The organism is Clostridium sp. HMP27 (assembly GCF_000765165.1).
Taxonomy (GTDB): domain Bacteria; phylum Bacillota; class Clostridia; order Clostridiales; family Clostridiaceae; genus Clostridium_AK.
The window spans coordinates 173,014-227,696 of record NZ_JMFY01000017.1; the positions used below are offsets into that span (position 1 = coordinate 173,014).

Below are 54,683 nucleotides of genomic sequence, written 5' to 3' on the forward strand. Positions count from 1 at the left end.
GGATTTCCCTAAAATAATAATAACAGGGGATAATGAAATAATAATAGAAAATCATAAAGGAATAGTTGTTTTCGATGAAAAGCAGGTTAAAATTAAGTCAAGGGTTGGATTGGTGTGTATATACGGCAGTGATTTTGAAATACCTTTCTTAGGGGGAAGTACCATAACCCTTAAAGGAAAATTTAAATCCATAGTGTATGAAAAAAATGATTAAGATAAACTTAGAAAATTATAAAAGAAGTAGCATTGAAATTGAAGCCCAATCCTTAAATATCGAAAAGTTTATAAACCTGCTTTGGAAAAATAACATAGGAGTAAAAAATATAAGAAAAAAAGATTTAACAACTGTATCTTTGGAAATTTCATTAAAAGATTATCTTAAGCTAGACAAAATATCAAAAAAAACACATACTAAGCTAAAGGTAATAAAAAGAAAAGGACTTGCATTTTTATTTATAAGAATGAGAAAAAGAAACGCATTAATTTTTGGCACAGTATTTTTTATTTGTATACTATATTATTTATCTACCTTTGTATGGAAGATAGATATAGTTACAGAAAAAAGGCTTTCACCCTATGAGCTCAGAAGAGAACTTGCAAGTTATGGTATAAAAGAAGGAATTAGAAAAAGGAATTTAAATATAGGGGTTATAGAAGAAAAGTTAACAAAAGATAATGATGAAATTTTGTGGGTAAGAGTTAGGGTAGAGGGGTCTGTGCTTAAAGTTGTAGCATCAGAAAGAGCTACTCCTCCGATGCTTGTGCATGAAACTACTCCAGGTAATTTAGTAGCTATGAAAGATGGAGAAGTAGTAAGGGTATATACTACTTCAGGTACGGCTTTAGTTAAAAGAGGGGATGTAGTTAAAAAGGGACAGCTTCTTGTAAAAGGAGAGCAGGGAAGAGAAGGAAATATATATCAAGTACCTGCTAAGGGACATGTAATTGCAAGAACCTTTTACGAGGATGTGAAAAAGATACCAGTTGTTGAAAAGATAAAAGAAAGAACGGGGAATAAAGTAAAAAATATATTTATACAAATAGGAAATAAAAAGATATTTTTTAAAAAGGAAATGAATAACTTTTCAAATTATGATAAAATAGTAAATAAAAAAGGTTTTTTTATAACGGAAGAATGCTTTGAAATTCAAGAAAAAAACAAAGCCATTGATAAAAAGAAAGTTATAGATAATTATTCTAAAGAAATGATAAAAAAAATTAAACAGTCTTTAGATAAAAACACTGAAGTGGTAGACGAAATTGTAGAAGAGAAAGCAGAAAATGAATATATAATTCTTAGAGTACTTGTCGTAGGGGAAGAAAATATTGCATCACAAGAGAAAAATAATTAACATCAAAGGGATGGTAATTCATGATTAAAATTAATTTAAGAAATTTATATAGGAATAAGAATACAAATAGAATAGCAATTTTCTTTTGTATTTTTATTTTTATATATTCCGTATTAGTAACATCACTAGTAACACAAAAGTATAATTTACAAGAAGGGGATATAGCCAAAGTAGATATAAAGGCACCAAGAGAAATTATAGATGAAGCTGCAACTAAGACTAAGATACAGCAAGCGTTACAAGCAGTTCCGCTTCAATATAATAAAAATCCTGAAGTTAAGACTCAAGTGTTAAATGATATTAATGAATTGCTTAATAATGTATATACCTTGAAGGATAGTGCTTATGAAAACGATGAAAAAGTAAATAATTTAAAGACTACTTCTAAGATAACACTAGAGGAAGAGGATTATTTATCCTTAATATCCCTAAATAAAGATGAAATTAAAGTAATACAAGGTTTTCTAGCGGGTGTGATGTCGGAACTTTATGACAATGTAAATATAAGTGATAATAAGCAGAAAAGCAATCAAGAAGATATAAAAAAGGCTCAAGAATTTATAAATATAAAGGTAAATTCTTCAACACTACCAAAGAAAGTACTGAAGAATTTAGTTATATCAATTGCGTATAAGCAAATTAAACCTAACTTTTTTTATAATGAAGAAAAAACCGAAGAGCTTAGGGAGGAGATTAGGAAAAAATCACCTATTGTTATAAAAAAAGATCAAACAATAGTTAAAGAAGGAGAACCGGTAACAAGAATACAATTAGACATTTTGCAAAAATTAGGTCTTCTAAATACTAAAGATAGCCACAGGTGGTATATATATTTCAATTTAGGCATATTTGTGTTTTTGATACTATCCTTACAGTGGTTCTATGCATATAAGTTCAAAAATGAAATATATAAAGATAATAGTAAAATTATATTAATTGGTATATTGAATTGTTTGGCTGTTGCTATTGCAAGATCGCTTAATATTCAGCCATTTTTAATTCCATTTGCCTTTATACCTATGATCACTACTTTACTATTGGTAGATAGGAAAATATCTTTAATAATAAATGGCTTTAACTGTGTATTTATAAGCTGTGCTGTAGGATTTAATGCTGAAATTATTTTGCTTGCTATAGTTAATGCAATACTTGGTTCTGTAATACTTAGGAAAATGCAGCAGAGAAATGACATATTATATTGTTCTTTGTATATAGCTGTAATAAATGTTATCTTTGCGTTTTCTTTAGGATTACTTTTAAGTGATAATATAGCAGAGGTTGCGAGAAAGGCATCCTTTACTTTGGCAGGAGGTATAATTTCAGGTGTACTTACTATAGGGTTTCTACCCTTTTTTGAGAGTACTTTTGACATAGTTACCACTATAAAGCTTTTAGAACTTTCTAATCCCAATAATCCGTTACTTAAAAGGCTTTTGATGGAGGCTCCTGGTACTTATCACCACAGCATTTTGGTTGGAAATTTGTCGGAGGTTGCAGCTGAAGAAGTTGGGGGGAATCCAGTGCTTGCAAGAGTAGCTTCTTATTATCATGATATAGGGAAAATAAAAAGGCCTTATTTCTTTAAGGAAAATCAAATAGGAAATGATAATCCGCATAATAAGATTTCTGCGAATTTAAGTACGCTGATAATAACTTCCCACATAAAGGATGGAGAGGAATTAGCTAAGGATTATAAGATACCTTCAGTTATTCAAGATATAATAAAACAGCACCATGGTACAACATTAGTAAAGTATTTTTATCTAACTGCAAAAAATTCTAGTGAAAATCCAGATGAAGTCAATGAAGAAAATTTTAGATACCCAGGTCCAAAGCCTCAAACTAAAGAAGCGGCTATAATAATGCTTGCAGATAGTACTGAGGCAGCAGTGAGATCTATAAGCGAGCCAACTAAAGGGAAAATAGAAGAAATGGTAAACAATATAGTTAAAGCAAGATTAAATGAGGGTCAATTGGATGAATGCGACTTGACTTTAAAAGAAATAGAAAAGATAAAGAAAACCTTTGTAAAAGTACTAATGGGCATATATCATCAAAGAATAGAATACCCTACAGATAAGTGGGATAACAAAACTAACGGGAGTGATAAAAGAAAATGATATATATAGAAAATGGTCAAGATAAAGTAGAAGTAAATAAGGAGTTAGAAAATACTATAGAAAGTATAATAGATTATGCGCTAAAAGAAGAGGAAGTAAATATAGATTACGAAGTAAGTGTCATATTTGTTGATAATGAAGAAATAAAAGAAATAAACCTGGAGAATAGAGCAATAGATAAAGAAACAGATGTACTTTCATTTCCTATGCTTGAGTACAGTGATGGAAAGGTATTTAAAGAAATGTATAAAGGATATAAGTTTTCACCTATATATTTAGATGATGGGAAGTTAGTACTTGGGGACATAGTTCTTTCTTTAGAAAAGGCATTGGAACAAAGCGAAGAATACGAGCATTCTTTTCTAAGAGAAGCTTGTTATTTAACAATACATTCTGTACTTCATCTTTTAGGATATGATCATATGGAAGAAGAAGAAAAGTTAATTATGAGAAAGAGGGAAGAGGAAATTTTGAGTAAGTTTCAATTAACAAGATAATATACTAAAAGTAGGTGCCTGAATGAAAAGTGTGAAAAAATTATTAGATAGCTTTAATTATTCAATCGAAGGAATATTATATGCGGTAAGAACTCAAAGAAATATGAGAATCCATATGATAGCAGCTCTTGCAGTTCTCACTATTTGCTTTTTCTATGATATAAGTAAGACGGAGCTTTTAATAATACTTTTATCAGTTACCATGGTAATAACTGCAGAGCTTATAAATACTGCTATTGAAGCTTCTATAGATGCTACAACCAATTATTATCACCCTTTAGCTAAAATTGCGAAAAATGTAGCAGCAGGGGCAGTTTTAGTTACTGCTATAAATGCTTTAGCAGTGGGATATATTATATTTTGGAGCAAACTTGTATATATAAACTTTATGGTGATTAATAAGATTAAGAATTCTAACCCATATACTATATTTATAATTTTTATTATTGTGCTTATAAGCACTTTAATTGTAAAAGCTATATTTGGGGAGGGGACTCCATTAAAGGGAGGAATGCCAAGTGGTCATAGTGCCATATCCTTTTCTATAGCTACTATGATTGCCCTAATAACTGAAGATGTTGAAGCTATAATTTTAAGTTTTTTTTTAGCAATAATTGTTGCTCAAAGCAGAGTGGACTCAGAAGTACATTCTATTATAGAAGTTATAGTAGGAGCGGTATTTGGAACACTAATCACTTTGTTATTATTTAAAGTTTTTGGGTAAACTAGTATTTAGATATTATAGGGAATTAATTTAATATTTTATTAATTAAACTGTAATGAAATAAAATGATATAATTGTTTAAGAACTAAGATGGAAATTGGAGGGATGAGGAAAGTGAAAGGGGAATATAGTAAATTAATTGAAGAAGCTATAAATGCTAGAGAATTTGCATATGTACCTTACTCTAACTTTAAGGTGGGCGCAGCAGTTCTTATGGAAGATGGAAGTATATACTCAGGATGTAATATAGAAAATGCATCTTTTGGAGCTACTAATTGTGCAGAAAGAACAGCTGTATTTAAAGCTATTTCTGAAGGTAAGAAAGAAATAAAAGCTTTAGCTGAAATTGGAGATATAGAAACTTATACAATGCCTTGTGGTATATGCAGGCAGGTAATTAGTGAATTTATATCTGAAGATATAGATGTTATTTTAATAAAAAATAAAAGTGACTTTGTAATAAAGAAGTTTAGTGAAATATTCCCATTATCATTTTCTAAAAAAGACCTCAACAAATGAAGGAGGATATATGTTTAAATCAGGATTTATAACAATAATAGGAAGACCGAATGTCGGAAAGTCAACTTTGTTGAACCATATAATGGAGGAAAAGTTGTCTATTGTATCTAGTAAACCACAAACTACAAGAAACAATATTCAAACTATCCTTACAGATAAGGAATCACAAATAATATTTGTGGATACTCCAGGAATCCATAAACCACGACATAAGCTTGGAGAATATATGGTAAATGTAGCTACAGATGCTTTGAAAGAGGTAGATGTAGTGCTTTTCTTAACTACTCCAGAAGGAGAATTTGGAAAGGGAGATGAATATATATTAAACCAGCTTGAAGCAGCAAAGGTGCCTGTATTTCTTGTAGTAAATAAAATAGACGAAAATACTCAAGAAAGGGTGGCAAAGACACTACAAATTTATTCGGAAAAGTTTAAGTTTACAGAAATTATACCTATTTCTGCAGCTAAGGGAAAAAATGTAGATAAATTAATGGAAATTGTAAAAAATTATATCCCAGAAGGACCTATGTATTATCCAGAGGACATGATAACAGATCAACAGGAAAGATTTATAGTTGCTGAAACAATTAGGGAAAAGGCATTGAGACTTTTATCAGAAGAGGTGCCTCATGGAATAGGTGTGGATATTATAACTATGAAGAAAAAAGAAAATGGAGCATATGAAATAAATGCAGATATGCTTTGTGAAAAAGATTCACACAAAGGAATAGTAATAGGGAAAAATGGAGAAATGTTAAAAAAGATAACCCAATACTCTAGACAGGACTTGGAAACATTTTTACAATGCAAGGTTTACTTGAAAATTTGGGTAAGAGTCAAAAAGGACTGGAGAGATAACAATACAGTATTAAGAGAGCTAGGGTATAAATAGCAAGGAGATGATTTTCTGGCTATATTTCAGACAAGAGCGCTAGTACTTAAAACTCAAGATTATAAGGAATCAGATAGATTGATCTGGTTTTATACAGAGAAGCTAGGGAAAATTTCTGCTATAGCTAAAGGTGCTAAGAAAAATAGAAGTAAGTATTTCTCAAATACTTTAACATTTACATATGGTGATTATATACTTTATAGAGGGAAGGGTATGTATACACTAAATGAAGGTACTATTATAGATTCTTTTCAAGGAATTTTAAGTGATTTTGATACTATATCCTATGCTTCATATCTTTGTGAACTTATAGATATAAGCATGGCTGAGGAAGAAAGTAATAGAGAGCTTTTCAAGGAACTTGTAACAGCTTTTTACCTTATGAAGAATAATGCTTGTGATTTAGAAACCTTAGCTAGGGTCTTTGAAATGAATATACTTAGGGCTACAGGATATGGACTTAATTTACATAAGTGTTCGATATGTAAAGAGCCTATAAGTTCAGCAGATTATATTAGTATTCAATATCTTGGGGGTGTATGTACTAAGTGCCCAAAATTAAATGGTATGAAGGTAAGCCCTGCAGCTTATAATATTATTAAATATCTAAATAATTTAGCACTGGAAAAATCCTATAGAGTTACAATACCTTCTAATTTAAAAGAAGAAATTGAAAAATTGTTAGGGACTATTATAGCTCAAAGTTATATTAGAAAACCTAAGAGTTTAGAAACATTAAACTTTATTAAAAGGAGTGAAAAAAGTGAGTGAAATAACTTTAGAAAAAATTGATATTGTAAGAGATAGAACTGGAGTTAGTTACGCCGAAGCAAGAGAAGCTTTGGAAAAGTCTGAAGGAAATGTAGTAGATGCATTAATATTTATTGAAGAAAATAAAAAGGCTCCAAAGGAAAATTCATATACTAATAAAGATGAATTTGTGAAATGGTTAAAAGACCTTGTAAGTAAAGGTAATGTTGCTAGAATAAGAATAAAAAAAGATGAGAAGGTATTATTAGATATACCAGTAACTGCAGGACTCGTAGTAGCTATACCAAGTCTAATTTATGCACCCCTAATTACATTAGGCGTATTTGCAGCAGCCTTAACGCAGATTACTATAGAAATAACTAAAAAGGATGGCACCGTTGAGGTGGTTAATAAAATATTGAAATCCACCGTGGAAGACGTAAAAGAAAAGGCTCAAAATGCAGCATCTAAGGTACAAGATAGTGCATTAAATGTAAAAGATAAATTTACTGGTGAAAAAAGTAGTACTAATGACGAAAATAATAATGTATACACATATACAGTTGACTTTGAAGAGATTGACGAGGAAAGTAACTCGGAAAATAAGGAAAAGTAATAAAAAAGGTCAGCAGAAAAAATCTGCTGACTTTTAGTTTTAAAGGTAAAATTGTTGAATAAAAAATGAAGATTTGGTAAAATTTATGTAGTGGGTATCTTTATAATATATGTATCCTAAATTGTAAAACTATAATCTTTTTCTTTCTTTAAGATTGTTAAATAGCAAAGTTATATGGAAATAGAAACAAAATGCGCAAAATATTAAAAAATAATAGACATATATAAATAAAAGTGTTATACTATTTATGAATTTAAGGGAAATAATACATATAATTGTTGGTTATGTGTGAAAGAGGGTGAAATAAATTAAACTATCACTAAGACAAGAGGAAATTATTAAATTAGTAAAGGAACACGAACCTATAACTAGTGAACAGCTTGCAGGTAAACTAAGTGTTACCAGAGCAGCATTAAGACCAGACTTAGCTATTCTCACCATGACAGGAATTTTAGAAGCAAAGCCGAAGGTAGGATATATATATTCAAGGAAACCCTCTTATAGTTTGGTTTATGATTACATAAGAAACATACAGGTAAAGGATGTAATGGGAAGTCCCGTAGTTGTTAATGAATCTACAATGGTTTATGATGCTATAGTAAATTTATTTTTAAATGATGTTGGTACACTTTTTATAGAAAATAACGGATTGCTCGTAGGTGCAGTTTCAAGAAAAGACTTTTTAAAGTCTGCTATGGGAGGAACTGACATGCATAAGATACCTGTAGGTATTATAATGACTAGAATGCCTAATATAGTATTTGTAAAAGAAGAAGACAGTGCTTATGAAGCAGCTATAAAAATTATAGAGCATGAAGTAGATAGTTTGCCAGTTGTAAAAAAAGTTGATGATAATGATAAAAAAGAAGCTTATAAAATCATTGGCAAAATATCAAAAACTAATATTACAAAACTTTTAGTAAAAATGGGAGAAAACTCATAAAAAAATTTAAGGAGTATATTAATAAACTCTTTAATATAATAAATAGATAAATAAACATACAAAAGGGGTTGTTTATAAATGGAAATCAAAAAGTATGTATACCTGTTTAACGAAGGCAATGCCTCAATGAAAAATTTACTTGGTGGAAAAGGTGCTAATTTAGCAGAGATGACTAATTTAGGTATACCTGTACCACAAGGTTTTACAGTTTCTACGGAAGCTTGCACTAGATATTATGAAGATGGTAAAAAAATATCCGATGAAATAGTAAATGAAATTTCTAATGCTATGGCAAATCTTGAAAACATTACAGGAAAGAAATTTGGAAGCTTAGAAAATCCTCTTCTTGTATCAGTAAGATCTGGAGCAAGAGTTTCTATGCCAGGTATGATGGATACAATTTTAAACCTTGGTTTAAATGATAATACAGTAGTGGCTTTAAGTAATTTAACTAATAACGAAAGATTTGCATATGATTCCTATAGAAGATTTATACAGATGTTTTCTGATGTAGTTATGGGAATAGATAAAAGAAACTTTGAAGATATTTTAGATGAGGTTAAGGAATCTATAGGAGCTAAGTTTGATACGGATTTAAAAGCATCTGATTTAAAAGAAGTAGTAAAAAAATACAAGGCCCTATATAAAAAGGAAATGGGAGAAGATTTCCCTGAAGATCCTAAAGCTCAGTTAATAGAAGCAGTAACTGCAGTATTTAGATCATGGGATAATCCAAGAGCTATTGTATATAGAAGATTAAATGATATTCCAGGTAGCTGGGGTACAGCAGTTAATATTCAAAGTATGGTATTTGGTAATATGGGAGATACATCAGGTACAGGGGTTGCATTTACTAGAAATCCTGCTACTGGTGAAAAAGAAATCTTTGGTGAATACCTTATAAATGCTCAAGGTGAAGATGTTGTTGCAGGAATTAGAACTCCTCTTCCTATAACTAGATTACAGGAAGATCTTCCAGAATGCTATAAAGAATTTATGGATATAGCTAATAGATTAGAAAATCACTACAAAGATATGCAGGATATGGAGTTTACTATTGAACAAGGTAAATTATATTTCCTTCAAACAAGAAATGGTAAGAGAACAGCTCAAGCAGCACTTAAAATAGCTGTTGAAATGGTAGAAGAAGGACTTATAACTAGAACAGAGGCTGTACTTAAAGTTGACCCAAAGCAGCTAGATACATTACTTCACCCAAACTTTGATTCACATCAACTAGAAAATGCTAAGGTTATAGCTAAAGGACTTCCAGCTTCTCCAGGAGCAGCTTGTGGAAAGGTATATTTCACAGCGGAAGATGCAAAGGCACATCACGAGTTAGGGGAAAAGGTTGTACTTGTAAGAATTGAAACATCTCCTGAAGATATAGAAGGAATGATTGCATCAGAAGGTATACTTACTGTAAGAGGAGGTATGACATCTCACGCTGCAGTTGTTGCTAGAGGTATGGGAACTTGTTGTGTTGCAGGATGTGGAGAAATAGTTGTACATGAAAGTACTAGATGCTTTGAAGTAAATGGAGAAATGTATAAAGAAGGAGATTATATATCCTTAGACGGAAGTACAGGATATGTATACGGTCAGGCCATTAAAACTGTAGCTCCTGAGATAAGTGGATATTTTGGAACATTTATGTCATGGGCAGATGAAATAAGAGCTCTGAAAGTTAGGGCAAATGCAGATACTCCAAGAGATGCAGCTCAAGCAGTTAAGTTTGGAGCTGAAGGTATAGGACTTTGTAGAACAGAGCATATGTTCTTTGATGAAGATAGAATTCCAGCAGTAAGAGAAATGATAGTATCAGAAACAGAAGAGCAAAGAAGAAAAGCTTTAGAAAAGCTTTTACCAATGCAAAGAGAAGACTTTATAGGAATTTATGAGGCTATGGAAGAAAGACCAGTAACTATAAGATTCTTAGATCCACCACTACATGAATTCCTTCCAACAGAAGATGAAGATATTGAAGAATTAGCAAAGGATATGGGAATAACATTCCAAACTTTAAAATCAAAGGTTGAATCCTTACATGAATTTAATCCAATGATGGGTCATAGAGGATGTAGACTTAGTGTATCATATCCAGAAATTGCAGAGATGCAAACAAGAGCGGTTATAGAAGCAGCAATAAAAGTTAAGAAAGACAAGGGATTTAATATAGTTCCTGAAATAATGATACCACTTGTCGGTGAAGTAAAAGAACTTAAATATGTAAAAGATATAGTTGTAAATGTTGCAAATTCTATAATACATGAAGCAGGAGTAGAATTAAAGTACCATGTGGGTACTATGATAGAAATTCCAAGAGCAGTTATAACTGCAGATGAAATTGCAAAAGAAGCAGAATTCTTCTCCTTTGGAACAAATGATTTAACACAAATGTCATTTGGATTCTCAAGAGATGATGCTGGTAAATTCTTAAATGATTATTATGAAAAGAAAGTATATGAGTTTGATCCATTCCAAAAGCTAGACCAAAAAGGAGTAGGAAAACTTGTAGAAATGGCTTGCGAATTAGGTAAAAAGACAAGACCGGATATAAAGCTTGGAATATGTGGAGAGCATGGAGGGGATCCATCTTCAGTGGAATTTTTCCATGAAACTGGATTAAATTATGTATCTTGCTCACCATATAGAGTTCCAGTGGCAAGACTTGCAGCAGCACAAGCACAAGTGAAAAATCCAAGAAAATAAAGCTATTAAAAGAGCTAAGTCCTAAATATTTAGGACTTAGCTCTAATTTATTGTAGTTTGAAATTTTTCTTCTATATATTTTGCAAATTCATAAACAAATTTACAGTGTTCTTCAGTTTTATTTACAGATTTTTTTAGCAATGTAAAGAAAGAAGTTTTATTACACTTTCTTATATTATTATAATAATCTCTGGAAATTTTCCAATACTTTTGTGGAAAACTTAAATATGATAATATATATTTATATTCATCTAAATTTAAAGGGCGAATTTTTTCATACATATTTAAGCATCTTATACACAAATCAAAATTCCATCTAGTTTTATCACGTTTTAATATTCTTCTCAAAAAATAAGATATATCATGAACGCAATAGTCAATTTTACATTTATCAAAATCAATTACCCAAATCGAGTTGTTCTTATCAAATATTATATTTTTATTTACGTAATCCAGATGGCATAAGGAAGTACCTAAGTTGTTGAAATTTATGCTATTGGATATGGAAAGGGAAGTTTTAGCAAGTAAAAAGTTGTCATGAAAATTTTGAAGAAATAATCTTGAAAAATTATCCTTATACCTAAATGCTTTATTTGAGCAGTTTAAAAGGTCACCAAAATGTTTGGATGTAGATATAGTTATATCTTCAAATTCGGAGCGTAAATTGCTCCCTTTGATAGGTTTGAAGTTTATTGTACATTTGTGTATTTTTCCAAGATTTAAGGCAGAGATCAAAGTATCTGAGTCATCATCGTAACTACATTTTCGGCCTTCAATCCAATCTGTTAATATAAAAAGCATGCCATTATAATTTACAAACCTACTTTTATTGTATGTAGGTAGTACTCTAGGAACAAGTACATTGTGTCTATAAAGCCATTCTATAGCTGAATATACAAATAGCAAGTCTTCTTTATTAAAGTAAACTTTTTTAAGGCAGTAACTTTTATTTGTATCTAGAACTTTATAAACAGCTCGTTGTTTATCTGTATCTTTAAACTTTACCCTTTCAACAGGGCAATTTTCCAGGTTATAATAAGGAAGCACGTATTTTTTTATATTTTCTTCGGATAATAAATCATAACTATATGTTGAAGCCATACTTGGCATATAAACACTCCTTATCTATTCATATATTATAATGATATTACTTACGATTTAATATTATACATAGTAATTTCTATATTGCTAAAAATAAAAGGAGTTTTGCGTATTATTATAGAATACATAAAAGTGGTGATGAATATGTTAATTAGAGAAACAATAGAAGAAAATGAAAGTAAGATTTTAATAAGAGGGGCTTCGTTATCTGTAAACTCTAAAGGGAGGGCAAGTGCTGAGAACAATGATGAAATAAGAACTTGTTTTATGGTAGATAGAGATAGAATAATTCATAGTAAGTCCTTTAGAAGACTTAAACATAAAACTCAAGTATACATAAAAACTTGGGGTGATCACTATAGAACTAGGCTTACTCACACTTTAGAAGTAGCCCAAATAGGAAAAACCATAGGTAAAGCTATAGGTTTAAATGAGGACCTTATTGAAGCTATAGCATTAGGACACGATATAGGGCATGTAGCCTTTGCGCATAATGGTGAAGATGTATTAAATGAGTTACTTCCAGAAGGATTTAGACATAATGAAAACAGTATAAGAGTACTTACAAAGATTGAAAGACAGGGAAAAGGATTAAATTTAACAAAGGAAGTTTTAGATGGAATATTGAATCATAGCGGCTTTTCTAAGGGAGAAAAAGGAGATAAAGCATTTACTTTAGAAGGGCAAGTAGTAAGATATAGTGACAAAATTGCATATGTAAATCATGATATAGATGATTCTATAAGAGCAGGGCTTTTAAAGGAAGAAGAAATACCGCCAGAGCTTCTTAAAGTTCTTGGAAAAAGTCATGGAGAAAGAGTAGATACGCTAGTGAAAGATCTTGTTTATAATACTTTAAATAATATAAAAGGCAGCAAAGTACAGGTATGTTTAAGTTCAGAAGTTGAAAAGGCTTTAATAGAACTTAGAAAATTTATGTTTGAAAAGATATATAAGGGACCTATATTAAAAGAAGAAAGAGATAAGGCCAAGTTTGTATTAAAACAAGTATTTACATATTATATAAAATATCCTGAAAAAATGCCTGAATTTTATTTAAAAATTGTGAAAGCGGAAGGATTGTATAGAGGAGTTGCAGATTACATATCAGGGATGAGTGATGATTATTGCCTTATTATATTCAATCAAATATATGTTCCTAAAATTGTAATTTATTAGTATAAAACCTGCGTTAATTGGAAAAATAATGTTTGTGTCTAATAAAATAAAAAATAAAAATTATGAAGGATATTTTTATTTTTTACAGAATATATAAATATAATATAAAACTTACACTAATATTTGCTTCAGGAGAAGGATTATAATTCTTTTTGTCGAATATATAAAATAAAACGGATATTTTGTTGCAAAATCATATAAAAGTTTATTATAATTAAAAGGTTAGGTGAAATAAATAATTGATATCGGAAGATGTCGTTCAAAAGGTAAAAGAATCTAGTGACATAGTAGATGTGATAGGACAGTCAGTAAAGTTAAAAAGAGCTGGCAAGTATTATGTTGGGTTATGCCCATTTCATAATGAGAAATCTCCTTCCTTTACTGTAACACCGGATAAGCAAATCTACAAGTGCTTTGGCTGTGGTGAAGCTGGGAATGTCATAAGTTTTGTTATGAAAACCAGAAATATATCATTTACAGATGCAGTACAGGTTCTTGCAGATAAAGCAAACATAACTATAACTCATGGTAACAATAATGTGCAACAACAAAATAATTTAAAATTGTATAACATAAATGTAGAAACAGCTAGATTTTATTTTTATAATTTAAGAAAAAATAAAAATGCAATGCAGTACTTATCAAAGAGAGGTGTCACCGCTCAAATAATAAATAAGTTTGGTCTTGGATATGCCTCAGATAGTTGGAATTCCCTAATTAAATTTCTTAAAGGGAAGGGTTATACTGAACTCGATATGTTAAACGCAGGGCTTATTATAAAAAGTGAAAAAGGAACTTTTTATGATAGATTTAGAAATAGAATAATATTTCCTGTGTTTGATTATAGGAATAAGGTAATTGGTTTTGGAGGAAGAGTATTAGATAATTCCAAACCTAAGTACTTAAATTCGCCGGAGACTCCAATATTCCACAAGGGAACTAATTTATATGGCCTGAATTTTGCAAGTAAGGATGTTAGGGACAGAACACTTATAATTGTAGAAGGATATATGGATTGTATATCACTTTATCAATATGGAATAAATTATGCTGTAGCTTCATTAGGTACGGCTCTTACACCATCTCAAGCAAAGCTTTTGAAGAGATTTGTAGATAAAATAATTATTTCATATGATGCAGATGCCGCAGGGCAAAATGCAACATTAAGGGGACTTGATATCTTAAAGGATGAAGGGCTTGAAGTTAAGGTTCTTATAGTTCCAGATGGAAAGGATCCGGATGAGTATCTAAAAAACCACGGAAGAGAGGCATTTGTAAATTTAATAGAAGATGCTCTTCCAATTGTGGATTATAAATTAGGTAAGATAGAAGAAAAAACCAACTTTCAAAACTCACAAGAAGTAGTAAAATATACAGAAGAAGCAGCTGAAGTAATTAGAAATCTTCATCCAGTAGAAAAGGATAAATATATAAAGAAAATTTCAACTAAGGTAAAATTAAGTGAAGAAATTTTATACCAAATAGTTAATAAAAAACACCAAAAGGATGGAAATAGTCAAGGTGAAGTGAATATTGAATCCATTTTGGGAAATAAATTATATATAGAACCTACATATATAAAGGCAGAGAGACTTCTTATAAGGATAAGTATAAAAAAGAGAGAATTAACTTCTTATATTAAGGATAGGATTAAAATAGAGGATATGATATTAGAATCTCATCAATATATATTTAATACTATACTAGAAAATGCAAATTTATCTTTAGAAGAAATAGGGAATAAAGTTGAATTAAATAGTCAGAAGTCTGAAATCATAAAGGAGTGGGTAAGTATACTTCAAAGTGATATAAGCAATGAAGAAATAGATTACAAGTTGCTTATAGATGATTGCATACGGGAAATAAAAAGATATAAGCTAGAAGAGAAAAAGAATGAAATAATGTCAAGAATAAAAGAATATGAAGCCAATGGTAATGTAACTGAATCCATGAAAGTTGCTAAAGAGCTTATGAATGTTCAAAAGCAGCTAAATGGCTTGCAGTAAGGGCGGAAGGAGGCCATATATACAATGAAAGATAAAAATGAAAAGATGCAACTTGTAAAAAAGCTTATTGAAAAAGGAAAAAAAAGCGGGAGCTTAACCTATAAAGAAGTTATGGATGAATTAGAGGATGTAGAGTTAAGCCCTGAACAAATAGAAAAGATATATGAAGTATTAGAATCTATGGGCATAGATGTTATAGGTGACATACAAGATTCAGAGGTGCCACATGAGGAAGAGTTAGATTTATCAATTCCTGAAGGTATTGCAATAGATGACCCTGTAAGAATGTACTTAAAGGAAATAGGTAAGGTTCCGTTACTGTCTTCAGAAGAGGAAATGGATTTAGCTCAAAGAATAGAAAATGGAGAACAAGCAGCTAAGAAAAAACTTGCAGAAGCTAATTTAAGACTTGTAGTAAGCATAGCTAAAAGGTATGTTGGACGTGGTATGCTATTTTTAGATCTTATACAAGAAGGAAATTTGGGACTTATAAAGGCTGTAGAAAAATTTGATTATAGAAAAGGCTTTAAGTTTAGTACCTATGCTACATGGTGGATTAGACAGGCGATAACAAGAGCTATAGCTGACCAGGCAAGAACTATTAGAATACCAGTTCACATGGTAGAAACTATAAATAAATTAATAAGAGTTTCAAGACAGCTATTACAAGAACTAGGAAGGGAGCCAATTCCAGAAGAAGTAGCAAAGGAAATGGAAATGCCTGTAGATAAAGTAAGAGAGATAATGAAAATAGCTCAAGAACCTGTTTCTCTTGAAACGCCAATAGGAGAAGAAGAAGATAGTCATTTAGGTGACTTCATTCCAGATGATGATGCACCGGCACCAGCAGAAGCTGCCGCCTTTACAATGCTTAAAGAACAACTCATAAATGTACTAGATACACTAACTCCAAGAGAAGAAAAGGTATTAAGACTTAGATTTGGATTAGATGATGGAAGAGCAAGAACGCTTGAAGAAGTGGGAAAAGAGTTTAATGTAACACGAGAAAGAATAAGACAGATAGAAGCAAAAGCTTTAAGAAAGCTGAGACATCCAAGTAGAAGTAAAAAATTAAAGGATTATTTAGATTAATATTATGAAAGCACCTTAGGGTGCTTTATTTCTTTGAAAAGTTGGAAAGTAAAGAAAGGAAAGTGTGTATGGAATTAAGTTTAAGATTAAGAACCATTTGTAATATGATTGATAATTGTAAAACTATAGCAGATATAGGCACTGATCATGGATATATTCCAATATATCTTATAAAAAATAAAATGTGTGAATTTGCTATAGCTTGTGATATAAATAAGGGACCATTAGAAAAGGCTGAAGAAAATATAAAGCTAGAAAATTTAGAAGATAATATAAGCCTTAGATTAGGTTCTGGATTTGACGTTATAACCCCAGGAGAAGCAAATGTAGCTATAATAGCAGGAATGGGAGGACACTTAATAAAAGATTTGATTGAAAGTGGAATGGAAGTATTTAAATCCTTGGATTACTTAATACTTCAGCCGGTACAAAATCCTGATGTTTTAAGAAAATATATATATGATAGTGGATTTGAAGTTGTAAAAGAAGAATTATGTATTGACGAAAAAATATTTTATGAGATAATAAAAATTAGATATGCAAATGCAAATGAAAATATTAGAAAAGTTCAAAATGATATATTTTATGAAGTAAGCTATGATTTAATTAAACAAAAGCATCCATTAGTAAATAATTTCATACAGTATAAGATAAATAGATATAGAAATATACTTGAATATATACAAGAGGACTCTTCACTAGCAAACTTAAGAAAAAAAGAAGTTAAAGAAAAAATTCATAAATTGGAGGAGTTGTTGAGATAATGTCTCTAAAAATACAAGATATAGCAAATATAATCGAAGAATTTGCTCCAATAAAATTAAAAGAAGACTTTGATAATGTAGGTCTTATGGTAGGAGATGCGCAAAAGGAAGTAACTTCTATCTTAATAGCTTTAGATTGTACTTTAGATGTTATTCAAGAAGCAAGTGATAGAGGTTGTAATCTTATAATTTCTCATCATCCGTTACTTTTTAAAAGACCATCTTCTATAACAACAGAGACTATCTTAGGAAAGAAAATAATAAGTCTTATAAAAAATGATATAAGTCTTTATTCAAGTCATACTAATTTAGATGCAACAAAGGATGGCATAAATGATATAATAATGAGTTTATTAGACTTTAAAAACTACGAAATTATTTCTCCAAATAAGAATAGTACAGATAATTTTACGGGATTAGGTAGAATTGCTACGTTAAGCACGCCAGTTACACTAGATGAGCTTTGTGATAGAGTGAAGGATTCTTTGGATATAATATCTCTAAAATACATAGGAGATGAAAGGAAGTTAATAAAAAAAGTAGCCGTTATAAATGGAAGTGGAAATGACTTTTTGATAAAAGCTAAAGAATTAGGGGCAGAGTGTATAATCACAGGGGATACTACATATCATTATGCTTCAGATTTGGCTGAGGAAGGGATTTGCCTAATAGACGCAGGGCATTTCCATACAGAATGGCCAGGTATGCAAATAGTCGGAAAGTGGTTAAAAAACAGAATAAAATTAATGGGACATAATATAGAGATAATTCCATCAAATAAGACGGTATGTCCTTATAAGTATAAATAGAAATGAGTAGGTGTCTGTTCAAATGAATGGATATCTATTCATTTTTGTTTTTTATTATATAAATTGTAAATCAAATCATGATAAAGCAATATATCAATTATTTAATATTTAAGGAGGACTAAGATATGAGTTTAAATAAAAATATTTATGAATTACAGAATGAGTATAATAAAATGAGTGAATGTGATGAAATTTTAAATAATAATTCATATAAGTATGAGTTGAAAAAGTTAAAGAAGGAATTTGAAAATTTGAAAGTTCAATTTATAAATAAAAATGAATGTTTACAACAAATAAAGCAGGAAATACTTGAACTTAATATTAATATAAATAATTTAAAAAAGGAAATAGAAGAAGGAAATTATAACTTATATAATAAATCAGGATCTAATTTAAAGCTTATTGATATTATTAATAATAAGCTAAATAATGATAAAAAGATGCTTATAGAGTTAGATAATAAGATTATAGATATGTTAGAGAGGGAAGAAAAAATACAAGAGGAAAGAAAAATATTAAGAGAAAAGCTAGATAATATTAAAGAAAATTTTTATAACTATAAGGAAAAAGAAAGCAAAAAAGTGAATCAGGCTAACACAAATAAGGAGCTTATTGAAAAGAAAATTAGCAATATAAGAGGGAATATACCTAAGAGGTATTTAGAGATGTTTGATGAAATAAAAAGTAGAAATAAAAAGGTTGCAGTGAAGTTAAATGACAGAATATGTGGAGGATGCAAAATTGAGGTGTCAGCGGTAACAATAGATAATATAAATAAAGATAACGAAATAACATTTTGTGATAACTGTGGGAGAATGTTATTTTCTGATAAGAAATCAGAAAATAAATAAGTAATTGAAATTAATAGATCTTAAAGCTATGGATAATATTTTTTAAATAATAGATAATATTACCACAAAAAAATAGGTTGATTTTTATATTCAGTGTGTTATAATAGAATTCGCGAGTAAGCCAGACAGTCGCTGCTGTGGAAACACAGGAGAGGAAAGTCCGAGCTCCGTAGGGCAGGGTGCTGGGTAATACCCAGTCAGGGTGACCTGAAGGAAAGTGCAACAGAGATATACCGCCTATTTTATATAGGTAAGGGTGGAAAGGCGAGGTAAGAGCTCACCAGCGCATAGGCGACTATGCGGCTATGTAAACCCCATCTGGAGCAAGATCGAATAGGGAAGCATTATGGGATTGCCCGTCCCGCTTCCGGGTGTATCGCTTGAGCCTATTGGTAACGATAGGCCTAGATAGATGACTGTTTAATACAGAACTCGGCTTACAGACTTGCTCGTACCAGTAAAATCAATGGTTGTGGAAGAAGGGAAGTGAAAACTTCCGACATTCTTCCGACATTGATTTTTTTTACTTAGTATAAGTTAACAAATTAGATAATTTCTCAGTTGCAGATTTTTGCATATCTGTAGTAACATGAGAATATATATTCAAGGTTGTATTGATGTCAGAGTGACCAAGTCGTGTTTGGATAACTTTGAAATCAATTCCTTGTTGAAGTAGTAAGGTTGCATTGGTATGTCGAAGATCATGAAACCTTATTTTTTTTTCTATCCCCATTCTTTTAATTAGTCTAGAAAATTTTAGAGTGTAATAGTTTGGATGAATAAATTTTCCACCTTCCCAGGTAAACACAAAATCAAATTCTTTATTATTAAAAAAGTTTTTTTCATATAAACATCCATAATGAAGCTTATTTAAAGCCTGTACTTTTTTATGCTTTTTTAATTGCTCCAGTAGCTCATCAGAAATATATATTGCTCTTTCACTTTCTTCTGTTTTAGGAGTTCCTAGTTCAACTGAATTATTTGTGTATATAAGATTATTTTTTATATTTACTAGATTGTTCTCAAAGTCTATATTTTCCCATTCTAGTCCACCTAATTCTCCACGTCTTAATCCTAATTCCATTGTAGTCATTAATGCTAACTTAAAAATATAATCACCATATATATTTTTATTCAAGTCACTCAATAGAAGATTAAATTCATCTATAGTTAATGTATTCGCTTTAAATTTATCTCGTCTAGGTCTTTCAACAAACTTACAAACATTGTCATTTATAATTTGCAAGCGAACAGCTCTGTTCAAGGATGTATTAATTACACCATATATTGCTTCTACTGTAGAATTACTTAGCCCTTTTTTCTTTTCATTTTGTAGTAATTTTTCTACAAATAAAGGTTTTAAGTCTTTTAGCAAATATTTGCCTATATAAGGTTTTATATTGTTTTTATATATTTCCTTGTAACGTTCATAAGTATTAATTTTTCTATTTTCTTTAACAAAATTTTCTAACCAATCATTCATATATTCATCATAGGTTAGTTTTTTAGGTTCTACGAATCCATTCATATACTTGTACATAGCTTCATTAAGAGCTTCTAATGCTTCTTTCTTAGTATTACCACCTGACCTTTCTATTCTTTTTCTTTTGCCACCCTCACCTGGTACCTCAAAGGAATAATACCATTTATTCCCCTTTTTTCTTACGCTTCCTTGCATGTTACCACCTCCATATTCAATTTTGCTATATTAGCCGAGTTTTTTCTATAGGTAATGTTTTCCCTGTTAGGTATACAGATATCTTTTTTTATATTTTGATAAACAATTTGTCCATTAACTTTGATGCATAAAATATTTTCTTCTAACATGTAAATTCCCCCTAACTAAACGAACAAGTGTTCTATAAAAATTATACCATTTTATAAATCTTTTTCAAGAAATAAAAAAATGTTTTCACCTTTATACTAATTATTTCACAATATGAAGAATTATGTAATTGTCTGTATACAGAAATTTTCAACAACATTTAACATTTACTCTCTAAATATCCCATTATTTTTATATTAAATACATAATATGTAAAATTATTTATATTGAATGCATTATAAAATGTGTTATATTAGGCAAAAAAGATAAAGAGCAGTGGAGATTTGTGTCTCTACTGCTCTTTATCTTTACTTTTAGCTTTATCAATCAGTTTAGCAACATCAAAACCGACATCTTTTAATTGATTGATTAAGTTATTTACTTCTTCTGGAGAAAGTTCATGAGGATAGTTTTTATTAATCTCAATTTCAATTTGATCTTCGCCTAAAGTAGCCTTGTATATCTTTGCATCTTGGTTGTCAGTTCTAAGAAGCAGCCAATCAACAGAAACATCTCCTAGATCAGCTATTTTTACAAGCATATCAGCGTCAGGTGTTCTATTATTATTTTCCCAATTTGAAACGGCAACTTTTGTTACATTAAGCTTTTTACCAAAATCCTCACCTTTTAAACCTAACTTCTCTCTAACAAAGCGAATTCTATCACCTGTAGTTCTCATAATGACAACCTCCTTCATATCAATTATATATTATATTAGCAAAATGAAAATATATGTTATCATAATGAATATTTTTTTTAAAAAAGTGATAAAATACTATTGACAGTTATCGAAATGAAAACTAAAATATAAATATACCAGTTAGCAAAACGATAACTTGGAGGTGGAAACTTGAATAATAAAATAAAGGTATATAGAAGATTCTTTAATATAAGCCAAAGCGAAATGGCAAAAATTATAGGAATTGGATTAACTTCCTATAACCAGAAAGAGCAGGGAAAGAAGGATTTTACTTATACAGAAATGGCAACTATTTTAAAATACTTCAAAGAAAAAATACCGGATTTAACTGCAGATGATATTTTTTTTACAAATGGAGTTATCAAATTGAAAACTGCCAATGTATAATATATTCTGTGTGATTTGAAAAAAATTAAACCAGGATAATTATGGAGCTTAGGAGGCAATATACATGGCAGTTTTAAAAACCAAAGAAGCAAGAATGAAAAAGAACATGTCTTTATCCCAACTAAGTTACAAAAGTGGGGTGGCAAGGGGATATTTAACGGAATTAGAAAGTGGAAAATATTCTAATCCTGGCATTCAGGTAATTGGGAAGCTCTGTAAAGCACTAAAATTAACGCCTAATGAACTTATAGATGAAAGTTTGTGGAAGTGGGAGGAGTGATGAAGATGGAGCCTGTACTTTATACGGTTGCTGAAACAGCTGAACTTCTAAAAATTAATAAAAATGCGGTTTATGAACTCCTTAAAAGAAATATCTTGATGGGTTTAAAACTAGGTAGTATGAAGATAACTAGAGCCGAGTTGATAAGGTTCCTTGAAGAAAATACAGGAAAAGACTTGAGTAATCTTGATGATATTAAAGAATTAACATTTGAAAAAGAATAAGCTTAAAAATTTAAGGAGGGAGCAATGGATCATTTAATAGATCAATTTGATGCATTTATAGACTTTGATTTTAATTGCTTTTATGAGGAATTAAAATCCGGAAAGTATGGAACAAAATATTCTGACCAACCAACATATCCTAGCTTAAAAGCAACAATAGATAGCGTTAATATACTACGTAAGTATATGGGATGGAATATGTTATCTATAAAAGAAATGGTTGCAGAAAGGGAAGAAAATTAATCAACAAATGTTGGTAATGCAAAACTGAAAGATTAAATCTTAAATAGCAATTGATGAGTAGGCTTTAAGCCTAGGTTTTTTTAAAAAGGTGTGAAGCTACATACCTCCCCATATTATTCTATGCAGTGGGTAGGAAAATGATACCAGGAGGTTGCTATGAATATTAAAATTTTATTTCAGTTTATGCAGCTATGTAGGATTAGACATATGGAGCCTACTTTTGAAGGCTTAAAAATTTATAAAAAAAATTATTATAAGGAGGTTGCCTATGGAGAATTTAGCCTATACTAATGAGCCTTTTAATTTACAACTATGGCTTAAAGAAAAAAGAAAAGGTATAGCTGACGGTATTAAATATTGCAAAAGATTTTATGGGTTAGAATGTGATATTTTACTTAAAACTAATGAATTAAGCCATGAAGAATGGTTAGAAGCCAGAAAAGCAGGAATCACAGGAACAGATTTAGGAGGACTTACAGGAATAAGTAAATATTCAACCCCAATTAAAGTTTATCTAGATAAGATTGGAGAGTTAGATCCAACACAAGACAATGAAGTGATGTATTGGGGCAGGGTAATGGAAGATGTAATTGCAAAAGAATTTCAAGCCAGGAATAAGCTTAAGGTCAATAAGGTAAATGCAATACTAAAACATCCGGATTATTATTGGGCCTTAGGTAATATCGATAGATTAATAACTAATGAAAATGGTGAAAAAGGAATTCTAGAAATAAAAACAGTTTCAGAGTACTTAAAAACTTCATGGGATGAAGAAGAAGTTCCACCACAATATATGGTTCAACTTCAATGGTATATGTTTGTTTCAGGAGTGAATTTTGGATATTTTGCAGCTTTAATTGGTGGAAATAAGTATGTACAAAAATATGTTGAAAGAGATGAAGAGCTAATAGAAATGTTAAAAAATATAGCTCAAGACTTTTGGAAAAATAATGTTTTAACTAAAACACCACCTTTGGTTGATGGTAGTGAAGCTTCAACGGATTTATTAAAGACTTTATATCCACAAAGTGAACCAGGAACAGAGCTGATTCTTCCTGAAGAAGCTACTCAATTTATTAATGAAAGAGAAATACTAAAAAATCAGGTTAAGGAGCTAGATGTTCAAATAGCAGAATGTGAAAACAAACTTAAGGATCTACTTAAAAATAATGAAGTGGGTTTATGTGGAGATAAGAAAGTTACTTGGAAAACTTATAGTAAATCAACAATAGATTCTAAAAAATTAAAAGCAGAGAATCCTAATGTTTATGAGAAGTATTTAAAAACTTCTTCATATAGAAAATTTGATATTAAGTAAGGAGGAAATTTTATGGCTAGAAAAACCAGTGTTACAGATGTGTTTTCAAGTATTGATAAAGCTTTTAGTGAAGTGAAATGGGTTGAAAAAGCTATCAATGAAGTCAGTGAAGATGATATTGATTTAAGTGATATTTCTTCATCACTTGATGATGTGAAAAGTGCATTAGAGGATATTAAATCAGAACTTGAAAATTTTCAATCTGACTTGGAAAGTAAATTGGATAATATAAAAGAATTCTTTGAGGAGGTATTAGAGTAATGACAACAGCAAGTACATCAAGTGTAAAAAATCAAATTCAAAAGAAGCAGGAGCAACAAGCTACAACTCAAGCACCACAAGGAAGTAGTTTTCAAGGGCTTATAACTAAGCAACTTACAGGGCAGTTTAAGGCAATACAGAGCTTAGTACCTAAACATGTAACTCCGGAGAGGCTTTGTAGAATTGGATTAAATGCAGTGTCAAGGAATCCTAAACTAATGGAATGTGCACCGGAGACTATAGTTGGAGCAATAGTAAACTGTGCATCCTTAGGACTTGAGCCCAACCTTTTAGGGCACGCTTACATTGTACCATTTTGGAATAACAAAACAAACACAATGGAAGCCCAATTTCAAATTGGGTATAAGGGAGCGTTAGACCTCATAAGGAGAACAGGGCAAGTAAGTACCATTTCAGCTCATGAAGTTTACGAAGGAGATAAATTTGACTATGCATATGGACTGGAAGAAAAGCTAATTCATATACCTTGTGGAGAAGATGACGAAGCAAAAATCACGCATTTTTATGCAGCATATAAACTTAAGGATGGTGGCACAGGGTTTTTGGTAATGACTAGAACTCAAATGGATAAGCACAGAGATAAGTTTACAAAAAGTAAAAATAAGCAAGGGGCAGTATTTGGACCATGGGCAGATCACTATATATCAATGGCATTAAAAACAGTAATATTAAAGCTTATAAAATATATGCCAATAAGCATAGAACAACAAGAAGCACAGCAAGCGATGGAAGCTTTAAACCAAGATAATACCGTAATGACAGTGAAACATCCTGATGAAAACTTAGGTTTTGGAGATTCATATATTGAAAGTAACTATGTAGTAAATGAACATGAAGAAGGCGAAAAGCCAACAGAATAATGAAAGGAGGTGAGAACTATGGCTAATGCAGCTTTTAAAAGTTTAGTAGAAGGATTTAATGCTCAAATTAAATCTATGAATGAAAATAATTTAAAGGTTTTTGATGCAGACAATCCAGAGTTTTTTATTACTGGAATAGAATATAGCCAGGATGAAGATAAGCTTATTTTTAAAACAGCAGAAGATCCAACAGAATTGGAACGACTTGATGAACTTAGAAGAGCAGAATAAAACGACCCCTCGGCAAAGGGGCCATTCAGTAGAATTATGATTTTATATCTTGGATGGGTACTTCGGCAAAAGTACCTGTCCCAACTAAATTATATCAAAAAACTTACACTATTTATATTAGGTGTTTTGATATAAAAACCTATTTTTAGTGTATGCAGTTTGAGATAAAAATATACAAAGTTTCAAAGGGGATGGGAAAATGGAACTTTCAGTTGTTAAAGATCAAGTAGCATACATCTTAGAAAAAGACCTTGATGCAAGGGATAACGATAAATTGCTACAAGTTAGTGTTTTAAAAACTTTTTACAATGTAGAAAAAATAGATGACATATTGAAGCCAGAGGTACCTTCTTTAGAAAGTATTAGAAGGTGTAGACAAAAACTTCAAAGTGAGGGTAAATATGCAGGTTCTAAGTTAATTAAAAAGGCAAGAGAGCAACAAGAGGAAAAATTTAGACAGTTTACTATGGCCAAGTAAGGAGATAGTGTATGCCAGAAGATAAATTAATTCAATTTAAAGGTACTATTTATGAAAATGGATATGGGTTAATAGCAAAAAAAATAATGAAAGATTCAAGTTTAACTTTATCATCAAAGGCAATATATGCTTACTTGTGTAGTTACGCAGGCAATGAATCTAGTGCATTTCCAAGTGTTAAGTTAATTAAACATGAATTGGGAATCAGTAAAGATACTTTTTATAAATATATAAAGGAGCTCATTGATAAGGGATATATAGTTATAACTCAACAACGAGGAGAAAAAGGAAAGTTTAGTCACAATGTTTATAGCATAGAAGTTAGTCCAAGGCCTAAAATACCGAGTCCTAAAACACCGGATACGGATTCACCGGATACGGTAACACCGGAGCCGGTGATTTCGGACACTACTAGTAACAATACTACTAATAACAATACTACTAGTAACAGTTCTAATTGTTGTAGTAATAAGGAGTTAAAGAATCAAGATGTATATAAACATTATGAAATATGTGGATTTGGATTACTAAATAAAATGTTAATCGATTTAATAGATGCAGATGTTGAAATCTATAGTAAGCAATGGGTAATGGAAGCTATGACAGAAGCTGTAAGACAAAATAAATTTAAACTTTCTTTTGTTGAAGGTATTTTAAGAAATTGGAAGAGAGATGGAAGGAATAGCAAAGTAAAATCTGAAGCTTCGAAAAAGGAGGGTAATAAAAATAATGGAAATGACAAGCAACCTTCTGAACCAGGAGTCGATGAATCAGGTATTGGATTCCACTTCTAAATCTAATATTGAAAAATGTGAGATTTGTGGAGAACCTATAGGACTTGAGATGGTGCTACTTGGAACGAAATTTACAGTGCCAAGAATGTGTAGCTGTAAAAAGAAGGCTTTTGAAGAATCACAGAAGCAAGCTCAAGCATTAGAAAAGCAAACCAGGCTTTCACAGATATTTAATAATAGTTTAATGACAAAAGAGTTTAAAGAATTCACGTTTCAAAATTGGGATCATGATTTAGGAAATTCTAAAATGTATGATTTAGGATTAAAGTATGTGAAACATTTTAAAGAGATGAAAGAGCAAAACTTAGGATTACTGATATATGGTCAGCCGGGAAATGGGAAAACATTTTTATCAGGATGTATAGCAAATGAACTACTAAATAATTTTATACCAGTTGTATGTGTGTCAGCTATAGGAATACTAGAGCGAATAAAAGATAGCTTTGGTAAATATGGAGATGATGGTATTCAAAGCATATTAAATTGCTTAGATAATGCAGATTTACTAATTATAGATGACCTTGGAACAGAGAATAATACAGCTTGGTCAAGGTCAACAATGTACCAAATTTTAGATACCAGATACAGAAAGAAAAAGCCTTTAGTAGTTACTTCAAATCTTACAATGGACCAGTTACGAAAACGATATGATCAAGAATGTGAAGATAATGAAAAAGGAAGGACTTTTGATAGGTTGGTGAATGAAATGTGCACACCTATAGAAAACTTATCACCAAGTATTAGAGTAAAAAAGGGTAAAGAGAAGACCAAGTTACTAGGTCAAATATTAAATAGTTAGGGGAATTCATATGAAAGAAATAATATTAAATTTACTAAACTCTGTAAATAGAGAAGGAATGGATAAGGTTGTAGAGTTCTTGGAGCAAAGTGATTTTTTCACAGCTCCTGCATCTACAAAATACCACGGAAATTTTCAAGGGGGATTAGCAGAGCATAGTTACAATGTTTACACACTTTTTAAAGAGAAAAATGAAAAATATAAACTAGAGCTTCCGGAAGAAACAGTGGTTATAGCAGCACTCTTACATGATTTATGTAAAACTAATTTTTATAAAAAGGGAATTAGGAATGTAAAACAAGGTAAGAAACTGAATTGGAAAGGTCAAGAAGTTGATAATTGGATAGAAAAAGAAGTATGGGAAGTTGAAGATAGTTATCCAATAGGCCATGGAGAGAAAAGCATTATTATATTACAAGGCTTTATAAAACTTACTATTGAAGAAATAATGCTCATAAGATGGCACATGGGGGGATTTGAAAGCAAAGATAGCTCCTTAACCATGTATAATGCCTATAATTTAATGCCGGCTTGTGTGGCCTTACACACCGCAGACATTGAAGCAAGTTACTTTTTAGAGAAAAAAGTGGAGGTATAAAACATGAATGAGGTAGTAGTTAAAATCTTTGAGATAAGTGGGATAAATCCTAAAGATATAGAGCAGATGGTGGCAGAAGTTAAAAATCCAAGTCCAGAACAAAAGATAGCAGATGAGCTATATTTCCTAAGAGAACAAAATGCAGCATTAGAAAATCAAGTAATACTTTTAAAAGATGAACGAGCTAGATTAAAAAAGAGTGTAGAATCTGCAATATCAATTATAGTAGGAACATCTTACTCAAGTGTAGATGATAGAGCAAAACAAAAACTAGATGAGTTTAGAAAGCAAGCAGCTGAAACACTAAGAACTTCGGATATATTGGGATTACTTATTGGAGAATAAAATGAACTTAAATTATGCAGCACAGATATGCAGAACTTTTAAAGGCTCAGGAAAATGTCCTTTGTCTGGAATATGTAAGGAACCTATTGAGCTATCTAGAGAAAAAGTAGAAGCTTGGTCAAAAAGAATGGAATTTAAGGCAAAGGACTTGCTTGAGGATGGGGGCAGATTAAATGAATAAAGTTATTTTAATAGGCAGATTAACGAAGGATCCTGAATTAAAGTTTACTCCTGGAGAAGGAAAAGCAGTTACGACTTTTACTATTGCAATAGATAGAAGGACAGGTAAAGACGGTAAAAAAGAAGCTGATTTTATTCCTTGTGTTGTATGGGGAAAGCAGGCAGAAATCATAGCTAATTATTCAGGAAAAGGTAAACAAATTTGTGTTTCAGGAAGAATACAAACTAGGAATTATGACAATAAGGAAGGCAAAAAAGTTTATAATACTGAAGTTGTTGCAGATCAAGTTCAAATAATAGATTGGGTAAAGGCACCAGATTCAAAAAGTTTTAATTGTGGACCAGATATGGTTCAAGTATACGATGAAGAAAATCCATTTAATTAAGGGGGAGAAGTATGAAAGTATTAATAGTTTTAGATAAAACATCAAGGTTTAATATAGACCTTCCGGAGGTAGAAGCAAAAAAGTTATATAAGAATTTAGTTGGAGCTGTTGTAGGCGGATTAAAGGTACAAGAACCAATTACAGAAGAGCATAAAAGTATTAATATTAGAAAACCTGAAAATATAACACATAAGGAAATAGAAAAAGTTCAAGCAACTGAGCAAATATCAAAGAAAGAAGAAAATAGTGAAGTATCACAGTATTATCCTAAAAAACTAGTAATGATTAAGTGTCCAAGCTGTAATGTTATAGCAACACCTGTATTGAATGTAAAAGATGATGAGTTGCTATATAAAGATAGACATTTAACTTGTAAGAGCTGCCAAGGAGAATTACCTATAGGAGAAATAAAACCTGCAAGGTATCAATGTCCAAACTGTAACACCACAGCATCATTCTATGTAATGAACGATTTAAAAGAAGTAAATTGCAAGGGGTGCGGAAGTTTAATAGACCTAATATGGCATGAAAAAAAAGAACAATATGTAAGTGCAAATTTAATTAAGTAGGGGGAAATAGTAATGAAGAGTACTGGAGTAGTGAGAAAAGTTGATGAGTTGGGAAGAATAGTTCTTCCGATAGAGCTAAGAAGGACATTAGATATTGCTGAGAAGGATGCATTAGAAATTTATGTAGAAGGTCAACAAATTATATTAAAAAAACATGAGCCAGCGTGTGTATTTTGTGGAGAAGCAGATAAAGTTCAAAATTATAAAGGAAAAAACATCTGTGTTAAATGCCTTAAAGCATTAAAGGATATAAAGTAAATGAAGTTAATGGTTTTAAGTCATAATGATAATTTGAAGCAAGATAATAACACATGGAGTTGGAATGATATCAAAGAAAAACATCAAGAAGAAGCAGCTGAATTGATTCAGGCATTAACGGAAAAAGATAATTATCAAATAGCTGAAGAGGTACTTGATGAGATTCAAGTGTGCATAGGAATATTGGACAAGCTTCAGCGAGACGGATTAAATATAGAGCAAATGGTACTAAGGCATAATAAGAAACTAGTAAATCGAAATTGGAAGGATAAAGGAGTGGTTAACATTCAATGGTGCAAGAATGTATAGTTTGTGGTAATCCATATTCTGAAGAGCACCATATAGTATTTAGAGGGCAACAAGAGGCAATGATAAATTGCCCTCTAAATAAAAAGTCTTTGTGTTGTGAGTGCCATAGAGGAAAAAATGGGCCACACTTAAATAGATCAATAGATTTGAAATATAAAATAGAGCTTCAAGAAGAGATGTACAAGCTATTTTCAGCTAAAGAATGTTACAGCGAAGATGAAGTAAAGATTATATTGCAGATACCTAGGAAACATGTACGAAAGTTACTTAAGCCTTTAGGGTTAAAAGTTCTTGATGATACAGTAGGGTACTGCAGAGAAGACATAATAAAACAAGCTATGGGGGGAAAGTTCTATGGCAAGTAAATATAAATCTGAAAAAATTACTATTGATGGAATAACGTTTGATAGTAAAGATGAAGCCAGGTATTATGAATATTTAAAAAAGAAGAAAGCTAAAGGTGAGATATTAAATTTTGAGCTGCAGCCTAAATATGAGTTGATTGCTAAGTTTGAGAAATTTGGTAAAAAGTATAGGGCAACAACATATACACCAGATTTCCTTATATACCACATTGACGGAACTGAAGAACTTATAGATGTAAAAGGTTTTTCAACTCAACAAGGAGAGTTAAGAAAAAAATTATTTGATTCAAAATATCCTAATGTAAAGCTTACGTGGGTAGCCCGGAATTTAAAGTATGGAGATGAAGATGGATGGATTCCATATGAAGCTCTACAGAAAAAAAGGAGGGAGAGTAAGAAATGCCAAAAATAAAGATTATTAATGAGGGTAATGGAGAAGTAAAAGAAATTGATTGTATTGGTTACAACTTACAATTTGTTGAATCTAATGGTAATGGGCAAATACAAAAAATAAGAGCTTTAAATAACGGTAAATGGAGTTACAAGTATTGGATAAAAAATGATTTTTATAGACCAATAGCACAAAAAATTAAAGATAAATACAAGGAAAAAGTACCAGAATTTTCACTTATAAATTTAGATAAAATTCTATTCATTGAAGATATGGACTATGTAGGAGATGAGGTAAGTCGTGATGATGAGGTAATGTGGATTAAGAAACTTCCTAAGCAGGTCACAGAATTTACTGGTTATAAGTTTATTATTGAAAGCCGAGAATTTTGGATGTCAAGAATATCTAAAGAACAAGTAGTAGCACATATTTACAGTTGTTTAAGACGAATAGAAGATGGAGATAAGCTAAGAGCTCCTGATTTAGTAGGGTGGAAAGAGGTAATCGGAACATTAGGATATGGATGGGAAACAACTATAAGTCCTATACCAGATTTATTAAAGGGATTTGATGAAGAGGATTTTAGGATGCTTAAGAGAGCAGATACTCAGTTAAAATTCGATTTGAGTTCTGCAAAATAAAAAAATTCAGTTATACACATAATTTACAGGCTTGTGGACAACTTAAATGAAATATGTACAGGCCTGTAAATTCAAAATGGGGGTAAAGGAAATGAAGGATTATTTAAATGCTGATGAAAAGAATCAGATTATGGTATTCATGTCAATATTACAAATAATGAATGGCAATAGAGGGATAAATGGACCTAAGATTATAACTGTTTTAGAGGATTGGAATAAGAGGGGCAATTTAACTAAAGATGAACATAGAAATTTAAAAGCTGCAGGTACGTACCTTACAAAGTTTTGTCAGAGTGTATATGACAGATTGAGTGATAAAGAAAAAATACAAATAGATAAGAGACTGCAGAAGTTTGATTTTAGATTAGTTGATGATTATACACTTCAAAAGGTTTATAGAGAAATGGGAGATAGAATGGTAAATGCAGTGGTACCGAGACAACTATTCAATAAATGGTGTGAAGAGATTATGGAATGTAATTGTAAAGATTGTACAAAAGACTGGAAAGAATGTGAACTTCACCAAGTGTTTGAAGAAAATTTTGTTCCAGAAAGCACTTGGAATAAAGAAAACTGTAGATATGCTTATGAGTTTATAGAAATTAAAAAATAGGAGGAGTTATTATGGCAAAGCAATGGATAGATTTTAGATTAAAGGATATGTATGCAGTTAAGCATTCTCTTCAGAATGTGGTAAGGCAAAAAGAACAGGAGTTAAATTATATTAAGGATCATGATAAGACATCAGCAGCAGAAATAAAGATTTCTCAGTTGGAAGAAGATATAGAGCATGAAAAGTGGTTAGTTCAGAAAATGGTAAATGAGATAGAAGATTTTAAAATAGGAAATAAAATAAAGTAGAGGGATGGCGAGGAGTATGGCCCAAAAAAGTAAAGGGGAAGGTTTTAAAGAAATAGAGGGGCAACTAACACTATGGGATATGGAAATAACAAAAAAGCCTACTCCGTTCACAAAAATAGATGAAAAAATAACAGAAATGGATAGTTCGTTCACAGAAATTCTCAAAGAAGATATGCAAAGTAAAAATGAGAAACCAATAAGATGTTTAGAATTAACGGATATGCAACGTATATTCTTAAAGGAAAATAAGGTTATGGAAAATGATAATTTATCTAAAGTAGTACTATATTGTGGTGGTGGATTAGGTATAGAAGTTAAAGAAGATTATGGTTTTAAAACTTTGTATATAAATAGGTTTGGAATTGAAGAATTTAAGGTTGATAATAAAATGCCAATACTACCAATGGACAAGATTATCTATTACAAGGAAGAATGTATTACTAATAATATTCAGGAAGAACAATTAAGGAAGCTTAGAGAACAGAAGAATATACAAAATATAATAAGGCGAAAAGGTGATGGAAATATAATTATAGAGCTTCAAACAAAGATAATTAGTATTAATTCAAAAGGATGGATATTAGAATTTAATGGAGTTCAATCTCTATATGATAAGTCTGAAATTGAAAAACAAGAGAATCAGGAGAATATTGAAGAAGTAAGAAAAAAAGTAAAAGAAGGAGATATAGTTGAAGCATATTATGGGGAGACGATTATAACAGGCAGGATATGCCGAGTATATGGTCCTGATAATGTAACCTTAAATATTATATTTGACAATGAGAAAAAGCATACAGCTATATGTAGGCTTTGTATAAAAAGATTAATAAAAAGTGCTTAAGGGGTGAGATTATGGGAAGTAAAAATTGGACAGCAGAAGAGTGTTCATACTTAGAGGATAAATGGGGAATAATTTCAATACCAACGATAGCAGCAACATTAGGCAGAACGGTAAATGCTGTAAAAATAAAAGCACAAAAGATTGGTTTAGGAAGACATTTGCATTCAGGTACGGAGATAACAATTAATGAACTTGCAAATGCTTTAGGTAAAGGAACAAGTTATGGGTGGATAGCAGACAGGTGGTGCAGATACGGACTACCCGTAAAGTATAAGAAGAGCATAAATAAAAGATATAAAGTAATTGATATAGATCAATTTTGGAAGTGGGCTGAGAAACATAAGGATATAATAGATTTTTCAAAGTTTGAATCTAATATGCTCGGTAAAGAGCCAAGTTGGGTTGAGGAAAAAAGGAAGGCTGATATAGCAGCAGCTAGATATAAAAGAACTCCATGGACAAAAGATGAAGACAATACACTTATATCGATGTTAAATGCTTATAAATATAACTATAGTGAAATTTCAGAGTGCTTAAAAAGAACTGAAGGAGCTATAAAAAGGAGAATGCTAGATCTTGGATTAAAGCAAAGACCTTTAAAAGCTGATAACCATGTACCATGGACAGATGAAGAGGTTGGAATCTTAGTTAGTTTAAGAATGAGAGGATATAGTCCGGAAGTTATATCTAAAAAAATTGGAGGTACAAGGTCAGCTTTAGCTGTAAGGGGAAAGTTAGAAAGAATGGAGATGATTTAGTGGCCAAGCATATACACACAACTTATTATGAGGATAACTATGTAAGATATAACTGTTATGAATGTGATAAGAGTTTTATTATAGGAGAAGAATTATCAAAAGGATGTAGTATAAGGTGTCCTTATTGTGGAAGTGATGAAGTTGATTGGGAAGCTATGACGGATGATGATCGTATAGAAGAGCTAGACATGGGATGTTTAGGAATATACTTTGACAAGATAGATTTAATTGCTAGACAGTTATCTATCAAATCTGGAGGTTTATACTCAACAGAACAGATAAAATTGAGTTTAGCAGCTATATTTAATGCATTTGATACTTTTCAAGATTCTATGAAACAGCTATGGGATAAACTTAAACCAGTGGCAGTAGAACTAGAACATTTATTAGATAAACAAATAAAAATGCCTAAAATAAAAAGTAAATATCAACCATATAAAACCAAGCTGTATACTAAAAAATATTACAATAAAAAAGTTTATTACAATTGCAGAAATAATTGTTAAGGAGAAATCTATGAGCAATGAAGTCATATTTGATGAAGATATAGATAGCTTCAAGGATATAGTAGAAAGATTTAACATTTTACAAGATACAGATTATTCACAAGCATATCAACTGCATAAAGAGGCACTAGCTCAATATGACCGTTGGAGTACTATTTTCTTTGAAGTAAGAAGGTCAGAAGTAGGAAGTAAAAAGGACCCGGCACTAAAAGATAGAATAGAGCATATTTTAAAAATTTTAAATAATATATACACATCAGCGAGAATGGTTTGGAATAAATCAACTAATGATCTAAATGAGGGTAAATATTAGGAGTGAGTAATCTTGATAGTGATAGAGGTTATCCCTTATAGAACATTTAAGGAGAAGATTAAACTTGTTAAAGAGCACTTAGGACAAGGCAAAATTGAAGTTTATAAATCTTATATTTATATAGAGAGGGAAGAAAAGAATGATTAAAATTATAGTTTTCATAATATTTTGCCTAGTAATATTAATGGCTTATTCACTATGTGTAGCTGCAGCAAATGGAGATAAAGGAATTGAAGAATGCAAATATAATATTCTTGAAGGCTGTGAAGGTAAGTGTTGTAGAAAATGTGAATTGGAAAACACATGTAAATTAACATGTTCTAATAACCCGGAAAGCTGTGGTGGAAGACATTAAAACTAAAACAAGGGGGGATTAAGAATGGATTATATAAAAGAGGCGGAAGGGTATTTAAGAAATTATACTGACCTAACAGATGCAGTTGAAAATTTAGAAAAGGAGTTAGAATTTTTAGAAGAGGAGATAACAGGAGCCAAGGCAATAGATTATTCAGGGATGCCTGGTGGTGGAGGTGCAGCTCTTCCAGATGATAGACTAGTAAATCTATTGTATCAAAAGCAAATTAAGGAGAAATCATTGGAGTTAACAAAAAAGAAGATAAAGCTTATAGATTCAGTTCTTAGTCAAATGGCAGTTGGAGAAGGTAATGAACAGGATGAAAAAGTATTAAGAAAGTTTTTTATAGATAACATAAGAGGACAAGCATTAGAAAAGGAGTTTGGGGTATCAGAGAGACATGTATACCGTATGAAAGGCAAAGCAATTAGAAGGTTTGCAATTCAGATTTTTGGAATAAAAGGGCTTGGAGAGTAGGGTGAGGTGGTAAAATCACTTCACCCAAAAATAAGGGAGTGATTAATAGATGCTAGTATGTAGATATGATAAAGACGCTAATCCTAATTCATGTAGCGGTTGCCAATATGGGTGTATTGAGAAGAAAGCAGCAACTATAAATAAAGAATTTGAGAAGGCTATAAAAGATATGGAAGAAAGTAGGGTGAAAAAGAATGGCACATTGGTGTGATACATGGCCACATATAATAGTGGCTTCAGTAATATTAAAAAATAATAAAATTAAACTCTGGAAGGTTGGGCAGAATCCTTTAAAAGATAAATACAACATTGAGGGATTAATTAAAGAACATCCTGAATATTCTTACCAGGAGAAGGAATGGTCTGTATATAATGATTTAGGACATAATAAAGTGTTTGATGAACATTCTAAAAATTGGTTTAGGCAATGGGAACTTCATGAAGATTACAAAGGCAACAGTCCATTTGAAAATGATGATATTGATATAAGTAATGTATTCGGTGGAAGATATGAAATAGTTAAACCGTTAAAAATAGGTAATTAGAAGGTGAAGCAATGTGTATATTCAATTAAGTTTATTGCCTAAACTATTTAACAAAGGAGATATAGTTAGATTTTGCAATAGAGATCATAGAGTAAGGAAGATAATAGAACCAGGAGATGGAGATATATATTATGAGTTTGTAGATATAAAACATGGTGGTACGTATATTTTAGGAAATAGGACTATAGAAAAAGGGATAAACGAGTATATAAAAATATAAATGTCAAAAACATGTCATAGATTTTGGTAAAAATGAACTATATAATTATAATAACAAAATAGGTTAGAAAACACCGGCTTTTTAGATAGCTGGTGTTTTTGTTTATATAAAGAAAGGAGGGAGAAAGGTGAAAATAGGTGAGATATTAAGGGATAGACAAGCTGATGTATATAAGCAGCTTAATAGTAAACCTAAGAGTAATAAAAAAAGGAGAAGGAGCAGGAGGAGGAAAAATCAAGGCCTGACTTTCTCCCAAGTAGAACAACTTATGAAGCACGATAGTTATAGTCGTGGTAGAGGTGGAGCTATAAGACAAAGGACATGGAGTGAATGATTATGGAATTACAATTAGTATCTATTGAAAAAATAAAGCCTTATGAAAATAATCCTAGACATAATGATGATGCAGTAGACAAGGTTGCAGAAAGCATAAGAGAGTTTGGATTTAAAGTTCCTATAATAGTGGACAAAGATAATATAATCATAGCAGGCCACACCAGGTATAAAGCTGCTAAGAAGTTAGAATTAAAAGAAGTACCTGTAATAAAGGCAGAAGATTTAACTGTAGAACAGGTAAAAGCATTTAGGATAATGGACAATAAATCTTCAGAGTTGGCAACATGGGATTATGAAGCTTTACTTCAAGAAATGGAAGGCTTAAAGATAGCAGATTATAATTTAGAGCTTACAGGTTTTGAATTGAATGAAGTAGAGAGCTTAATGGATGAGTATAACCCAAAAGAAATAGAAGAAGATGAGGATTTTAACATAGAGGAGCAACTAGAAAATATAGATACTCCTAAAAGTAAAAGAGGGGATATATGGTTATTAGGTAAACATAAGTTAGCTTGTGGAGACAGCACTTTAAAAGAAGATATAGATTTACTAATGGATGGCAAAAAAGCTTCTATGGCATTTACAGATCCACCTTACAATGTAGCATATGAAGGTGGTACTGAAGATAGACTCACAATACAAAATGATAATATGAGTAATGATGAGTTTTATAATTTTCTTTTAAAAGTGTTTAGCAATTACTATGAACTTATGGAAGAAGGAGCTCCAATTTATGTTTGTCATGCGGATAGTGAGGGTGAGAATTTTAGAAAGGCTTACAGGGAAGCAGGTTTAAAACTTGCTGAATGTATAATATGGGTTAAAAATACTTTTGTAATGGGTAGACAAGACTACCATTGGAGACATGAACCTATTTTGTATGGATGGAAAGAAGGTAAGGCTCATTATTTTGTAGATGATAGAACTCAAGATACAGTTTGGGAGATACCAAAACCTCAAAGAAATGCAGAGCATCCAACTATGAAGCCTTTAGCTCTTTGTGCTAAAGCCATTAAAAATAGTAGTAAGCCAGGAACATTAGTAGTAGATTTATTCGGAGGTAGTGGTTCAACATTGATGGCAGCTGCTGAAGTAGAAAGAATATGTTATACAATGGAGCTTGATGAAAAGTATACAGATGTAATAGTCTTAAGGTATATAAATCAATATGGTCCTGAAGAAGTCTTTTTAATAAGAGATGGAATTAAAACACCTTATTCTGAAGTCGAATAAAGACATCTTAAAATCCTTGATATAACTGTGCTTTAGAGTGATTAATGTACATGAAGAAAAACACACAAGGAGGATTTTAAAATGAGAGCATTATTTGGAAGAAAGGTTTTAAATTTAAAAGAGCTTAAGGAGCTTACAAGAGAAGCAAAGAAGGATGGAATGAAAGGAACAGAATACGAAGTAATAAGAGAGGTTGAATTGACAGATGAAGAATTTAAGGAATTTGCAAAAGACTTTAATAAAGACCAACCTTGGATAACAAAAGAAGATGGTGGTAACAATCAAAAAGGAGAACTAAGATGCATAAGAGTTAAAAATAAAAAAACAAAGAAAAGTATATTGGTAGATTCCGAAGGATATACCTACCCAAGATATACAGCATTAGAAAAGTAAAAAAGCCTTTATAAGGCTTTTTTTAGTTGAATTATAAGATGAACATTGTCGTTAAGTATAACTGGCTATAAACCTCTTTCAGAGCTAACATGTACACTAACAAAAAGAAACACACACTTTGAAAGGGGTAAAATGAATTTATGAAAAATCAAATGTTTGGTATAGAAATAGAACTTACAGGAGTGACAAGGGAGAAGGCAGCAAGAGTTGTTGCTGAATATTTTGGTAAAAGTGCAAGGCACGTAGGTGGCGGGTATGACCAATATGAAATTAAAGATCAGGAAGAAAGAACCTGGAAAGTAATGAGGGATGGAAGTATATCACCTCAAAGAAAATCATCAGGAAATATCATAAGTGCCACCGATGAATATAAAGTTGAAGTTGTATCACCTAAATGTAAATATGAAGATATAGAAAAGGTTCAAGAAATAGTAAGGCTTTTAAGAAAGGCCGGAGCTTTAGCAAATAGAAGTTGCGGAATACATATTCATATAGATGGTTCAAACCACAACACAAGGAGCTTAAGGAACCTTATAAATATATTTTATAGTAAACAAGACTTAATATATAAGGCCCTAGAAGTTGAAGAAGGAAGAGAAGAAAGATACTGCAGAAAGGTTGGAGACAGGTTACTAAAAGAAGTTAACAGTAAAAAACCGCAAAGCCTAAATGATATGGCAGATATATGGTATAAGCCATATTGCGGTTCAAGGAGCAACCATTATCATAGCAGCAGATATCATGGACTTAACCTACATGCAACTTTTACAAAGGGTACAGTGGAATTTAGACTATTCAATGGAACAACCCATGCAGGAAAGATAAAGGCATATATACAATTTTGTTTAGCAATAAGCCACCAGGCAATAATACAAAAATCAGCAAGTAGTAAGAAAACACAAACTACTAACGAAAAATATACTTTTAGAACTTGGTTGCTAAGGCTTGGATTAATAGGAGAAGAATTCAAAACTTGTAGAACACACCTTTTAGCAAACCTAGAAGGAGACACAGCCTTTAGAAATGGAAGAGCAGCATAGGAGGGAAACCTCCTTTTTATTTTACCTTCATAAGGGAGCTAACTTATGAGGTGAGAGCATGGGAAGGAAAACAAAATTTAGTAATGAAGTATTAGAAACTGCAAAAAAGTTAGCTAAGGAAGGATGTACTGATGAAGATATAGCTGGAAGATTAGGTATTGGTATAAGAACTCTTTATGACTGGAAGAAAAAATATCCGCAGTTTATGCAGGCCTTAAAAGAGAATAAGGATTATTTTGATTCCAGGGTAGAAGATGCACTTCTTAAAAGAGCATTAGGTTATGAATATGAAGAAACGGAAATAGTAGCAACTAAGGATGGTAAAACCTCAAAGGTTAAAAAAACCAAGAGAACAGTACCACCTGATGTAACAGCTATTATTTTTTGGTTAAAAAATAGGCAACCAGAAAAGTGGCGTAATAAGATAGAGTTGCAGCATGAGGGAAATATAAAAACTGAAACCAATATGTCAGAACTATCAATAGAGGAGCTTAGAAGATTAGCAAAACTTGAGTAGGAGGTGAAGTTCTATGGCTGACAAAGGGCAGGTCAAAGAAGCTTATGAAACCGGAAAATATACATTTCAACAATTAGCTGATGAGTTCAATGTCAGCTTAGGAACAATTAAATCATGGGCCAAGAGAGACAAAGACGATGGCAAACCATGGTTAAAAGGTTGCAACCAAAAAGAAAAAGATGCAACTAAAAAAAGTAATAAGGTTGCAACTAAAAAGAAGGTTACTGAAGATAAAAAGGAGAAAATACTAGCATTATCAGCAATAGGTAAATCACAGAGGGAAGTTGCAGAAGTAGTAGGAGTTGCACCTAGTACAGTAAATAGAATAGTTAATATTAATCCAGATGATCTTGAACAATATAGAACACAGAAAAAGATGGAGTTTATTCAACAAGCATGGGATACAGTAAATAATGCATTAGCCTATGGAAATCAAAAGATAATATTAGCCACAGTAATGGCTGAACATTTTGATGATAAGATAGATGAGCTTATTGAGGTTATGAAAAGTAACGGTGCTGATGGTAAGACAGTTGGAGATACTATAAAGGCAATATCACAGGCTATGAATATACCACTTAGAGATGTAGCGACTTATGTAGGAACTCTTTATGATAAGATTGCACTGGCAACAGGAGGAGCAACAGCAAATGTTAATCTTAATGCTAATGTAACACCAACTAGGGAAGCTATGAAAGAGATGTCCTTAGAGGAGTTGAGAAGGCTTGCCAAACTTGAGTGATAATCAAAAAAAAGCTATAGCAAGAATGGCCAAGTGTGAATTATCAAGAAGGAGCTTCTGGGATTTTACTCAAACACTATATCCTAAATTTTATAAAGAGGATAGATGGCATTTAGAAAAAATAGCACATACTCTTCAATCTCTTTATGAAGGAAGAATTATAAAAGTACCTCCTGAGAGCGAATGGAGAATAGTAGATAGTTTAGATGGTATACAAGGTCAAATAACTTGTAAAAAATTAATGCTTAATATGCCACCTAGACATGGAAAGTCATTCACAGCTACTAATTTTGCTAAATGGGTGCTAGGGAAGGATAACAACAATAGACTTATAACTGTGTCTTATAATGAGAAACTTTCAGGAAGGTTTGCAAAGGCTGTAAGGGATGGAATAGATGAAGTAAGAGTAGATGATCATAAAAAGGATAAGATAATATTTCAAGATATATTTCCAACAACAAAAATAAAACAAGGTGATGGTAGTTATCAAATGTGGTCCTTAGAAGGGCAATATTTTAATTATTTAGCAACATCACCAACAGCAACACTTACAGGTGTCGGATGTAACATAGGCATTATAGACGATATTATTAAAGATAAATCAGAAGCTTACAACGACAACGTATTAGAAAACCATTGGGATTGGTACGTTAATACTTATTTATCAAGACTTGAAGAAGGTGCTATGCAAATCATTATAATGACTAGGTGGTCCACAAAGGATTTGTGTGGCAAATTGCTAGAAGAGGAACCAGGAGAATGGTATGAGCTTAAAATGAAAGCTTATGATGAAGTTAAAGATGAAATGTTATGTGAGGAACTTTTATCAAGAAAAAGTTTTGATGATAAAAAATCAAAAACATCTGAAGAAATAATACAGGCTAACTATCAACAAGAACCTGTTGATGTCAAAGGTATTCTTTATAAAACAATAAAAACATATGAAAAGCTTCCGCCTTATTTTGAACACATAATTAATTACACTGATACTGCAGACGAAGGAGATGATTACCTTTGTTCTATAACTGCAGGTATATATCAAGGTGAGGCTTACATACTAGATGTGTATTATACACAGGAAGGTATGGAAGTGACCGAACCTGTAACAGCTGAATTTATGGTAAAGAATAAAGTAAATGCTGCATTAATTGAAAGTAATAATGGTGGTAAGGGATTTGCAAGAAATGTTATTCGAATCATATGGGAGAAATTTAAAACCAAGGCAGTAAATATTAAATGGTTCCATCAAAGTCAAAATAAAAAGGCCAGGATCTTAACCAATAGTACCTTTGTAATGAACCATATATATTTTCCTGTTATGTGGAGAAATAAATGGCCAGAGTTTTACAAAGCAATTACTACCTACCAAAAGGAAGGAAAAAATGCACATGATGATGCACCAGATGCATTAACAGGAATAGCAGAAGTTTGTCAAAGAAGCTTTTCAAAACCAGAAGCTACTGAAACAGAAGAAAAAAAGGAAGATACTCAAAAGAAACTTAAAAGGAATTTATACTAGGGAGGTGTAGATAAATGAATCAATTAAAAGCAAAAGTTATAAAAGCATCTAGTACTAATACAACAATTACAAATGCTAAAAATGAAATTGAAGATAACTCATCATTTGGAGATATTATTGAACCTCCTTACGATAAAAAGTACCTTTATAGTTTAAGAGAGGAAAGTAGTATTCTTCAACAATGTATTGAAGCTTATAAACAAAACATTGTTGGATTTGGTGTGACTCTAAAGTATAGAGTCGATGAATTGAAACAAGAAGAGACTCCTGAAATGAAAGCTGAGTGGCAAAAGGTAAGTGATTTTGTAAAGTATTTTAATTTTGAAAAATCATTCGAAGATGTATGGAAAGAAGCTATTGATTATAGAGAGAGTTGCGGTGAAGGATATATAGAGATTTTACGAGATGGATTAGCATTGCCAGTAGGAGGAGAGCTTGTAGATGCAACAACTATTAAAGTAACTAAACTAGGTGAGCCAGTAGAAGTTTTATATGAAAAGGATGGTAAGAATTTTAAACGTAAGAAAAGATTTAGAAAATTTGTTCAAGAGATAAACAGTAAAAAAGTATGGTTTAAAGAGTTTGGAGATCCTAGAGATTTAAACTGTGAGACTGGAGAATTTGGTGAAAATATACCTGAAGAGAAGAAAGCAACAGAGTTGATACAACTTAAAATAGGCAATGGAGCATATGGTGTTCCAAGATGGTTAGGATGTTATATTTCAATAGTTGGAGCTAGGAAGGCTGAAGAGTTAAATTTTAATTACTTTAAACAAGGCAGACATACTCCATTAGCAATATTAGTTAAGAATGGAGTTTTAACAGAAGAATCAGAAGGAGCTCTTGCTGATTATGCAGCTAGTGTTGAAGGTTCAGATAATGCACACAAATTTTTACTACTTCAGATGGAAGAAATAAAAGATAAAGATACTATAAGCTTAGGGGATGAAGAAAAGAAAAATAAGATGGATATAGAAATAAAGGACTTGGCTTCTATGTTACAGCAAGATGCTTTATTTTTAGATTATGATGAAGCTACTAGAAGAAAAGTGCAATCCATGTTTAGATTACCTGATATATATGTGGGTAGATCAGTAGATTTTAATAGAGCAACTGCTGATGCAGCTATCGAAATTACTGAAAAACAAGTATTCATACCAGAAAGAAAGAGTTTAGCATTTACAGTAAATAATTGTTTATTAGATGAATATAACCTACTATTTGTTGATTTAGGATTTAACAATCCTGATATAAGTAACACAGAGGATAAAGTTAGAATGATAGATACTATAGGTAGATTAGGAGGTATTGCACCAAATGATTTAAGAGATGAGGCTGGTAAGGTACTAGGGAAATCACTTGAAAATTTTGAATGCGAGGAGGCTAATTTACCGCCAGTGTTAGCCAATAAGAATACTGAAGGTATAAATAGTCTACCATTCCTAAAATCGCAACAGATAGGCACTAACAGCGATTTAATCAATATATTAAAAGATGTTAGAGATGTTGTGGAGGAACTTAAAGATGGACAAAGTAACTAGACTATTAAAAGCTTTAGATAAAGTGATAAAAGAAGAGGAGGAGGATTTAAAGGATGAGTTAGAAGAATTTGAGGGAGTAGATACAGTTATAAAGGCTATAAATGCATATGAGAAGAAAATTGCTAAACATTTAAGAAATCAAAAAAAATATTTTATAAAAGGTATAAATGAATATATTGCAAAAGATGTAGCATTAAAAGATTTAATTAATTATGTAATGCAAGATTTAACAGCAACAGATACCTTTTCAGAAGATATGGAAGAGTCAACAAAGAAGTTTCTTGAAAAAACTATCAATGAGCTTTGTACTATGCTGATGGATAGCATAGATAAAGAAGTTCAGTTCGAAATATTTTCAGAAAGAACTACAGAGTGGATTAAATCATGGTCTAAAGACCTATCAGAGCTTATGAAGTTAAATACACACAAAGCAATAGAAGATGTATTAAACAAAGCTTTAGAAGATGGTGAGGGTATTCCAAAGGTTATAGATAAACTTAAAGAACTTCCGGAGTTTGATAGGAAAAGAGCAAAGACTACTGCTATTACTGAAATGTTGACAGCTCATTCAAGGAGCTTATGGGAAAGCTTTATGCAAAGTCCTTGTGTTACTGAAAAGACATGGAAACATTCTGGTGGGAAAGGTATCAAACCTAGAGATGATCATGTTAATTTAGATGGAACATCAGTGGCAGTTGATAAAGCTTTTTATGTAGGTGGAGAAGAGGCTCAATATCCAAGAGACCCTTCCTTAAGTGCTAAACAAAGGGTAAATTGCCATTGCACTATGGGGCCAAAAGTAGATCAAAGTATTATAAAACTTTCAAAAGAAGAGAAACTAAAATTGAGGGAGGAAGCTCTAAAAGAAATGGGGGCTTTATGATGGATGAATTCACAATAAGAAGAATGCTTAAAAAATCAGAAAAAGAGTTAAAAGAGTTAAAATGCAAATTTAAAACAAATCCCTCAAAGCAGATAAAGTTTGACCTTAACTTAAAACAGGTTGAAGTAGCTTTATTAAAAATAAAACTTAAAAACATCAAAAGGGGTACTACTTAATTAAGTATCTCTTTTGGTTTATGGAGGTATATAAAGTGGCTATAGTAATGAAAGATTTAGAGAGGTGCTTTAAACAAGCAAAAAGACAGGGAGCTTGCTACATTGGAGTTGTTATTGAAATGGATGGCTTTGAAAAACCAGAAGTCATAGTAAATTCATATGAAAACTTTCAAAGTAAGCTTGAGTATTATAGGAAAACATATGATGAGGACTGTAATCATAAATATTCTAAGGGAATTAAACTTATAGCATGTAACTATGCTTTTGAGTTTAATCAATTAGAGGAGGACTTCATCTACATTTTAAACAATATTGAAAGGAGGTGAGAAAGAATATGGCAACAGAAATAGTTAATGCAAAAATAAGTTTTGTGTCGTTAGTAGATAAAGCTGCTAATAAAAAAAGCTTTGCAATTATTAAATCAGCTGATAAACCAACATTCCAAAGGCATGTACCAATTTTAAAAACCGATGAAGCAAAAAAAATTGTCACTGGTATTGTTTATGAACCTGATGTTCTAGATGCTCATGATGAGTTTATGACAGAAGAAGAAATAGAAAAATCGGCACATTTATTCATGAAGGAATTTAGGAATGTAGACAAGCAACATGATTTTACTTCCGGCTATGGAGAAGTAATTGAGTCCTGGGTAGCAAAGTCAGAAATGAAACTAGGAGATCAAGATGTTAAAAAAGGTACATGGCTTATGAGTGTTCATGTAACTGATGATGATACTTGGGAAGGCATTCAAAAAGGAGAAATAACAGGTTTCTCTATGGGTGGAGTTGGTGAAAGAGTAGAGCATGAAGATACTGCAGAAGAGGTCGAAAAGTCAGAAGCAGGATTATTTAAAATTCTTAAAGATTTCTTTTCAGGAAAATCTACTCAAATTAAAAAGGGAGCTGTTAAGGACAACTATAGTGCAAATGCAAAGAGATCAAATTTTTGGACTGCATTTGATGCATTACAAAGTGTTTTAGGGTATTGGGATTGGAGACAAGATAAATTTGTAATGGAAAGTGATCCGGTTGTAATACAAGAAGCACTACAAGATTTTAGTGAAATACTAAGTGGAATATTGGTTTCAGAAGATATCATAAAAGCTATAGGTACTCCAGATAAAGAATTAATAACCAAGGCAGGTAAGAAGATATCTACAAATAACATGACTCAGATAAAAACAGCATATGAAGCTTTAAGCAAATTAATTGAATTAGAAAATCCGGAAGGAGAAGAGGGGGAAATAGACGTGAAGAAAGAAGAAATAGAAAAAATGATAGGTGAGGCAGTTACAAAGGCCATAAACCCACTAAAGGAAAAACTTAATATTGTAGAAAAGGAAGAAGGAGCAGAAGACGAAACACAGAATGAAGAATTAAAGCCAGAGGATATTGCACAGTTAGTATCTCAAGCTGTAAATAAAGCAGTTGAGCCACTGTCAAATAGACTAGATCAGGTTGAAAAAGCTAGAGGATTAAAAAAGAGTCTTGATGATGATGGAGAGCCACAAGATACACCAGTTGCAAAAAGTTATATGGACTATTTTAAATAATAAGAGGAATGAATAGGAGGTTTTCAGTATGGGAGCAAACAAACAAATAATGACTAAAGAAGTAGGCTTACAACCTATAAAAAAGGATATAAGCTTATCTATGCCAAGTGCAGCATCACAACAATTTTTAGTTGATACTATAAATAAGGCGGGTACATTACCTAAATTAAATCCTATCTATAAAAATGATGCAGCAGGCAATATTGATACATTGACAGTATCGAGCAGAAGAATAAGGGAACATTCTAAGGACCATAAACCAGATGGAGTTAATTCTATTGGACAAGGTAAAATTCCTTATGCAGTAAAAAAGGTATTCTGGGATGAATGGATTCAGGATGATGATGTATGGTATAACATGCAAGTAAGAGGAGAGAATGTTGAAACCACAATAATAAATTTAATCCAAGGACAACTTGCGGTAGACTTACAAGACCTTATTTTTAATGGAGATATATCTACACCGGATTCAGATCCTGATAAAGACTTCTTGAGAATAATAGATGGTTTTGTAAAGAGAATGAAAAAGTCACCATATAAAACTGACTTATTAGATAAGGAACCACAACTTATGGATTTTATAAATCATGTTCAATTACTTCCAGAAAAATATAAAAACAAGTTTGATGATATAACATGGTTTATAACTAGGAACACACACGATAAATTAATGGCCCAAGTTAGCCAAAGAGCAACAGGTTTTGGAGATGCAGTACTTCAAGATGGTAAGTTAACTAGATTAGCAGGATATCCAATAGAGATAGTAGCTTCTTTGCAAAGTAAATTTGCAGCATTAACACCAATTCAAAATTTAAAGCCTGTATTTACTAGACAATTAAGATACAATAGAACAGGAGTTGGTGCTACAGCAGCTGCTAAAGATGCAACTTATCATATTATATTTGCATACTTAGACGCTGTATTAAGAGATGTTAATGCAGTAGCTTGGATGACAGGAAATAAACTATAAGAAAGGTAGGTATAAGCTAGTTATGGCAGGAAAAACAAAAAAATATATGTTAAAGCAAAAGGAAGGTGTTCTTCATATAGGTGGAGGCATCTTTTTTTATCCAGGAGAAAAATATAAAGCAGAGGAATTTCAAGGATATGAAGAATATTTCGTAGAGGAAATTTCAAATGAAGAAGGTACTTCAGAAGGACAGCCAGAAGGTGAAGCATAATGTTGATAGACTCAAAACAAGTAGAGGAATATACAGAATTTAGTATAGTAAAAGCACGCTGTGCTAGTGGCAAAATAAAACATGATATATTAAAAGCTCAAATGGAGATTTTTGCAGTTTGTGGCCATAAGTTTGAAAAATACAACACTATTCCAGAAGAAGTTCAACAAGTATGTATAGAGCTTGCAGAATACTATGCATTAATTGCTGGTGATGAATCAACAGTTAAAGGATATGTGAGTGAAAGAATAGGAGATTATTCTTATCAATTAAATGCTGATGGGACAATTAAAAAGCCTGTATATTTAAATATGCTTAAGGATTATATATTAACTAATCAAAGTAGTACAAGTAATAAAGTTAGGTTTAGGATGAGAGCTATATGAGTTATAGAACGCTACTTACTGATAAGTGCGATATATATCCACTTAAAAAGAAAGAAGAATCTTTGGGCTATGGTATAGAAAGCAAAGGTAATAATTTTTATTATGATAAGGAACCTGATTACAAAGAGGTTCCTTGTTACTTTTCACTTGCAGGCTTAAGAAATGGAGTGTTTCAAGAAGAGCCAAACAATAAAATATATGAAAGTTACAATGTTCATTTTATGATAGGAACACCTATAAAGGTAAATACCAAGGTTAAAAAAGATGGTGTATTTTATAAGTTAGAAGTGCCACGAACAATTAAAAACCATCATATTGAAGTTACTGCAGTAAGAGAGGGTAATTTATAATGGCTAAAGACTTTGAAATAAATACAAAAGAGCTTGATAAATTTTTCAAGAAGTTTCAGAAAGTTGCTAGTAAAGAGTTTAAAAAGGAAGTTGCAACATGGCTTGAAGCTATGGGATTTGAATTTTTAGACATAATTCAAAATGAAATTATAGCAACTAAAACAGTTGATACAAGATTATTACTTAATTCTTTTGATAAGGGAAATGGTAATAATATTTGGAAGATATCTAATGGTGGATTAACAATAGAGATAGGTACAAATGTAGAATATGCACAAGCTGTTAATGATGGTCATTTCACCACAAAAGATGGTGTTGCTAGTAGATGGGTACCTGGTAGATGGGTAGGTGACAAATTCATTTATGATGCATCAGAAAGAAAGACAGGAATGCTTCTTAAAAGAAAATTTGTTGATGGAACAAAATACTGGGATAGAGCTATTAAAATTTATGAAAAAATATTTCATAAATCATTAGAAAAAAATCTACAAGGATGGCTTGATAAATTCTAATAAATGAGAGGTGATTAAGTTGCTAGACCAGGAGAGAGGTTCAATTATTAAATTTTTTCAAACAGTAAATCCAGTAAAAATTTATATTGAAAAAGTACCAGAAGAGTTTATAATTCCATCTATGTATTTTCCTGTACCCTTTTTAGATACAAGTAGAGATTCACTTTCTACTTATCAGAATGATTATCAAATGTTTGTAAAGATATTTGAGGAGACAACCCTAAAGGCTAGTACAACAGGAGAAAAAATATTAGAGGAACTTAGTAAAAAAAGGAACATTATAAAAGTATATACTCCTGAAGGTTTAGCAACGGATCAAGCATTTAGAATTGATAAGATAAATGGCAGAGGAATAAGTGATGGAGTGTATCAAATAGAGATAAATTGGAGAAGTAGACGAGAGTTGGGTAAAGAAGAGAGTAAGAAGGTAAAAAAGATTAACCTTAATATGAAATTAGGAGGTATTCAGTAATGGATGAAAACATTGAAGAAGTAGTAACAGAACTATATCCATTATCAGAGTTAAGAGCAAATTGTAAAGAGCTCTTTGGAGTAGAAAAAGAAGTCTTTGATGGAGTGTTTTTCAACTCTAAAAAAGATATATCAAAAGAAGAAGCAATTAATAGAATTAAAGAATGGTTAGGAAAGGAGGCACAGTAATGGCAGGAGGTACGTTTATAGAAGGTCAAAATAAAGTAAGACCAGGTTTATATATAAATTTTATAGCTGCTGCTTTAGCAAGAATAGAAACTTCTGAAAGAGGTATAACTGTAATTCCTATGAGTTTAGATTGGGGAAATAAAGGAGATTTCATAGAAGTTGAAAATGCAGATTTAACAATTGTAAAGACTGCTTTTGCTAGAGATTTATTTGACAATAAACTTTTATACTTAAGAGAAGCTTTGAAAAGAGCAAAAACAGTAATAGTTTATTGTTTAAATACAGGTACTAAGGCAACTAAGTCGTGGGGAACAACAGCTCAATGCACAGCTACTGCAAAAAAAGCAGGAAGTAGAGGTAATGCTCTAAGTGTTAAAGTAACAGTTAATCCAATAGATAGTAGCAAAAAAGATGTTAGAACTTATCTAGATGGAATATTAGTAGATGAGCAAACAGTAGTTACAATACAAGAATTAAAAGCGAATGACTTTATTGTATTTAGTGGATCAGGAAATATAGAAACAACTCCAGGAATTACATTAGCAAGTGGTTCAGAAAGTGCTGCAACTAACTCAGATTATGTTGATTTTTTAGGAGCAGTAGAAACACAGATATTTGATACAATTGCTTTCCCGGTAGATGATGATCCTTTAAAAGTAACTTTTGTTAGCTTCATAAAGAGATTAAGAGATGAAGAGGGTAAGAAGGTTGTTGGTGTAGTCTATAATTATAAATCAGACTACGAGGGAATTATCAATGTTACAAACGGTATAAGATTATCAGATGATACTGTGTTAACACCTAAGGATTGTGTTCCTTGGGTAGCTGGTGCAAGTGCAGGAGCTTCAATGAAACAATCCTTAACATACTCAGTTTATGAAGGAGCTGTTGATGCAGTACCAAGGTTAAAAAATTCAGAGTTTATAAAGGCATTAAAAAATGGAGAGTTTGTATTCCAATTTGATGGCCAAAAAGTAAAAGTAGAACAGGATATTAATTCACTTACTAGTTATGGACAAGGTAAAAATCAGTTGTTTTCAAAAAATAGAGTAATAAGAACTTTTGATGGCATCAACAATGATTTATTAAAAGCCTTTAGTTCTAACTATATAGGTAAAATTGATAATAATGCAGAAGGACAAAGCCTACTTATGTCAGCAGTTGATGAGTATTTTTTAACTCTTCAAAAAGGCTCAATGATCCAAAACTATGAGCCAGGAAAAGACTTTGTAATAGAAAAGGCTGAAGGAGAAAGCGTATGGGCCAAGATAGCAATACAACCTGTTGATAGTATGGAAAAGTTCTATTTCTCAATTAAAGTAAGATAGGAGGGTTAAGAATAAATGTGGGAATCTAAGAATGCTATTAGTGCAAAAGAAGGTAGATTTTTTCTTGAAGGCGAAGAAGTTCTAAATGGAATAAAATTAGAAGTAGAAGTTGAAAAGGAAAAGGTTGAAATTAAAAGATTAGGGAAAAGAATGACAGGGCATAAATCAGTTGGATTAAGTGGTTCAGGAACTATTACAGAATATAGAGCTACTTCAAAATGGATTAAGGTTCTTCAAAGATTTAAAGATACAGGAGAGGATGTATATTTGACTTGTGTAGCAATAACTAATGATACAGCTTCAGGTAGAGGAGCTGAGCCAATAACATTGTATGGTGTAAATATAGACTCTCTAACTTTAATCAACATGGATGCTGAAGGTGATGTAATAAAAGATGAAATACCATTTACTATTGAGGACTTCAATCTACAAGGAGATGGACTTAAAGACACATTATAAATTTAATCAGTATGCACTCTTAGAAAACTAAGGGTGCTTTTATTTTAAATGAAATTTAGGAGGAATATTAATTATGGATATGAAGATGTTTTTAAAAGGAAAAGCTCAAAATTTACCAGAGGTAGAAACAATAATAACTGAAAGATACCTTGATGAAAATGGAAAGGCAATACCTTTCAAATTTAAAGCAATACCATCAAAGATGATAGATGAAATAAAAAGAGATTGCACTAAGAATATATATCACAAAGGACAAAAAATTGAAAAGTTTGACCAAGAAAGGTTTGTAGCAAAAGTAGCAGTAGAGACAACAACATTCCCAAACTTTAAAGATGGAGAATTATTAGAATCATATAGCTGTGTAGATCCTGTAGATTTAGCACATGAAATATTATCTCTTCCAGGAGAATATACAACCTGGGTAGAGGAAGCTTTCAAAACTAATGGCTTTGATGATAAGTTTGAGGATTTAGTAGCAGACGCAAAAAACTAATCAAGGGCGATGACTACATGGCCATATGGTTTCATCGTCTATTTCAAAAACACAACATTCTTCCTAAAGAGTTTGATGAAATGGATGAATATCACAAAGCTCTTATTATAGCAAGTGAAGAAATAGCAATAGAGGAAGAAGAAAAAGCAATTAAAAAAGCAAAGAAAAAGAGGAGGTGAGGTAATTGGCAAGTTTAACAGCTTTTATAAACCTTGTCGATAGATTCTCACCTAAAATGAAGCAAATGGAAAGCTCCAGTAATGCATTTAGTAACTCACTTGGCAAATTAGCGAAGATAGCAGCTGGAGCTTTTAGTACTGCAGCAATAACTAAATTTGCAACAGATACATTCCAAGCTTTTAATGGATTCGAAGAAGGTATGAATAAAGTTTTTACTTTATTACCTGAATTAAACAAACAAGCTATGGATGACATGAGTAATCAAACTAAGAAGTTTTCTAAAGAGTTTGGAGTATTACCAGAAAAGTTAACACCGGCACTATATCAGGCATTATCGGCAGGAGTTCCTAAAGATAATGTCTTTGATTTTTTGGCAGTAGCTCAGAAAGCAGCTGTCGGTGGTATAACAGAACTTGAAACTGCAGTTGATGGTATAAGTTCCGTTGTAAATGCTTATGGTGCAAATGTAGTGAGTGCAGCTAAGGCTTCAGACCTTATGTTTATGGCTGCAAAGTTAGGTAAAACGGACTTTAAAGAATTATCACAATCATTGTTTAATGTTATCCCTACAGCTTCAGCATTGGGAGTAAAATTTGAAGATGTATCTGCAGCTATAGCTAGTATAACTGCAGTGGGTGTTCCTACAAGTGTTGCTACTACTCAGTTAAGACAATTGTTTGTAGAACTTTCTAAAGAAGGTACTAAAACAAGCCAGGTATTCAAGCAGATAAGTGGTAAATCATTTAAAGATTTTATTGCTAGTGGTAAGAATACACAGGATGCATTAAAACTCATGGAGGAATACGCTAAGAAAAGCAATGTAGGTATAAATGATTTGTTTGGATCAGTAGAAGCTGGTAATGCAGCACTTTCTTTAACTGGGCAAGGTACTGAAATGTTCACAAACTCTTTAAAGGAAATGGAGAATGCAGCAGGTGCAACTGATACAGCATATCAAACTATGGATAAAGGAATAGGTAGAACTATTGAAAAAATAAAAGCTAATTTTGAAGTGTTTAAAATAGAGTTAGGCTCTAAATTTCTACCAGTAATAGCAAATGTTACAGATTTTATAATAAAAATAATGCCAGAGGTTCAAAAGAATATAGAAGATGCTATTAATTTTATAACACCTAAGTTTTCAGAGATAGGTAATTTAGTTAAGGAAATTGCAGAAGTTTATTTTCCAGGCTTAAGTACTTCATCAGGAGGACTAAAAGATACACTTTCTTCATTAGTAACAGGTGGATTCGACATACTTAAGGCATCACTTGAATGGATTAGAGATAACACAGGCGTAGTAAAGGGTTTGGTTATTGGATTAAGCTCTGTATATACTATACAAAAAGGTATAATGCTAGGACTCGCTACAGCTCATGGCATTAAGACAGTTGCTCAATGGGGAAGCATAGCAGCAGACAAAGCAGAATCAATTGCTATTATTGCCCTATATGCTAAAGATTATTTACTTGCAGGAGCTATGTGGGTAGTAACAGCAGCACAGTGGGCATGGAATGCAGCGATGGCAGCAAATCCTATAGTATGGGTAGTGATAGCTATAGCTGCTTTAGTTGGAGCATTAATTTATTTATATAAGAATAATGAGACAGTTAGAAATGCGATTAATACTGCATGGGAATGGTTAAAAACAAATGTAATAGGAGCTGCTATTGCTATAAAAGATGGAGCTATTGCAGCTTGGGAAGCAATAAAAGCTTTTGTAATACCTATAGCTCAGGCCATAGGAGATTTTTTAGTTAAGGCTTGGGAAGGAATCAAGGTTGTATGTGCATTTGTATGGGAAGTTATAAAGGCCATATTTGTAAGTGCTTGGACTTTTATATCATCAATAGTTCAAACATATATCAATATAGTTACAGCTGTAATAACAGTTGCTTGGCAAGTTATTAAAATTGTAACTACAGCAGTTTGGAATGCAATAGCAAGTTTCTTCACTTATATATGGAATGGTATAGTTGCTTTTTTAACTCCTATAATTCAAGGTATAGCAAATTTTATTACAAATACTTGGAATGCTATTGTAGCCATAACTACTACTGTATTTACTGCTATATATAATTTCTTTAATACGATATGGAATAGTATTGTGACATTCCTTACTCCAATAATAACAACTATAGTGGCTGTGTTAACTAATGCATGGAATACTATACAGGCTGTGACTTCTACTGTGTGGAATGTAATTGTATTGGTATTGACAACTATATGGAATTATATATTTGCTTTAGTTACAACAGTTGTTAACGGATGGATTAATATCTTTACAATAGCTTGGAACACTATTCAAATGGTATCTACAACTGTATGGAATGCTATTGTAGGCTTTTTCACATATATTTGGAGTATTATATCATCAGTATTTACATCTGCAATGAATGCTATAAGTAGTTTTATATCTTCAGTATGGATTACTATTCAATCAATTACATCAGCAGTTTGGAATGCTATAACTTCAACTATAAGTAGTATAGTAAATGGCATTAGTAATGTTATATCAAGTGTATGGAATGGAATTTTGAGTGTAACATCTAGTGTGTGGAATGGAATAAAGACAGCTATTATGACTCCAATAAATGCTGTTGTGGGTTTTGTTAGTGATCAGGTTGAAAAAATAAAAGGATTTTTTAGCGGCCTTAAAATTGAACTACCTCACATCAAATTACCACATTTTAAGCTAGAAGGAGAGTTTAGTTTAGCACCACCGAAAGTACCTCATCTTGGAGTTGATTGGTATGCAAAAGGAACCAATTATGCAAAACAAGGTCCAGCTATAGTTGGTGAACAAGGTCCAGAGTTACTTTGGATGAATGGTGGAGAAAAAGTTCTTCCAAATAGTAAAACTATGAATTTGCTAAAATCAGATCCTAAGATGGACCCTCAAACGGCTGAAACAATTAGAGGATCAGCAACATCTA

78 protein-coding genes and 1 other RNA gene (2 of these 79 only partly in view) are annotated in these 54,683 nt (G+C 31.6%); 75 read left to right on the forward strand and 4 right to left on the reverse strand.

Annotated features, from left to right (window positions below; translation table 11 throughout):
* The 11 genes from yqfC to ppdK all read left to right on the forward strand — a co-directional run.
* On the forward strand, nt 1–214 hold the 3' portion of the coding sequence (gene yqfC, locus DP68_RS08570; protein WP_035308446.1) for a sporulation protein YqfC. 71 nt of this gene lie to the left of the window's left edge; only the last 214 of its 285 coding nucleotides appear in the window; its start codon lies off the left edge, out of view; the stop codon is at nt 212–214.
* Entirely contained in the window at nt 207–1,352 is a 1,146-nt protein-coding gene (gene yqfD / locus DP68_RS08575) for a sporulation protein YqfD (protein ID WP_035308660.1), read from the forward strand. The genes yqfC and yqfD overlap by 8 nt, the downstream gene beginning before the upstream one ends.
* Before the next feature lie 20 nt (nt 1,353–1,372).
* Complete coding sequence (locus DP68_RS08580; RefSeq protein WP_035308447.1) at nt 1,373–3,472, forward strand: HDIG domain-containing metalloprotein; 2,100 nt, start codon at nt 1,373–1,375, stop codon at nt 3,470–3,472.
* Entirely contained in the window at nt 3,469–3,969 is a 501-nt protein-coding gene (gene ybeY, locus DP68_RS08585; RefSeq protein WP_035308450.1) for an rRNA maturation RNase YbeY, read from the forward strand. The genes DP68_RS08580 and ybeY overlap by 4 nt, the downstream gene beginning before the upstream one ends.
* A gap of 22 nt (nt 3,970–3,991) precedes the next feature.
* The gene (locus DP68_RS08590; RefSeq protein ID WP_035308455.1) at nt 3,992–4,693 is read left to right on the forward strand and encodes a diacylglycerol kinase; all 702 of its coding nucleotides are present in this window, start codon (nt 3,992–3,994) and stop codon (nt 4,691–4,693) included.
* Between the two features lie 105 nt (nt 4,694–4,798).
* The gene (locus tag DP68_RS08595; protein WP_035308457.1) at nt 4,799–5,212 is read left to right on the forward strand and encodes a cytidine deaminase; all 414 of its coding nucleotides are present in this window, start codon (nt 4,799–4,801) and stop codon (nt 5,210–5,212) included.
* Between the two features lie 10 nt (nt 5,213–5,222).
* Nucleotides 5,223–6,104, forward strand: a complete 882-nt coding sequence (era, locus tag DP68_RS08600; protein WP_035308461.1) for a GTPase Era — start codon at nt 5,223–5,225, stop codon at nt 6,102–6,104.
* Nucleotides 6,105–6,119: 15 nt separating this feature from the next.
* On the forward strand, nt 6,120–6,875 hold the full coding sequence (recO, locus tag DP68_RS08605; protein ID WP_035308463.1) for a DNA repair protein RecO: 756 nt from the start codon (nt 6,120–6,122) through the stop codon (nt 6,873–6,875).
* The gene (locus DP68_RS08610) at nt 6,868–7,470 is read left to right on the forward strand and encodes a DUF4342 domain-containing protein (protein WP_035308465.1); all 603 of its coding nucleotides are present in this window, start codon (nt 6,868–6,870) and stop codon (nt 7,468–7,470) included. The genes recO and DP68_RS08610 overlap by 8 nt, the downstream gene beginning before the upstream one ends.
* 307 nt (nt 7,471–7,777) lie before the next feature.
* Nucleotides 7,778–8,413 carry a helix-turn-helix transcriptional regulator gene (locus tag DP68_RS08615; RefSeq protein ID WP_035308467.1) on the forward strand — a complete coding sequence of 212 codons (636 nt, stop codon included), beginning with the start codon at nt 7,778–7,780 and terminating at the stop codon, nt 8,411–8,413.
* Nucleotides 8,414–8,491: 78 nt separating this feature from the next.
* Nucleotides 8,492–11,125 (forward strand): pyruvate, phosphate dikinase, encoded by a 2,634-nt coding sequence (gene ppdK, locus DP68_RS08620; RefSeq protein WP_035308469.1) that lies wholly within the window; start codon nt 8,492–8,494, stop codon nt 11,123–11,125.
* Between the two features lie 42 nt (nt 11,126–11,167).
* Here the strand turns inward: ppdK and DP68_RS08625 are convergent, their stop codons facing one another.
* On the reverse strand, nt 11,168–12,235 hold the full coding sequence (locus DP68_RS08625; protein ID WP_035308471.1) for a CotS family spore coat protein: 1,068 nt from the start codon (nt 12,233–12,235) through the stop codon (nt 11,168–11,170).
* Nucleotides 12,236–12,370: 135 nt separating this feature from the next.
* Here DP68_RS08625 and DP68_RS08630 point away from each other — a divergent pair, with 135 nt between their 5' ends.
* The 7 genes from DP68_RS08630 to rnpB all read left to right on the forward strand — a co-directional run bounded on the left by DP68_RS08630 (nt 12,371) and on the right by rnpB (nt 19,383).
* The gene (locus tag DP68_RS08630) at nt 12,371–13,405 is read left to right on the forward strand and encodes a deoxyguanosinetriphosphate triphosphohydrolase (protein WP_035308473.1); all 1,035 of its coding nucleotides are present in this window, start codon (nt 12,371–12,373) and stop codon (nt 13,403–13,405) included.
* A gap of 239 nt (nt 13,406–13,644) precedes the next feature.
* Complete coding sequence (dnaG, locus tag DP68_RS08635; protein ID WP_035308475.1) at nt 13,645–15,411, forward strand: DNA primase; 1,767 nt, start codon at nt 13,645–13,647, stop codon at nt 15,409–15,411.
* A 24-nt stretch (nt 15,412–15,435) separates the two neighbouring features.
* The gene (rpoD, locus tag DP68_RS08640) at nt 15,436–16,503 is read left to right on the forward strand and encodes an RNA polymerase sigma factor RpoD (protein ID WP_035308477.1); all 1,068 of its coding nucleotides are present in this window, start codon (nt 15,436–15,438) and stop codon (nt 16,501–16,503) included.
* 68 nt (nt 16,504–16,571) lie between these two features.
* Complete coding sequence (locus tag DP68_RS08645) at nt 16,572–17,267, forward strand: class I SAM-dependent methyltransferase (protein WP_035308479.1); 696 nt, start codon at nt 16,572–16,574, stop codon at nt 17,265–17,267.
* Entirely contained in the window at nt 17,267–18,076 is an 810-nt protein-coding gene (locus DP68_RS08650; RefSeq protein ID WP_035308481.1) for a Nif3-like dinuclear metal center hexameric protein, read from the forward strand. Before DP68_RS08645 ends, DP68_RS08650 begins: the two co-directional genes overlap by 1 nt.
* A gap of 125 nt (nt 18,077–18,201) precedes the next feature.
* Nucleotides 18,202–18,927 (forward strand): C4-type zinc ribbon domain-containing protein, encoded by a 726-nt coding sequence (locus tag DP68_RS08655; RefSeq protein WP_035308484.1) that lies wholly within the window; start codon nt 18,202–18,204, stop codon nt 18,925–18,927.
* A 113-nt stretch (nt 18,928–19,040) separates the two neighbouring features.
* Nucleotides 19,041–19,383: RNase P RNA component class A (rnpB, locus tag DP68_RS18925), an RNA gene on the forward strand.
* Nucleotides 19,384–19,450: 67 nt separating this feature from the next.
* Here rnpB and DP68_RS08660 read toward each other — a convergent pair.
* The 3 genes from DP68_RS08660 to DP68_RS08665 all read right to left on the reverse strand — a co-directional run bounded on the left by DP68_RS08660 (nt 19,451) and on the right by DP68_RS08665 (nt 21,431).
* Nucleotides 19,451–20,605 (reverse strand): tyrosine-type recombinase/integrase, encoded by a 1,155-nt coding sequence (locus tag DP68_RS08660; RefSeq protein WP_035308485.1) that lies wholly within the window; start codon nt 20,603–20,605, stop codon nt 19,451–19,453.
* On the reverse strand, nt 20,590–20,754 hold the full coding sequence (locus tag DP68_RS19535; protein ID WP_291548001.1) for a hypothetical protein: 165 nt from the start codon (nt 20,752–20,754) through the stop codon (nt 20,590–20,592). Before DP68_RS19535 ends, DP68_RS08660 begins: the two co-directional genes overlap by 16 nt.
* A 290-nt stretch (nt 20,755–21,044) precedes the next feature.
* Entirely contained in the window at nt 21,045–21,431 is a 387-nt protein-coding gene (locus tag DP68_RS08665) for a helix-turn-helix transcriptional regulator (RefSeq protein ID WP_035308487.1), read from the reverse strand.
* 171 nt (nt 21,432–21,602) lie between these two features.
* Here DP68_RS08665 and DP68_RS08670 point away from each other — a divergent pair, with 171 nt between their 5' ends.
* The 57 genes from DP68_RS08670 to DP68_RS18910 all read left to right on the forward strand — a co-directional run.
* Nucleotides 21,603–21,839, forward strand: coding sequence for a transcriptional regulator (locus DP68_RS08670; protein ID WP_035308489.1), 237 nt, complete (start codon nt 21,603–21,605; stop codon nt 21,837–21,839).
* A 64-nt stretch (nt 21,840–21,903) separates the two neighbouring features.
* The gene (locus DP68_RS08675) at nt 21,904–22,119 is read left to right on the forward strand and encodes a helix-turn-helix transcriptional regulator (protein WP_035308491.1); all 216 of its coding nucleotides are present in this window, start codon (nt 21,904–21,906) and stop codon (nt 22,117–22,119) included.
* 5 nt (nt 22,120–22,124) lie between these two features.
* Nucleotides 22,125–22,343 (forward strand): helix-turn-helix domain-containing protein, encoded by a 219-nt coding sequence (locus DP68_RS08680; RefSeq protein ID WP_035308661.1) that lies wholly within the window; start codon nt 22,125–22,127, stop codon nt 22,341–22,343.
* Between the two features lie 24 nt (nt 22,344–22,367).
* A complete protein-coding gene (locus DP68_RS08685) occupies nt 22,368–22,586 on the forward strand; it encodes a hypothetical protein (RefSeq protein ID WP_035308493.1) in 219 nt (72 codons plus the stop codon).
* 268 nt (nt 22,587–22,854) lie between these two features.
* On the forward strand, nt 22,855–23,904 hold the full coding sequence (locus tag DP68_RS08690) for a lambda-exonuclease family protein (RefSeq protein WP_081957141.1): 1,050 nt from the start codon (nt 22,855–22,857) through the stop codon (nt 23,902–23,904).
* Nucleotides 23,905–23,916: 12 nt separating this feature from the next.
* Nucleotides 23,917–24,165, forward strand: coding sequence for a hypothetical protein (locus tag DP68_RS08695; RefSeq protein WP_035308495.1), 249 nt, complete (start codon nt 23,917–23,919; stop codon nt 24,163–24,165).
* A complete protein-coding gene (locus DP68_RS08700) occupies nt 24,165–25,046 on the forward strand; it encodes a recombinase RecT (RefSeq protein WP_035308496.1) in 882 nt (293 codons plus the stop codon). The genes DP68_RS08695 and DP68_RS08700 overlap by 1 nt, the downstream gene beginning before the upstream one ends.
* Nucleotides 25,047–25,064: 18 nt before the next feature.
* Nucleotides 25,065–25,277, forward strand: coding sequence for a hypothetical protein (locus DP68_RS08705; protein ID WP_035308498.1), 213 nt, complete (start codon nt 25,065–25,067; stop codon nt 25,275–25,277).
* A gap of 199 nt (nt 25,278–25,476) precedes the next feature.
* A complete protein-coding gene (locus DP68_RS08710; protein WP_035308501.1) occupies nt 25,477–25,755 on the forward strand; it encodes a hypothetical protein in 279 nt (92 codons plus the stop codon).
* Between the two features lie 11 nt (nt 25,756–25,766).
* Nucleotides 25,767–26,549 carry a helix-turn-helix domain-containing protein gene (locus tag DP68_RS18900; protein ID WP_052085719.1) on the forward strand — a complete coding sequence of 261 codons (783 nt, stop codon included), beginning with the start codon at nt 25,767–25,769 and terminating at the stop codon, nt 26,547–26,549.
* Entirely contained in the window at nt 26,485–27,348 is an 864-nt protein-coding gene (locus DP68_RS08720; protein WP_291548008.1) for an ATP-binding protein, read from the forward strand. The genes DP68_RS18900 and DP68_RS08720 overlap by 65 nt, the downstream gene beginning before the upstream one ends.
* A 10-nt stretch (nt 27,349–27,358) precedes the next feature.
* Entirely contained in the window at nt 27,359–27,946 is a 588-nt protein-coding gene (locus tag DP68_RS08725) for an HD domain-containing protein (RefSeq protein WP_035308505.1), read from the forward strand.
* A 3-nt stretch (nt 27,947–27,949) separates the two neighbouring features.
* Entirely contained in the window at nt 27,950–28,291 is a 342-nt protein-coding gene (locus DP68_RS08730; RefSeq protein ID WP_035308507.1) for a hypothetical protein, read from the forward strand.
* Nucleotide 28,292: 1 nt separating this feature from the next.
* A complete protein-coding gene (locus tag DP68_RS08735; RefSeq protein ID WP_035308510.1) occupies nt 28,293–28,472 on the forward strand; it encodes a hypothetical protein in 180 nt (59 codons plus the stop codon).
* Nucleotides 28,465–28,857 carry a single-stranded DNA-binding protein gene (locus DP68_RS08740; RefSeq protein WP_035308511.1) on the forward strand — a complete coding sequence of 131 codons (393 nt, stop codon included), beginning with the start codon at nt 28,465–28,467 and terminating at the stop codon, nt 28,855–28,857. Before DP68_RS08735 ends, DP68_RS08740 begins: the two co-directional genes overlap by 8 nt.
* Before the next feature lie 11 nt (nt 28,858–28,868).
* A complete protein-coding gene (locus DP68_RS08745) occupies nt 28,869–29,426 on the forward strand; it encodes a hypothetical protein (protein WP_035308513.1) in 558 nt (185 codons plus the stop codon).
* A gap of 12 nt (nt 29,427–29,438) precedes the next feature.
* Nucleotides 29,439–29,684 carry an AbrB/MazE/SpoVT family DNA-binding domain-containing protein gene (locus DP68_RS08750; RefSeq protein ID WP_035308515.1) on the forward strand — a complete coding sequence of 82 codons (246 nt, stop codon included), beginning with the start codon at nt 29,439–29,441 and terminating at the stop codon, nt 29,682–29,684.
* The gene (locus DP68_RS08755; RefSeq protein WP_035308516.1) at nt 29,685–29,993 is read left to right on the forward strand and encodes a hypothetical protein; all 309 of its coding nucleotides are present in this window, start codon (nt 29,685–29,687) and stop codon (nt 29,991–29,993) included. It abuts the gene before it with no gap.
* Entirely contained in the window at nt 29,975–30,358 is a 384-nt protein-coding gene (locus DP68_RS08760; RefSeq protein WP_081957143.1) for a hypothetical protein, read from the forward strand. The genes DP68_RS08755 and DP68_RS08760 overlap by 19 nt, the downstream gene beginning before the upstream one ends.
* On the forward strand, nt 30,348–30,770 hold the full coding sequence (locus DP68_RS08765; RefSeq protein ID WP_035308518.1) for a DUF1064 domain-containing protein: 423 nt from the start codon (nt 30,348–30,350) through the stop codon (nt 30,768–30,770). Before DP68_RS08760 ends, DP68_RS08765 begins: the two co-directional genes overlap by 11 nt.
* A complete protein-coding gene (locus tag DP68_RS08770; protein WP_035308519.1) occupies nt 30,758–31,390 on the forward strand; it encodes a putative metallopeptidase in 633 nt (210 codons plus the stop codon). Before DP68_RS08765 ends, DP68_RS08770 begins: the two co-directional genes overlap by 13 nt.
* 91 nt (nt 31,391–31,481) lie before the next feature.
* Nucleotides 31,482–32,003 (forward strand): DUF5651 domain-containing protein, encoded by a 522-nt coding sequence (locus DP68_RS08775; protein ID WP_035308520.1) that lies wholly within the window; start codon nt 31,482–31,484, stop codon nt 32,001–32,003.
* 11 nt (nt 32,004–32,014) lie between these two features.
* Nucleotides 32,015–32,251, forward strand: a complete 237-nt coding sequence (locus tag DP68_RS08780; RefSeq protein WP_035308522.1) for a hypothetical protein — start codon at nt 32,015–32,017, stop codon at nt 32,249–32,251.
* 16 nt (nt 32,252–32,267) lie between these two features.
* On the forward strand, nt 32,268–33,092 hold the full coding sequence (locus tag DP68_RS08785) for a hypothetical protein (RefSeq protein WP_035308523.1): 825 nt from the start codon (nt 32,268–32,270) through the stop codon (nt 33,090–33,092).
* Between the two features lie 11 nt (nt 33,093–33,103).
* Nucleotides 33,104–33,850, forward strand: coding sequence for a Myb-like DNA-binding domain-containing protein (locus DP68_RS08790; RefSeq protein ID WP_052085720.1), 747 nt, complete (start codon nt 33,104–33,106; stop codon nt 33,848–33,850).
* A complete protein-coding gene (locus DP68_RS08795; protein WP_035308525.1) occupies nt 33,850–34,356 on the forward strand; it encodes a hypothetical protein in 507 nt (168 codons plus the stop codon). The genes DP68_RS08790 and DP68_RS08795 overlap by 1 nt, the downstream gene beginning before the upstream one ends.
* Nucleotides 34,357–34,366: 10 nt before the next feature.
* Nucleotides 34,367–34,669 (forward strand): hypothetical protein, encoded by a 303-nt coding sequence (locus DP68_RS08800; protein WP_035308527.1) that lies wholly within the window; start codon nt 34,367–34,369, stop codon nt 34,667–34,669.
* Between the two features lie 12 nt (nt 34,670–34,681).
* A complete protein-coding gene (locus DP68_RS19540; RefSeq protein WP_291548031.1) occupies nt 34,682–34,816 on the forward strand; it encodes a hypothetical protein in 135 nt (44 codons plus the stop codon).
* Entirely contained in the window at nt 34,809–35,024 is a 216-nt protein-coding gene (locus DP68_RS08805; RefSeq protein WP_035308528.1) for a hypothetical protein, read from the forward strand. The genes DP68_RS19540 and DP68_RS08805 overlap by 8 nt, the downstream gene beginning before the upstream one ends.
* A 24-nt stretch (nt 35,025–35,048) precedes the next feature.
* Complete coding sequence (locus DP68_RS08810; protein WP_035308531.1) at nt 35,049–35,501, forward strand: hypothetical protein; 453 nt, start codon at nt 35,049–35,051, stop codon at nt 35,499–35,501.
* Between the two features lie 49 nt (nt 35,502–35,550).
* Nucleotides 35,551–35,712, forward strand: a complete 162-nt coding sequence (locus DP68_RS19545) for a hypothetical protein (protein WP_291548045.1) — start codon at nt 35,551–35,553, stop codon at nt 35,710–35,712.
* Complete coding sequence (locus tag DP68_RS08815) at nt 35,696–36,046, forward strand: hypothetical protein (RefSeq protein ID WP_035308533.1); 351 nt, start codon at nt 35,696–35,698, stop codon at nt 36,044–36,046. The genes DP68_RS19545 and DP68_RS08815 overlap by 17 nt, the downstream gene beginning before the upstream one ends.
* Before the next feature lie 13 nt (nt 36,047–36,059).
* Nucleotides 36,060–36,266 carry a hypothetical protein gene (locus tag DP68_RS08820; protein ID WP_035308535.1) on the forward strand — a complete coding sequence of 69 codons (207 nt, stop codon included), beginning with the start codon at nt 36,060–36,062 and terminating at the stop codon, nt 36,264–36,266.
* 127 nt (nt 36,267–36,393) lie between these two features.
* Complete coding sequence (locus tag DP68_RS08825) at nt 36,394–36,600, forward strand: hypothetical protein (RefSeq protein ID WP_035308537.1); 207 nt, start codon at nt 36,394–36,396, stop codon at nt 36,598–36,600.
* A 2-nt stretch (nt 36,601–36,602) separates the two neighbouring features.
* Nucleotides 36,603–37,835 (forward strand): DNA modification methylase, encoded by a 1,233-nt coding sequence (locus tag DP68_RS08830; RefSeq protein WP_035308538.1) that lies wholly within the window; start codon nt 36,603–36,605, stop codon nt 37,833–37,835.
* 81 nt (nt 37,836–37,916) lie between these two features.
* Nucleotides 37,917–38,228, forward strand: a complete 312-nt coding sequence (locus tag DP68_RS08835) for a DUF6329 domain-containing protein (RefSeq protein ID WP_035308540.1) — start codon at nt 37,917–37,919, stop codon at nt 38,226–38,228.
* Between the two features lie 140 nt (nt 38,229–38,368).
* Complete coding sequence (locus DP68_RS08840) at nt 38,369–39,268, forward strand: amidoligase family protein (RefSeq protein WP_035308542.1); 900 nt, start codon at nt 38,369–38,371, stop codon at nt 39,266–39,268.
* A gap of 58 nt (nt 39,269–39,326) precedes the next feature.
* Nucleotides 39,327–39,785 (forward strand): transposase, encoded by a 459-nt coding sequence (locus DP68_RS08845; protein ID WP_035308543.1) that lies wholly within the window; start codon nt 39,327–39,329, stop codon nt 39,783–39,785.
* A gap of 13 nt (nt 39,786–39,798) precedes the next feature.
* Complete coding sequence (locus DP68_RS18905; protein ID WP_052085721.1) at nt 39,799–40,527, forward strand: helix-turn-helix domain-containing protein; 729 nt, start codon at nt 39,799–39,801, stop codon at nt 40,525–40,527.
* Entirely contained in the window at nt 40,511–42,046 is a 1,536-nt protein-coding gene (gene terL / locus DP68_RS08855; RefSeq protein WP_363330950.1) for a phage terminase large subunit, read from the forward strand. The genes DP68_RS18905 and terL overlap by 17 nt, the downstream gene beginning before the upstream one ends.
* Before the next feature lie 14 nt (nt 42,047–42,060).
* Nucleotides 42,061–43,587 (forward strand): phage portal protein, encoded by a 1,527-nt coding sequence (locus tag DP68_RS08860; RefSeq protein ID WP_035308545.1) that lies wholly within the window; start codon nt 42,061–42,063, stop codon nt 43,585–43,587.
* A complete protein-coding gene (locus tag DP68_RS08865; protein WP_035308547.1) occupies nt 43,571–44,470 on the forward strand; it encodes a phage minor head protein in 900 nt (299 codons plus the stop codon). The genes DP68_RS08860 and DP68_RS08865 overlap by 17 nt, the downstream gene beginning before the upstream one ends.
* Nucleotides 44,470–44,646: a hypothetical protein gene (locus tag DP68_RS19550; RefSeq protein WP_291548062.1), complete on the forward strand. Its 177-nt coding sequence runs from the start codon at nt 44,470–44,472 to the stop codon at nt 44,644–44,646. Before DP68_RS08865 ends, DP68_RS19550 begins: the two co-directional genes overlap by 1 nt.
* 35 nt (nt 44,647–44,681) lie before the next feature.
* Nucleotides 44,682–44,972 carry a hypothetical protein gene (locus tag DP68_RS08870; RefSeq protein ID WP_052085722.1) on the forward strand — a complete coding sequence of 97 codons (291 nt, stop codon included), beginning with the start codon at nt 44,682–44,684 and terminating at the stop codon, nt 44,970–44,972.
* A gap of 8 nt (nt 44,973–44,980) precedes the next feature.
* Nucleotides 44,981–46,198 carry an XkdF-like putative serine protease domain-containing protein gene (locus tag DP68_RS08875; RefSeq protein WP_035308548.1) on the forward strand — a complete coding sequence of 406 codons (1,218 nt, stop codon included), beginning with the start codon at nt 44,981–44,983 and terminating at the stop codon, nt 46,196–46,198.
* 28 nt (nt 46,199–46,226) lie between these two features.
* Nucleotides 46,227–47,168: a capsid protein gene (locus DP68_RS08880; RefSeq protein WP_052085723.1), complete on the forward strand. Its 942-nt coding sequence runs from the start codon at nt 46,227–46,229 to the stop codon at nt 47,166–47,168.
* A gap of 22 nt (nt 47,169–47,190) precedes the next feature.
* Entirely contained in the window at nt 47,191–47,379 is a 189-nt protein-coding gene (locus DP68_RS08885; protein WP_035308551.1) for a hypothetical protein, read from the forward strand.
* Entirely contained in the window at nt 47,379–47,765 is a 387-nt protein-coding gene (locus tag DP68_RS08890) for a DUF3199 family protein (RefSeq protein WP_035308553.1), read from the forward strand. The genes DP68_RS08885 and DP68_RS08890 overlap by 1 nt, the downstream gene beginning before the upstream one ends.
* A complete protein-coding gene (locus tag DP68_RS08895) occupies nt 47,762–48,115 on the forward strand; it encodes a DUF3599 family protein (RefSeq protein WP_035308555.1) in 354 nt (117 codons plus the stop codon). Before DP68_RS08890 ends, DP68_RS08895 begins: the two co-directional genes overlap by 4 nt.
* On the forward strand, nt 48,115–48,627 hold the full coding sequence (locus DP68_RS08900) for an HK97 gp10 family phage protein (protein WP_035308557.1): 513 nt from the start codon (nt 48,115–48,117) through the stop codon (nt 48,625–48,627). The genes DP68_RS08895 and DP68_RS08900 overlap by 1 nt, the downstream gene beginning before the upstream one ends.
* 19 nt (nt 48,628–48,646) lie before the next feature.
* Nucleotides 48,647–49,099, forward strand: a complete 453-nt coding sequence (locus DP68_RS08905; protein WP_035308559.1) for a hypothetical protein — start codon at nt 48,647–48,649, stop codon at nt 49,097–49,099.
* Nucleotides 49,099–49,287 carry a hypothetical protein gene (locus DP68_RS08910; RefSeq protein WP_035308562.1) on the forward strand — a complete coding sequence of 63 codons (189 nt, stop codon included), beginning with the start codon at nt 49,099–49,101 and terminating at the stop codon, nt 49,285–49,287. Before DP68_RS08905 ends, DP68_RS08910 begins: the two co-directional genes overlap by 1 nt.
* Nucleotides 49,287–50,615: a phage tail sheath family protein gene (locus tag DP68_RS08915; RefSeq protein WP_035308563.1), complete on the forward strand. Its 1,329-nt coding sequence runs from the start codon at nt 49,287–49,289 to the stop codon at nt 50,613–50,615. The genes DP68_RS08910 and DP68_RS08915 overlap by 1 nt, the downstream gene beginning before the upstream one ends.
* Nucleotides 50,616–50,630: 15 nt before the next feature.
* The gene (locus DP68_RS08920; protein ID WP_035308565.1) at nt 50,631–51,074 is read left to right on the forward strand and encodes a phage tail tube protein; all 444 of its coding nucleotides are present in this window, start codon (nt 50,631–50,633) and stop codon (nt 51,072–51,074) included.
* A gap of 73 nt (nt 51,075–51,147) precedes the next feature.
* Nucleotides 51,148–51,567 carry a hypothetical protein gene (locus DP68_RS08925; RefSeq protein WP_035308567.1) on the forward strand — a complete coding sequence of 140 codons (420 nt, stop codon included), beginning with the start codon at nt 51,148–51,150 and terminating at the stop codon, nt 51,565–51,567.
* Nucleotides 51,568–51,584: 17 nt separating this feature from the next.
* Entirely contained in the window at nt 51,585–51,746 is a 162-nt protein-coding gene (locus DP68_RS19555) for a hypothetical protein (protein ID WP_291548072.1), read from the forward strand.
* A 5-nt stretch (nt 51,747–51,751) separates the two neighbouring features.
* Nucleotides 51,752–54,683: the 5' portion of a phage tail tape measure protein gene (locus DP68_RS18910; protein ID WP_052085724.1), read on the forward strand. It continues 161 nt past the right edge of the window; only the first 2,932 of its 3,093 coding nucleotides appear in the window; it begins with the start codon at nt 51,752–51,754; the stop codon falls past the right edge of the window.

Excerpts from the sequence above, each read along its gene's own strand:
- DP68_RS08745 (WP_035308513.1), top strand. The coding sequence starts at position 28,869 with ATGAAAGTATTAATAGTTTTAGATAAAACATCAAGGTTTAATATAGAC.
- DP68_RS08760 (WP_081957143.1), top strand. The coding sequence starts at position 29,975 with ATGGTGCAAGAATGTATAGTTTGTGGTAATCCATATTCTGAAGAGCAC.
- DP68_RS08880 (WP_052085723.1), top strand. The coding sequence starts at position 46,227 with ATGGGAGCAAACAAACAAATAATGACTAAAGAAGTAGGCTTACAACCT.
- DP68_RS08925 (WP_035308567.1), top strand. The coding sequence starts at position 51,148 with ATGGATATGAAGATGTTTTTAAAAGGAAAAGCTCAAAATTTACCAGAG.
- DP68_RS08815 (WP_035308533.1), top strand. The coding sequence starts at position 35,696 with ATGGCACATTGGTGTGATACATGGCCACATATAATAGTGGCTTCAGTA.
- DP68_RS08735 (WP_035308510.1), top strand. The coding sequence starts at position 28,293 with ATGAACTTAAATTATGCAGCACAGATATGCAGAACTTTTAAAGGCTCA.
- DP68_RS08835 (WP_035308540.1), top strand. The coding sequence starts at position 37,917 with ATGAGAGCATTATTTGGAAGAAAGGTTTTAAATTTAAAAGAGCTTAAG.
- rpoD (WP_035308477.1), top strand. The coding sequence starts at position 15,436 with ATGAAAGATAAAAATGAAAAGATGCAACTTGTAAAAAAGCTTATTGAA.
- DP68_RS08910 (WP_035308562.1), top strand. The coding sequence starts at position 49,099 with ATGGATGAAAACATTGAAGAAGTAGTAACAGAACTATATCCATTATCA.
- DP68_RS08660 (WP_035308485.1), bottom strand. The coding sequence starts at position 20,605 with ATGCAAGGAAGCGTAAGAAAAAAGGGGAATAAATGGTATTATTCCTTT.
- DP68_RS08590 (WP_035308455.1), top strand. The coding sequence starts at position 3,992 with ATGAAAAGTGTGAAAAAATTATTAGATAGCTTTAATTATTCAATCGAA.
- DP68_RS08830 (WP_035308538.1), top strand. The coding sequence starts at position 36,603 with ATGGAATTACAATTAGTATCTATTGAAAAAATAAAGCCTTATGAAAAT.
- DP68_RS08720 (WP_291548008.1), top strand. The coding sequence starts at position 26,485 with ATGGAAATGACAAGCAACCTTCTGAACCAGGAGTCGATGAATCAGGTA.
- DP68_RS08645 (WP_035308479.1), top strand. The coding sequence starts at position 16,572 with ATGGAATTAAGTTTAAGATTAAGAACCATTTGTAATATGATTGATAAT.
- DP68_RS08690 (WP_081957141.1), top strand. The coding sequence starts at position 22,855 with ATGGAGAATTTAGCCTATACTAATGAGCCTTTTAATTTACAACTATGG.
- DP68_RS08665 (WP_035308487.1), bottom strand. The coding sequence starts at position 21,431 with ATGAGAACTACAGGTGATAGAATTCGCTTTGTTAGAGAGAAGTTAGGT.
- DP68_RS08700 (WP_035308496.1), top strand. The coding sequence starts at position 24,165 with ATGACAACAGCAAGTACATCAAGTGTAAAAAATCAAATTCAAAAGAAG.
- DP68_RS08595 (WP_035308457.1), top strand. The coding sequence starts at position 4,799 with ATGAGGAAAGTGAAAGGGGAATATAGTAAATTAATTGAAGAAGCTATA.
- DP68_RS08775 (WP_035308520.1), top strand. The coding sequence starts at position 31,482 with ATGAAGGATTATTTAAATGCTGATGAAAAGAATCAGATTATGGTATTC.
- DP68_RS08915 (WP_035308563.1), top strand. The coding sequence starts at position 49,287 with ATGGCAGGAGGTACGTTTATAGAAGGTCAAAATAAAGTAAGACCAGGT.
- DP68_RS08655 (WP_035308484.1), top strand. The coding sequence starts at position 18,202 with ATGAGTTTAAATAAAAATATTTATGAATTACAGAATGAGTATAATAAA.
- DP68_RS08705 (WP_035308498.1), top strand. The coding sequence starts at position 25,065 with ATGGCTAATGCAGCTTTTAAAAGTTTAGTAGAAGGATTTAATGCTCAA.
- ybeY (WP_035308450.1), top strand. The coding sequence starts at position 3,469 with ATGATATATATAGAAAATGGTCAAGATAAAGTAGAAGTAAATAAGGAG.
- DP68_RS08675 (WP_035308491.1), top strand. The coding sequence starts at position 21,904 with ATGGCAGTTTTAAAAACCAAAGAAGCAAGAATGAAAAAGAACATGTCT.
- DP68_RS08630 (WP_035308473.1), top strand. The coding sequence starts at position 12,371 with ATGTTAATTAGAGAAACAATAGAAGAAAATGAAAGTAAGATTTTAATA.
- DP68_RS19545 (WP_291548045.1), top strand. The coding sequence starts at position 35,551 with ATGCTAGTATGTAGATATGATAAAGACGCTAATCCTAATTCATGTAGC.
- ppdK (WP_035308469.1), top strand. The coding sequence starts at position 8,492 with ATGGAAATCAAAAAGTATGTATACCTGTTTAACGAAGGCAATGCCTCA.
- DP68_RS08725 (WP_035308505.1), top strand. The coding sequence starts at position 27,359 with ATGAAAGAAATAATATTAAATTTACTAAACTCTGTAAATAGAGAAGGA.
- DP68_RS08740 (WP_035308511.1), top strand. The coding sequence starts at position 28,465 with ATGAATAAAGTTATTTTAATAGGCAGATTAACGAAGGATCCTGAATTA.
- DP68_RS08790 (WP_052085720.1), top strand. The coding sequence starts at position 33,104 with ATGGGAAGTAAAAATTGGACAGCAGAAGAGTGTTCATACTTAGAGGAT.
- DP68_RS08895 (WP_035308555.1), top strand. The coding sequence starts at position 47,762 with ATGAGTTATAGAACGCTACTTACTGATAAGTGCGATATATATCCACTT.
- DP68_RS08785 (WP_035308523.1), top strand. The coding sequence starts at position 32,268 with ATGGCCCAAAAAAGTAAAGGGGAAGGTTTTAAAGAAATAGAGGGGCAA.
- DP68_RS08765 (WP_035308518.1), top strand. The coding sequence starts at position 30,348 with ATGGCAAGTAAATATAAATCTGAAAAAATTACTATTGATGGAATAACG.
- DP68_RS19555 (WP_291548072.1), top strand. The coding sequence starts at position 51,585 with ATGGCCATATGGTTTCATCGTCTATTTCAAAAACACAACATTCTTCCT.
- era (WP_035308461.1), top strand. The coding sequence starts at position 5,223 with ATGTTTAAATCAGGATTTATAACAATAATAGGAAGACCGAATGTCGGA.
- DP68_RS08810 (WP_035308531.1), top strand. The coding sequence starts at position 35,049 with ATGGATTATATAAAAGAGGCGGAAGGGTATTTAAGAAATTATACTGAC.
- DP68_RS08800 (WP_035308527.1), top strand. The coding sequence starts at position 34,367 with ATGAGCAATGAAGTCATATTTGATGAAGATATAGATAGCTTCAAGGAT.
- DP68_RS08680 (WP_035308661.1), top strand. The coding sequence starts at position 22,125 with ATGGAGCCTGTACTTTATACGGTTGCTGAAACAGCTGAACTTCTAAAA.
- DP68_RS08750 (WP_035308515.1), top strand. The coding sequence starts at position 29,439 with ATGAAGAGTACTGGAGTAGTGAGAAAAGTTGATGAGTTGGGAAGAATA.
- DP68_RS08730 (WP_035308507.1), top strand. The coding sequence starts at position 27,950 with ATGAATGAGGTAGTAGTTAAAATCTTTGAGATAAGTGGGATAAATCCT.
- DP68_RS08920 (WP_035308565.1), top strand. The coding sequence starts at position 50,631 with ATGTGGGAATCTAAGAATGCTATTAGTGCAAAAGAAGGTAGATTTTTT.
- DP68_RS08770 (WP_035308519.1), top strand. The coding sequence starts at position 30,758 with ATGCCAAAAATAAAGATTATTAATGAGGGTAATGGAGAAGTAAAAGAA.
- DP68_RS08755 (WP_035308516.1), top strand. The coding sequence starts at position 29,685 with ATGAAGTTAATGGTTTTAAGTCATAATGATAATTTGAAGCAAGATAAT.
- DP68_RS08875 (WP_035308548.1), top strand. The coding sequence starts at position 44,981 with ATGGCAACAGAAATAGTTAATGCAAAAATAAGTTTTGTGTCGTTAGTA.
- DP68_RS08885 (WP_035308551.1), top strand. The coding sequence starts at position 47,191 with ATGGCAGGAAAAACAAAAAAATATATGTTAAAGCAAAAGGAAGGTGTT.
- DP68_RS08845 (WP_035308543.1), top strand. The coding sequence starts at position 39,327 with ATGGGAAGGAAAACAAAATTTAGTAATGAAGTATTAGAAACTGCAAAA.
- DP68_RS08900 (WP_035308557.1), top strand. The coding sequence starts at position 48,115 with ATGGCTAAAGACTTTGAAATAAATACAAAAGAGCTTGATAAATTTTTC.
- DP68_RS19550 (WP_291548062.1), top strand. The coding sequence starts at position 44,470 with ATGGATGAATTCACAATAAGAAGAATGCTTAAAAAATCAGAAAAAGAG.
- DP68_RS08710 (WP_035308501.1), top strand. The coding sequence starts at position 25,477 with ATGGAACTTTCAGTTGTTAAAGATCAAGTAGCATACATCTTAGAAAAA.
- DP68_RS08695 (WP_035308495.1), top strand. The coding sequence starts at position 23,917 with ATGGCTAGAAAAACCAGTGTTACAGATGTGTTTTCAAGTATTGATAAA.
- DP68_RS19535 (WP_291548001.1), bottom strand. The coding sequence starts at position 20,754 with ATGTTAGAAGAAAATATTTTATGCATCAAAGTTAATGGACAAATTGTT.
- DP68_RS08625 (WP_035308471.1), bottom strand. The coding sequence starts at position 12,235 with ATGCCAAGTATGGCTTCAACATATAGTTATGATTTATTATCCGAAGAA.
- yqfD (WP_035308660.1), top strand. The coding sequence starts at position 207 with ATGATTAAGATAAACTTAGAAAATTATAAAAGAAGTAGCATTGAAATT.
- DP68_RS18905 (WP_052085721.1), top strand. The coding sequence starts at position 39,799 with ATGGCTGACAAAGGGCAGGTCAAAGAAGCTTATGAAACCGGAAAATAT.
- DP68_RS18900 (WP_052085719.1), top strand. The coding sequence starts at position 25,767 with ATGCCAGAAGATAAATTAATTCAATTTAAAGGTACTATTTATGAAAAT.
- DP68_RS08685 (WP_035308493.1), top strand. The coding sequence starts at position 22,368 with ATGGATCATTTAATAGATCAATTTGATGCATTTATAGACTTTGATTTT.
- DP68_RS08865 (WP_035308547.1), top strand. The coding sequence starts at position 43,571 with ATGGACAAAGTAACTAGACTATTAAAAGCTTTAGATAAAGTGATAAAA.
- DP68_RS08780 (WP_035308522.1), top strand. The coding sequence starts at position 32,015 with ATGGCAAAGCAATGGATAGATTTTAGATTAAAGGATATGTATGCAGTT.
- DP68_RS08580 (WP_035308447.1), top strand. The coding sequence starts at position 1,373 with ATGATTAAAATTAATTTAAGAAATTTATATAGGAATAAGAATACAAAT.
- DP68_RS08840 (WP_035308542.1), top strand. The coding sequence starts at position 38,369 with ATGAAAAATCAAATGTTTGGTATAGAAATAGAACTTACAGGAGTGACA.
- DP68_RS08890 (WP_035308553.1), top strand. The coding sequence starts at position 47,379 with ATGTTGATAGACTCAAAACAAGTAGAGGAATATACAGAATTTAGTATA.
- DP68_RS08805 (WP_035308528.1), top strand. The coding sequence starts at position 34,809 with ATGATTAAAATTATAGTTTTCATAATATTTTGCCTAGTAATATTAATG.
- DP68_RS08860 (WP_035308545.1), top strand. The coding sequence starts at position 42,061 with ATGAATCAATTAAAAGCAAAAGTTATAAAAGCATCTAGTACTAATACA.
- DP68_RS08650 (WP_035308481.1), top strand. The coding sequence starts at position 17,267 with ATGTCTCTAAAAATACAAGATATAGCAAATATAATCGAAGAATTTGCT.